The organism is Streptomyces sp. NPDC002176 (assembly GCF_044903645.1).
Lineage (GTDB): Bacteria > Actinomycetota > Actinomycetes > Streptomycetales > Streptomycetaceae > Streptomyces.
Window position 1 is genome coordinate 1 of the sequence record NZ_JBJDQW010000006.1, and the last position, 54,072, is coordinate 54,072.

Here is a 54,072-nt window from a genome sequence, read left to right on the forward strand (position 1 = left end):
ACTGCAGGGGGGACCCTGTGGGAGAGTAGGACGCCGCCGAACAATTTTTAGGGAAACCCCCGCACCATTTGGTGCGGGGGTTTTCTGCGTTCCGGGCCCGAAAGGTAAGGGAACTAGAAGACCACCTCGGTCGTATTCACGGTTCCGCCCTTGCGGCCGGGGGCATGCTGGCCGCCCCAGTACAAGTTGGTGTGGGCGATCACCAGCTCCGGGGTCGGAGCGCCGTATGCGCTGAGATCCTCCGTGGTGTGTGCGTCGGCGACGAGAAGCGCGTCGTAGCCGCGGACCAGGGCTCCCTGGAGCGTGGAGCGGACGCAGAAGTCGGTCTGTGCGCCCGTGACGACGAGCCGGCCCACGCGGTGCTCGGCCAAGACGGACTCCAGGTCGGTGTCTTCGAAGGAGTCTCGGTAGCTCTTGTGCACGAGGGGCTCGTCCTCGCGGCGCTGCAGCTCGGGGACGAATTCCCAGCCGGCGCTGTCCCGCCACAATTCGTCGTCATTGTGCTGTACCCAGATCACCGGCACGTCCTCCGCGCGGGCCTTATCGATGAGGGTGTTGATGCGGGCGATGACGCCGTCGCGGTCGTGGTTGTCGGCCACCACGTCGTTCTGGACGTCGATGACGAGCAGCGCTGTGCGGTCACGGTCGGGGAAAATTGTCATGGGGGTCACTGTACGGGCGTATTACCGTGGGCGGCATGGGAGTTGATGGTGGTCAGGGGTATGTGGTCCGGTCTGTGCGCGCGGAGGAGTGGGGGGATGTGAAGCGGTTGCGGCTCGACGCGTTGCGGGACCCTGTCGCGCATCTCGCGTTTCTGGAGACGTATGAGGACGCCGCTGTTCGGCCGGATTCGTTCTGGCAGGAGCGGGCCGCCCGGAAGCCCGGGGTGCGGCAGTTCGTGGCTGAGGCGCCCGGTGGGGAGTGGGTCGGGTCGGTCACCGTGCTTCTGGAGGAGGCCGGGGGGAATGATTGGGCTGGGAACGCGGTCGAGCGGCAGCAAGGGCATGTCGTCGGGGTGTTCGTGCGGCCGGAGCACCGGGGGAACGGGCTGATCCAGGAGTTGCTGGACGCCGGTGTCGCGTGGGCGTGGGAGCAGGGGGCGGAGCGGGTGCGGCTCTTCGTGCACGCCGACAATCCGCGGGCTCAGGGGGCCTATCTGCGGGCCGGGTTCAAGCCGACCGGGCTGGTGTTGTCGTTCTCGAAGAACGAGGACGAGCGGGAGCTGGAGTTCGCGCTAGAGCGGTAGGTCGAGGTCCTCGTGGGGCCAGCGGGCGCGGGCCTGTTCGCGGGAGCGGAGCAGGGCCAGTGTGGGCAGGCCCTGGGCCGGGCCGGTGGTGAGCAGGTCGGGGAGCTGGGGGACGGGGGCTACCGCTGCCACGTCGTCCAGGATCAGGGTGAGTGGTGGGTCGAGCCGACCGGAGGATGACCGTTCGGCCATGCGCCGGCCGTGCTCGACCACGCTGGAGACGAGGGCCGTCAGCAGGGGCATCGCGCCCGGTCGTGTCCTGGGGTCCTCGATGGGTTCACCGACCACATAAAGCGTGCCCCCTTCGTGGACGAAGGAATCCAGGGCGAGCGTGTCGGTTCGGTGTGGGGTGCAGGATTCCCGGATGTTGACCGTGAGGAGCGCGGACAGCGCCCGGCTGGTCAACTCCTGCGCGATGTCCCGGCGTTCCGGATACGAGGTGAGGGCCGCCTCCAGCTCACCCGCCGAGCCGGGGGCCGCCTTGGGGTGGGTGCGCAGGGTGCGTACCGCGTCCTGGAGCTGGGTGCCCTGGGTCCAGCGGTGGACGTGGCGGATGGTGCGGCCGTCCAGTGCGGCGGCGTGCAGGTAGCTGCGCAGCAGGGTGGTGGCGGTGTCGGTGACGGCCTGGTCGATGCGGGCCGTGGGCCGGACGGGGGCGAGGAGTGCCGTGGCCCGGCTCAGGGCGGTGGCGCGGTCCTCGCAGCCCGCGGTGGGGGACCAGTGCAGGCGGGCCGGGGTGTCGCAGCGGTGGGTGGGGTCGTAGAGGAGGACGGGGCCGAGCTTGGCCCGCGCGTCCTTGGTCTCCTGCCACAGCGCCGGGTTCGAGGTGACGACCAGTGCGGGGCCGGGGGCGTCCTGGAGGGCCGCGGTGGCGGCGGCGTGGCGGGTCTCGGGGGTGGCGTAGCGCAGGGGGCCCTGGGGAGCCGGGACTTCGGGTGTGAGTTGTTCCACGATGGGCGCGGGTGGTGCCGTGGGGACCGGCTGCTCGGCGCGGGGCTCGGGAACCGTCTCCGGCGCCTTCTCCGGCACTTGTTCCGGCACAGGGGTCTCCGCGGGCCGCCCGTGCCTCCGTACCCGCCCCGCGCGCCAGCGGGCCACCGTGCCGAGGGCGAAGACGGTCAGGACGAGCAGGATCAGCAGCTGGCCGATGAACAGGCCCCAGAACAGGCCCCAGCCGGGGAGCTGGGCCGGTGGGGTGCCCGCCCAGGCGCCGGTGATGTCGTGCGGCTGGGCGACGAGGTGGCGTATGGCCAGCGGGGTGCGGGTGAAGGCGAGCGGGGTCGGCCAGGCGCCTCGGGCGAAGAGGGCGGCCAGGCCGGTCGCCGTCCAGACCAGCACCGTCATGCCCAGGAGGAAGCCGAGCAGGCCGACCAGCAGGCCGTCCGGGATGCCGCCGCTCTGGCCCGCGTGTCCGGTGTTCCGGCCGCCCCGCTCGTCCGTTCGCACTCTCTTCCTCCCTACGCCACCGTCGATTCGGAGTCGGCCACGTGCTGTTCCACGAAGGCCGCGGCCCGTTGCTCGGCCTCCAGCTCGGCGGCGCGCAGGGCGTCGTCGGCGAGGTCGTCGGAGGACTGGGTCATCGCGCGGTCGGTGAAGACCAGTGCGCGTTCCGTCTCGGTGACCAGGTGTTTGACCACCTGGACGTTGCCGTTGACGTCCCAGACCGCGATGCCGGGGGTGAGTGTCGGGATGATCTCGACGGCCCAGCGGGGTAGGCCGAGGACCCGGCCGGTGGCTCTGGCCTCGTCGGCCTTCTGGGCGTAGATGGTCCTGGTGGAGGCCATCTTGAGGATCGCGGCCGCCTCCTTCGCCGCCGCGCCGTCGACCACGTCGGAGAGGTGGTGGACGACGGCGACGAAGGACAGGCCGAGACGGCGGCCGAACTTCAGCAGCCGCTGGAACAGCTGGGCCACGAAGGGGCTGTTGATGATGTGCCAGGCTTCCTCGACCAGGAAGATGCGCTTCTTGCGGTCCGGCCTGATCCAGGTGTGTTCCAGCCACACACCGACGATCGCCATCAGGATGGGCATGGCGATGGAGTTGCGGTCGATGTGCGAGAGGTCGAAGACGATCAGCGGGGCGTCCAGGTCGATGCCGACCGTGGTGGGGCCGTCGAACATGCCGCGCAGGTCGCCGTCGACGAGCCGGTCGATGACCAGGGCGACGTCCAGGCCCCAGGCGCGTACGTCGTCTATGGCGACGTTCATCGCCTCGGCGGACTCCGGCTCGGGGTGGCGGAGCTGCTCGACGATGTCGGTCAGGACGGGCTGGCGGTCGACGATGGTCTCGTTGACGTAGGAGTGCGCGACCTTGAGGGCGAAGCCGGAGCGTTCGTCCAGGCCGTGGCCGAGCGCGACCTCGATGATCGTGCGGAGCAGCGCGAGCTGGCCCGTGGTGGTGATCGCGGGGTCGAGCGGGTTGAGCCGGATGCCGTGGTTGAGCGCGGCGGTCGGGTCGAGCCGGATGGGGGTTATCCCCAGCTCCTCCGCGATGAGGTTCCATTCGCCGACGCCGTCCTCGCCCTGGGCGTCCAGGACGACGACCTGACGGTCCTTGAAGCGGAGCTGGCGCAGGACGTACGTCTTCTCCAGCGCGGACTTGCCGTTGCCGGACTCGCCGAGGACCAGCCAGTGCGGGGCGGGGAGCTGCTGGCCGTACAGCTGGAAGGGGTCGTAGATGTAGCCCTTCCCGGAGTAGACCTCGCGGCCGATGATGACGCCGGAGTCGCCGAGGCCGGGTGCGGCCGTCGGCAGGTAGACCGCCTGGGCCTGCCCGGTGGAGGTGCGCACCGGGAGCCGGGTGGTCTCGACCTTCCCGAAGAGGAAGGACGTGAAGGCGTCGGTCAGGACGGACAGCGGATCTCGCATGGAGAGCCTCTACCTTCGGATGCCGGTGGCGAACGGGAGGGTGTTCACGAACGCGCGGTGGTGCTCGCGGTCGCACCACTCCAGCTTCAGGTACGACTTGCCCGCCGAGGCGCGGATGGTGCGCTTGTCGCGGTTGAGAGCCTCGGGGGAGCGCGCGGAGACGGTGATGTAGCCGACGAGGTTGACGCCCGCGGCTCCGCTGGCGAGGTCCTCGCCGCGCTGGTCGAGGCGGGAGTGGGCGGCGACGTCGCGCGGGTCGACGGTGCGGTTCATCTTGGCCGCGCGTGATGCCTCGGCCTCGTCGTTGGTCTTCTCCGTCAGCATGCGCTCGATGGCGACCTCGGTGGGTTCGAGGTCCATGGTGACGGCGACGGTGCGGATGACGTCCGGGGTGTGGACGAGGAGCGGGGCGAGGAAGTTGACGCCGACGGGAGTCATCGGCCACTCCTTCACCCAGGCGGTGGCGTGACACCAGGGGGCGCGGGTGGTGGACTCGCGGGTCTTGGCCTGGAGGTAGGTGGGCTCCATGGCGTTCAGCTCGGCGGGCCAGGCGTTGCGCTGGGTCATGGCCTGGATGTGGTCGATGGGGTGGTCCGGGTCGTACATGGAGTGGATCAGGGAGGAGAGGCGGCCCTGTCCGAGGGGCTGGCGGACCCGGATGTCGGCTTCCTGGAGGCGGGAGCAGATGTCGGTCAGCTCGCGGGCCATGACGATGGCGAGTCCGGCGTCGCGGTCGAGCTTGCGGCCTGCCTGGGGGCGGGCGGCGCGGGCCATGGCGTGGGCCTCGGCGGCCAGGTCGCGGTTGTAGCTCATGCAGGCGACGAGGTAGGCGCGGTGCTGCTCGCTGCTGGTGGAGACCATGGACTGGAGCTGGTCGTAGGAGTGCTGGAGCCACTCGGGGGAGCGGCCGTCGCCGCGCAGGACGACGTCCTTGGCGTGGGCGTCGGGGTCGGCGGGCAGCGTGCGGGCGAGCATCTGGATGCGGGTGACGAAGCCGTCGCCGTTGGCCACGTGCTTGAGGAGGGTGCCGAAGCGGTCGACGAGGGCTTCCTGGTCCTCGGAGTCCCGCAGGCCGACGCCGGGGCCCTCGATCTCGATGGCGGCGGTGACGGTCTTGCGGTCGGCGTGCAGCAGTACGGCGATCTCGTCGGGGCCGAAGGGGGCGGCGAGCCAGTTGATGCGGCCGATGCCGGGGGGCGGGCCGATCTCGACCTCGCGGCCGTCGAGCCGGATGCCGGACTCCATGACGGGGGAGCGGTAGACGGCCTCGCGCTTGACGGTGCGCTTGTAGGACCGGTTGATCTCGAACCACTTGTAGAAGGTGCGGCGCTTGTACGGCACGTAGACCGCGGCGACCGCGAGCATCGGGAAGCCGCTGAGGAGGGCGATGCGCAGGGGGAGGGCGGGGACGAGGAGGCCGCACATCATGCCGAGGAACGCGCCGACGACGATCAGGGCGATCTCGCCGGACTCGCGGTTGCGGCCGACGATCGCGTTGGGCCGGGCGCGGCCGATGAGATAGGTACGGCGGGGCGTGACCGGATGGGACAGGTGGGCCTCGGTCGTCAACGCCCTTCACCTCCAGAGCGGTTGGTGCTGCTGTTGCGGGTGTTGCCTGCGTGCGGGGTGTTGACCGGGCTGGGGGCGCGGGGTGCGGGGGCGGCGGCGGGGGCCGAGCCGCTCTGGGGGGTGCGGCCGCTGTGGGCGGCGACGCCGCCGGAGGCGGGGTTGGCGGGGCGGGGGGTGCTCGCGCTCTGTCCGCCGCCGCCCGCGTTGCTGTCGGCGCGGGTGCTGTGGGTCTTGATGCCCTGGGCGACGAGGGTGGCGGGGGAGCTGATGACGGCGGCGGCCTTGCCCTCGGCGCCCTGCATGATGCGGTTGTTGCGGGAGCCCGCGATCTCGTCGCCGAAGCCGGGGACGAAGCGGTAGATCATCGCGCTGGCGAAGATGGCGAGCAGGATGATGGAGAGGCCGGAGACGACGGCGCCGAAGGCGTCGGGGCCGCTGGCGCCGGAGAGGGCGCCCGCGAGGCCGAGGACGATGACGATGACCGGTTTGACCATGATGACGGCGATCATGATGCCCGCCCAGCGGCGGACGTGGCCCCACAGGTTCTTGTCGACGAGGCCCGCGTAGACGACGGTGCCGAGGAGGGCGCCGACGTAGAGCAGGGCGGCGCGGATGACGAGTTCGAGCCAGAGGACGCCTGCGGCGAGGATGCTGACCAGGGAGACGACGATCAGCATGATGGGGCCGCCGCCGATGTCGTCGCCCTTCTCCAGGGCGCCGGAGAAGGTGCCGAAGAAGGTGTCGGCCTGGTCGCCGGTGGCTTTCGCCAGGACGTCGGTGACGCCGTCCGCTGCGGAGACGACGGTGTAGAGGATCAGGGGGGTGAAGGCGGAGGCCAGCACCGTGAGCCAGAGGAAGCCGACGGCTTCGGAGATGGCGGTGGTGAGGGGGACGCCGCGTACCGCTCGCTTGGCCACGGCCAGGAGCCACAGGACGAGGGTGAGGATGGTCGAGGCGGCGAAGACCACCGCGTACTGCTGGAGGAACTTCTGGTTCGTGAAGTCGACGTTCGCGGTCTCCTTCACGGCGTCGCTCAGCTTCCCGATCGTCCACGACGCGGCGTCCGCGCAGCCCTTGGCCAGCGAGGCGAGGGGGTCGAGGGAGGAGGTGAGGGGGTTGTCGGTGGTGAGGCCCTTGCGGGGGGTGCCGCCGCCGTGGTTGTTCTGTTCGCAGTACTTCTTGGCGGGGCCGGCGATCAGCGCGCAGGGGTCCCCGCTCTTCGTGGGGGTCGGGCTGGGGGCAGCCATGACGTTCGCGGCGAAGAGCACGGTGGCGGTCTGAATCGCGGCGACCAAGCCGATGAGCTTGAGCGCGCGGTGCTGGCTACCGGGCATAGGTGAAGCCTCCGAACTCCTGGACCGCCTTGCTGATCTCATCGGCTCCGGACACCGGGTTGTCACCGGTGACCGGGGTGGGGCCGGTCCGCTGGCTGGAACCGAGGACCTTCCAGTCGTTGTCGCTCCAGCGAAGCTTCAGCGTCACGGTGAACCAACTGCTCGTCACCGGGTTCGTCGAGCTGTCCCCGGCGAGGCCGAACATGCCGTTGCACCACACCTCGACGGTGGCGGCGCTGTCGCTGAACGAGGTGACCTTGGAGCCTGCGGGGAGCGTGCGGTTCACGAAGGTGCTGCCCGCGGGGGCGTTGCCCTCGTCGGTCAGTCCGACCTTCTTGAGGAAGGCAGCGGAGTAATCCGCGTCGAATCCGGACTGAAGTCGGCTGGCGGAGCTGGGGACGGCGATGGTCTGCACGATCGCGTGCCGTCGGGCGGTGTTGAACATGCCGTCAGACCCCAGTGCCACCGCATAGTTCGCCGCCGCGCTCTCCGCGCCCTGTTGGGTGTGGGGGAAGTGGGTGGGGATGCCGTTTTCGGTGGTGGGGACCGGGGTGGTGCCGGAGGCGGCGGTGGGGGCGGCTGGTTGGTGGGGGGCGCCGCCCTTGGCCGGGGTGTTCGGGGTGGAGGAGTTGTCGCGGTTGGCGAAGGCGATGGCTGCGATGAGGAGGACGACTACGCCGACGACGGTGATGAGGCTGCGGGAGGAGGAGCGGGGGGTGCGGCGGGGGGCGCCGCCGTAGGGGTCGCCGCCGGGGAGGTGGGTGCGGGTGTGCCCGGTGTCGGGGTAACCGTGCTCGCCTGAGGTGCTCATGCCGCGTCCGCCCTCTCCGCCTCGTGTTCATACGACGGTAGCCGGGCTGGCCCTCGCGCGGGCGCGGTGTGGTGACTGGACATCAGGGAAACGCAACCTCGAGCCTGGGCGTCAGACGGCCATGCCGTACACGATGGTGAACAGCGTGCCGAGGGAGCCGATGATGAAGACCCCGGTGAGGCCCGCGATGATGAGTCCCTTGCCCTGTTCCGCGCTGAAGGTGTCCCGCAGGGCGGTGGCGCCGATGCGCTGTTTGGCCGCGCCCCAGATGGCGATGCCGAGGCAGAGCAGGATGGCGACGGCCATCACCACCTCGATCATCACCTTCGCCTCGTTGCCCAGGCTGCCGAAAGGCCCCCAGTCCGGGGCGATTCCGCCGATGATGGTGTTGATGTCTCCCTTGTCGGCCGCAAAGAACATGTAAGTCACCGCCCCTGATGGGTAGTTGTGCCGCTCCTCTGCGGTGTGCAGAGGTTGGGACTCATTGTCGCCGACAACGTCGCCGTCGTATGTCGACTTGGCGGCATTCACAGGCGGGTCTCGTACATTTGGCGCGTACGGTCACTCTGTGTATCACGGCAGGTCACGCCGGGCAATGACGCGGGAGCGAAACCTGTGGTGTGGTTCCGTCGTTGGGCTCTTTTACGGCCCTTCGGCTTCCCGGCACGGTTTCTGACGGCCGGTCGGGTGAGGCGTCGAGACGATGTTCTCACGCCGGGTCAGCGCGGTTTGAGTCCGTGCAGCAGCAGGTGGACGTGGTCGTCAAGACCGGCCAGGGCCTCGTCGGCGTCCAGGGCGCAGCCCGCGATGAGGGCGGCGAGGCCGTGCAGGCTCGCGGCGGCGGCGAGGGTGATGCGCTCGGGGTCGCCCTGGACGATCTCGCCGCGTTCCTGGGCGTCCACGAAGGTGCGGGTGAGGGTGCCGAGCGATTGGTCGACGGCGGTGGCGAGCAGGTCGGAGCTGTCGGGGTCGTGCTTGCGCGCGAACATCAGCTCCAGCAGCTCGGGGTTGTCGACGGCGAACCCGAGGTAGGCGCGGGCGAGGGCGGTCATGCGCCGCTGGAGGTCCGCGTCGGGGTCGTCGGCGGTCGCGGCGGTGAGGGCCTGGTTCAGCCGCTGGTAGCCCGCGAGGGCGAGGGCGTCGAGGAGGGCCTGCTTGTCCTTGAAGTGGCGGCCGGGGGCGGCGTGGCTGACGCCGGTGGCGCGGGCCAGTTCGCGCAGGGAGAGGGCGGCGGCGCCCTTCTCGCGCAGGGTGCGTTCGGCGCTCTCCAGCAGGGCGGCGCGCAGGTCGCCGTGGTGGTACGGGCGGCTGGTGGAGATGCGCGGCATGCGGGTCATCGTATCCCGATGTTGTCGGCGCCAGCTTTGTTGGCGGTGGCTGCATTGTTGTCGTTGACAGCATTGTTGGCGTTGCCTACATTGAGGCCATGGCCGATACGAGCGAAGCGCGCGGTGCGCGCCAGTGGAACGTGGACCGTCTGCCCGATCTGAGCGGCCGTACGGCCGTGGTGACCGGCGCCAACAGCGGGATCGGCTTCATGGCCGCCGCCGCGCTGGCGCGGGCCGGGGCGCATGTGGTGTTCGCGGTGCGGGACCCGGCGCGCGGCGCCGCCGCCGCGGGACGGGTGAGCGGGAGCACCGAGGTGCGCCGCCTGGACCTGGCGGACCTGGACTCGGTGCGCGAGTTCGCCGAGGGGTGGGACCGGCCGCTGGACCTGCTGGTCAACAACGCGGGCGTGATGATGCTCCCCGAGGGGCGGACCGCGCAGGGCTTCGAGACCCAGTTCGGCACCAACCACCTCGGCCACTTCGCGCTGACCAACCTGCTGCTGCCGCACGTCACCGACCGCGTGGTGACCGTCTCGTCGGCCATGCACCGGTCCGGGGACGGCCGGATCAGCTTCGACGACGTCAACCTGCGCGGCCGCTACACCCCGACCCGCGCCTACGCCCAGTCCAAGCTGGCCAACCTCCTGTTCACCCTGGAGCTGCAGCGGCGCCTGGCCGAGGCGGGGTCCCCGGTGCGCGCCCTCGCCGCCCACCCCGGCTACGCGGCCACCAACCTCCAGAGCCATGCCGCCAGCCCGCTGGCCCGCCTCTTCATGGGCGTCGGCAACAAAGTGTTCGCCCAGGACGACAAGGGCGGCGCCCTGCCCACCCTGTACGCGGCGACCGAGGACCTGCCCGGCGCGTCCTACGTCGGCCCCGGCGGCCTCGGTGAGATGCGCGGCGCCCCCGCGCTGGTCGGCCGGAGCGCGGCGGCGAGCGATCCGGTGGCCGCCCGGCGGCTGTGGACGCTCTCCGAGGAGCTGACCGGGGTGGACTGGAGGCTCGGGGCGCCCGCGACCGGGGACGTTGACAGGGTGTGACCGCTGGGCGGGCGGAGTGTGACCGGCGCCGGTAGGTTGGACGGCACTCCGGTCTATGGCGGGTCGGTACGAGGAGCGGTTCACAGGAGATTCTCAGCGACGGCCGGGCAGGTTTCTCACCCTGGGGGGACAGAGTGAGGACTGATGAAGCGCAGCGCACGCAACCCGGTCACCTCGCGGCCCGCCCTGCTCGGCGCGGTGGTGATGCTCGCCCTGACCTCGGCGTCGGTCGCGGCCGCCGATGACGGGCGCGGCCCGCTCGAGGTGACCGTCACGGCGCCCGCCGACGCGCGGACCGCCCGGGTGGGCGCGCTGTTCGGCGTGGACCGTGCGGGGCGGCCGGAGCGCGCCCATTTCTGCACCGCCTCGGTCGTGCACAGCCCCGCCCACGATCTGCTCGTCACCGCCGCGCACTGCGTCACCCACACCACGGGCAGGCTGTTCTTCGCGCCGGGCTACCGGGACGGCCGGGCCCCTCATGGGATGTGGCCGGTGGGGGAGTGGGTGCTGCCCGAGGGGTGGACGGCGGACAAGGACGAGGACAGCGACGTGGCCTTCGCGCACGTCGGCGAGGTGGACGGCAGACGGGTCGAGGACGTGGTCGGCGGGAACCGGTTCGCCGCCGGGACCGCGCCCGGGGCGGGTGCCGTCACCCTCTTCGGCCTGCCGGACGCCCGTGAGACGCCGGTGATGTGCACCGACCGGCCGGTGGCGCGCGGCCGTACCCAGCAGCGGGTGCACTGCCCCGGCTTCACCGGCGGGACCAGCGGGAGCCCGTGGCTGAACGGGTCCGGGCAGGTGGTCGGGGTGCTCGGCGGACACCAGCGGGGCGGTTCGACGGCGGACGTCTCCTACAGCGTGGTGCTGGGGCGCGCGGCGGCCGCGCTGTACCGGACGGCGACCGGTACCTGACAGGGCGTCGGAACGGGCGTCAGAACAGGCGTCAGAACGGTCACGGATAGGCCGAATTGTTGGCCTGAGGGTCGGCCACGGGGGCAAAGCGGCCTTGAACCGGCCCTTTATGGGGGAGGGTTGACCCGTGCGCAAAGTATGGGTGGCCGGGGGCGCCGCGATCGGGCTCGGCCTGAGCTTCGTGATGCTGCTCGTCGTCGGGGTGTACATCGTCGCGGGCAACCTCGCGGGCGGGGTCGCCACCGGCGGTGTCGGGCTGGCCAAGGGGGCCGTCCCGGCGGCGTACCAGACGCTCGTGCAGAAGTGGGGCAATCTCTGTCCCGCCATCAACCCGGCCCTGCTGGCTGCCCAGTTGTACCAGGAGAGCGGGTTCAACCCCGGTGCGCGCAGTCCCGCGAAGGCGCAGGGGATAGCGCAGTTCATCCCCGGCACCTGGGCCACCCACGGGGTGGACGGGGACGGGGACGGCGACCGGGACGTGTGGGACCCGGCGGACGCGATCCCCTCGGCCGCCTCCTACGACTGCGAACTGGCCAAGTACGTCAAGGACGTTCCCGGTGACGCCTCGGCCAACATGCTCGCCTCCTACAACGCGGGCGCGTACGCGGTCATCCGGTACGGGGGCGTGCCGCCGTACCGGGAGACGCGGAACTACGTGAAGACGATCACGACGCTCGCCAAGAGCTTCGCCGCGCCGGTCACCCGCGTCGACCCCTCCCGGCAGGCCGCCGGGGCCATCGCCTACGCGCAGAGCAAGCTCGGCACCCCGTATCTGTGGGGCGGCACCGGTACGGCGGCGCAGAGCGGGCGGTTCGACTGCTCGGGGCTGACGCAGGCGTCGTACGACCAGGTCGGGATCAAGCTGCCGCGGGTGGCGAACGACCAGTACAACGCGGGACCGCACCCCGCGCGGAACGAACTGCTCCCCGGTGACCTGGTGTTCTTCTCGCACGATCCGAACGACTCGCGGGCCATCCACCACGTGGGCATCTACGTGGGCGGCGGCTACATGATCGACGCCCCGCGCACGGGTGCGGTGATCCGGTTCGACCCGATCGACGGGGGTGACTACTTCGGTGCCACCCGGGTCACCGAGGATGGCGCGAAAGCGCTGCCCACCCGGGTGTAGCGGAGCGTCAACCCACCCCCTGAGCTGCGGGTACGGGTATCTCTTCGATAACGTCTCAGTGATCATTCGGTGGAGGGTGGAACGTATCCACAGGTGCTGTGCGTTCCTGTTCACGTAGCCGAGCAGACGTCAGTGCGCCAGTGCAACGGAAGCGGATCTACGACCCACGGGGGGTTGGCGCGACGCACACTGGGTGCGTCCGGTAAGACGACGAAGGGGCCGCAGCACCATGGCTGTACTCGCCGAATCCGGATCGAACCCCGACGTCGAGCTGCTGTACGACATCAACGGTCTGGCGAAGGCCGCCCCGCACTGGTTCGACCGGGTCATGGAGTTCGTCGGTGAGTACGGGCTGCCGGTGGCCATGGTCCTGCTGGTCCTGGCGTGCTGGCTGACGGTCCGGCGCAAGGGCGGCCCGGACGCGGTGTCCTCGGTGACCGCGCTGGTCTGGGCGCCGCTCGCGGCGGCCGTCGCGGTGCTGGTGAACGTCCCCATCCGGGGCTTCGTGGAGCGGCCCCGCCCGTTCCTGGACCACCAGGGGCTCGACGTCCTGATCGCGGGCAAGAGCGACTACTCCTTCGTCAGCGACCACGCGACGATCACCATGGCGCTCGGCGTCGGCCTCTTCGTCGCCAACCGCCGGTTCGGCATCGCCGGGATCGCGCTCGCCCTGCTGGAGGGCTTCTGCCGGGTCTACATGGGGGTGCACTACCCGACCGACGTGATCGGCGGCTTCGCCCTCGGTACGGCGGTCGCGCTGCTGCTCTCCCCGCCCGCGACGGCGCTGCTCACCCCGCTGGTGCGGGCCATCGCCCGATCCCCGCGCGCGGGACGCCTGGTGAGTGCCCGTCCGGTGGGCGGGGAGCGCGGGGACGCGCTGTTCTCCGGCGGGCGCGAGCCTGCCGGGACCGGTGAGAAGGACCTGGCCGCTTAGGGGGCCCGAAGACTTACCGAGAAGGCCGCGGCGCTCACGGGTGCCGCGGCCTTCTCGTGTCTCACAGCCCCTGCGCGTACCCGAAGAAGCGGTCCGGGTCGTAGCGCTTCTTCACCTCGCCGAGCCGGGGGCCCGCGCTGCCGTAGTAGGCGCGGCGCCAGTCGGTCAGGGCGGCGTCGGTGTAGTTCTGGTAGGCGGCGCCCGAGGCGTGGGGGCGCATCGCGGTGTGTACGGAGTCCAGCCAGGAGCGGGCGGCCGAGCCGGAGGTGCCCGCGTCCCAGGAGGCGAGGTACTGGGCCAGCATCCGGGAGCGGCGGTGCACGAAGGCGGTCGCGGCGGGGGAGACCCGGTTGACGGCGCCGCCCAGCGCGGTGAGCGCCACACTGCCCGCGCCGCCGGACATCGCGCCGACCCGCTTCAGCAGGGTGTCCACGCCCGCGGCGGACAGCGAGCGGTCGAAGAAGTCGGAGCGGGCCGCGTAGGTCTCGCGGTGCAGGGCGCCGCGCGGGGAGCGGCCGGGGGCGGTGCCGGGCAGATGGCACTGGGCGTCGGTGGCGAAGGCGGAGCAGCCCGCGTAGATCTCCATCGCCTCCTCGTAGCCGTGGCGGCGCAGCGAGACGGCGGAGGCGTCGGCGCCCGCGCGGTGGGCGAGGCGGTCGACCGCGTTCTCCAGGTCGCTCCGGGAGCCCAGGGAGAAGCAGGAGACGGAGACGGTCGGGGTGCGGCCCCGGTCGCGTTCCAGGTGCAGGGCGGACCAGATCTCGTCCGGCTGGCCGGGCCCCCACTCCTGCCAGGCTTTCAGCACCGCCGCCGCCTTCGCCCAGGGCCAGCGCAGCGAGGCGGTGACGGCCTGCGGGGCGGGGTGGGTGGTGAAGCGCAGCTCGGTGACGACGCCGAAGTTGCCGTTGCCCGCGCCGCGCAGCGCCCAGAACAGGTCGGGGTTCTCCCTGGCGTCGGCGGTGAGGGTCCTGCCGTCCGCCGTGACCAGGGTGGCCTGGGTGAGGCTGTCGCAGGTGAGGCCGTAGGCGCGGGAGGCGACACCGTGGCCGCCGCCGAGCACCAGGCCGGATATCCCGACCGTCGGGCAGGAACCGGCCGGTATGGTCGCGCCCTTGGCGGCCAGCGTCCGGTACACGTCGATCAGCTTGGCCCCCGCGCCCACCACGGCGTGCCCGCCCGAGGCGCTGACCCGGTTCAGCGCGGACACGTCGAGGATCAGGCGGCCGTCGCCGGAGGAGTAACCGGCGTAGGAGTGGCCGCCGTTGCGGATCGCCACCTTGGTCCGGCGGGCACGGGCGTACGCCAGCAGGGTGCGGAGGTCGGCGGTGTGGGCCGGGTAGGCGACGGCGGCCGGGCGCAGGGTGTCGAAGCGGGTGTTGTAGAGGCGGCGGGCCGGGGTCCAGGAGGCGTCGCCGGGGCGGACCAGGGTGCCGTCGAGGTCGCGGGCGAGGGCGGTCCAGTCGGCGGCGGCCTTCACGGACGCCGTGGTCATGGTGGAGACCCCCGAGGCACGGGAGCCGGAAGGCCCCGGCCGGGCGGAGCCGTCGCCGCCCGGCGCGCATCCGGTGAGTGCGGTGAGGGCGGTGGCGCCGCCCGTGAGAAACGTCCGCCGGTCCATGTCGCTAGCCGTCCCCTCGCCCCTGTCGCCCTCGCGGTGCGCCTTCGAGGAGCCAGACGGTGCCCGGGGGGCCGGGGTTCCGGGCGGGGGCGAGAACGCGTCAGACGCGGGCGGGCGCCGCGACCTTCGTGTGTCCTGGCCGTGAGCGTTCCGTCACCTCACCGGGCCGACGGCAGGGGTTCACCCCTCGTTCACTTCGGGCCATCGGCGGCTTCACCTGTTCTGCCTAATTTCGGCCGTAGCCGGTACGGAGTGCGGACAAGATGCACTCGCGTACCACCCAACGTCGCACGCCGCCCCTAGCGGCGGCTCCTGGAAGGAACTTCCGAACGTGAAGCTTCAGCGCAAGAACCGGCTGCGCGCCCTCTCGCTCGGTGCGGTCGCCGTCTCCGGTGCCCTGGCCCTGACGGCGTGCGGTTCCGACGACACGGGCACGAAGACGGGCGGCGGCTCGTCGTCGGCGGCCGCGGCCGGTTCGATCAAGTGCGACGGCGCCAAGGGCCAGCTGCTGGCCGACGGCTCCTCGGCGCAGAAGAACGCGATCGACGCGTGGGTGAAGAACTTCTCCCAGGCGTGCGGTGTGCAGATCAACTACAAGGGCGCCGGTTCCGGTGCCGGTGTCACCTCCTTCAACCAGGGTCAGATCGCCTTCGCCGGGTCCGACTCCGCGCTGAAGCCGGACGAGGTCGTCGCCTCCAAGAAGGTCTGCAAGGGCGGCCAGGGCATCGACTTGCCCATGGTCGGCGGCCCGATCGCGCTCGGCTACAACGTGCCCGGCGTGGACGACCTGGTGCTGGACGCCCCGACGCTCGCCAAGATCTTCGACAGCAAGATCCAGAAGTGGAACGACCCGGCGATCAAGAAGCTGAACCCCTCGGCGAAGCTGCCCGACCTGAAGATCCAGGCGTTCCACCGCTCCGAGGACTCCGGCACCACGGACAACTTCACCAAGTACCTGATCGCCACCACCCCGGACAACTGGAAGTACGAGGGCGGCAAGGCGTGGCAGGCCAAGGGCGGCCAGGCGGCCTCCGGGTCGGCCGGTGTGGCCCAGGGCGTCAAGCAGAACCAGGGCGCGATCGGCTACTTCGAGCTGTCCTACGCCAAGGACATGACCACCGTGGCCGTCGCCACCGGCGCCAAGACCCCGGTGAAGCCGTCCACCGACTCCGCCACCGCCGACATCGCGGCCGCCAAGGTCGTCGGCACGGGCAACGACCTCGCGCTGAAGCTGGACTACAACACCAAGGCCGAGGGCGCCTACCCGCTGACCCTGGTCACGTACGAGATCGTCTGCGACAAGGGCAACAAGCCCGAGACGCTGGCCGCGACCAAGGCGTTCCTGACCTACCTCGCTTCCGAGGACGGCCAGAAGGTGCTGTCGCAGAACGACTACGCGCCCATCCCCGAAGAGATCATCGCCAAGGTCCGCACCACCGTCGCCTCCTTGAGCTGACCTGATCCCGCGTGTGCGCACCGGCCCCGCTCGTGGGGGCCGGGCGCACCGTCCGGTGCACCGCCGCCCGGAGCCGTACCCCGCGTACGGCTCCTGTGAGCCGCCCCGCGCGGCTCAGCAGACCGGAGAACCCGATGGACATATCGACGACAACCGACGTACCACCCCCGCCCGCCGCCGAGGCGCGGCGGACCGCCCGCGGGGTGAGCCGCCCCGGTGACCGGGTCTTCCTGGCCCTGTCCCGCGGCTCGGGCATCCTGCTGCTGGTGATCATGGCCGCGATCGCGGTCTTCCTCACCTACCGGGCGTGCCTGGCGATCAGCGCCGACGACGGCAACTTCCTGACCACCTTCGAGTGGAACACCAACACCGACCCGCCGGTCTTCGGCATCGCGGTGCTGGCGTTCGGCACGGTCGTGTCCTCGGTCGTCGCCATGGCGCTGGCCCTGCCGATCGCGGTGGCCATCGCGCTGTTCCTCACGCACTACGCCCCGCGTCGGCTGAGCGGCCCGATCGCCTATGTGATCGACCTGCTCGCCGCCGTGCCCTCGATCGTCTACGGCCTGTGGGGCGCCCTGATCCTCGTCCCGCACATGCAGGGCCTGTACGGCTGGCTGGACCAGTTCCTCGGCTGGACCGGGATCTTCGCCTGGAACGGCGGCGCCCCGCGCGCGATGCTGACCGTCGGCATCCTGCTGGCCATCATGATCCTGCCGATCATCACCAACGTGAGCCGCGAGGTCTTCCGCCAGGTGCCCCGGATGCACGAGGAGGCCGCGCTGGCCCTCGGCGCCACCCGCTGGGAGGTCGTCCGCATGGCGGTGCTGCCCTTCGGGCGCTCCGGGGTGATCTCCGCCGCGATGCTGGGCCTCGGCCGCGCGCTCGGCGAGACGATGGCCGTGGCCACCGTGCTCTCCCCGAGCTACGACATCCAGGCCAGCCTGCTCGACCCCGGCGGCGGCACCTTCGCCCAGAACATCGCCTCCAAGTTCGGTGAGGCGTCCGTACAGGGCCGGGACGCGCTGATCGCCTCCGGTCTGGTCCTGTTCGTCATCACCCTGCTGGTCAACGGCGCGGCCCGCGCGATCATCGCCCGCCGCAAGGAGTACTCGGGGGCCAACGCATGAGCACCGCACTGAATCCCTTGGACGGCGCCGGTGTGCGGCGCGGCGCCGGGCTGCCGAAGTGGTCCCTGTGGGCCGTCGCGGCCGGGTCGATCGCCCTGGCCGTGGGCATCGGACTGGTGGCCGGACTGCACAGCCACGTCCAGTGGGGCCTGATCGCCGCCCTGCTGTACGTCCTGGGCACCTACCTGGTCGCCGCCCGCGCGGAGGGCCGCCGCCAGGCCAAGGACCGGGTCGCCACCGCGCTGGTCTGGGTGGCGTTCCTGCTGGCCGTGGTCCCGCTGGTGTCGCTGGTCTGGACGACCGTCTCGCGCGGTGTGAAGGTCCTCGACGGCTACTTCCTCAGCCACTCCATGGGCCTGGTCGCCGACTCCGAGCCCGGCGGCGGCATCTACCACGCCATCCTCGGCAGCCTGGAGCAGGTCGGCCTCGCCACCGCCATCGGCGCCCCGATCGGGGTGCTCACCGCGATCTACCTGGTGGAGTACGGCCGGGGCAGGCTCGCCCTGGCGGTGACCTTCTTCGTCGACGTGATGACGGGCATCCCGTCCATCGTCGCGGGCCTGTTCATCCTCAGCCTGATGCTCATCCTCGACCTCCAGCCCTTCGGGTTCGCCGGTTCGCTGGCCCTGGCGATCCTGATGATGCCGGTGGTGGTGCGCTCCACCGAGGAGATGCTGAAGCTGGTCCCGAACGAGCTGCGCGAGGCGTCCCTGGCGCTCGGCATCCCGAAGTGGCGGACCATCCTCAAGGTGGTCCTGCCGACCTCGCTCGGCGGCATCACGACCGGCGTCATGCTGGCCGTCGCCCGGATCGCGGGCGAGACCGCGCCGGTGCTGCTGCTGGTGTTCGGCAACCCCTTCATCAACGCGAACCCCTTCGAGGGCGCCCAGGCGTCGCTGCCGCTGTACATCTACCAGCAGTACGCGCAGAGCGCGGGCTCGGGCGCGGCGTACGACCGTGCCTGGGCGGCCTCGCTGACGCTGATCGCGTTCGTGATGATCCTCAACCTGGCGGCCCGCGGCATCGCCCGCTGGAAGGCCCCCAAGACTGGTCGCTGACGCGGCCCCCCTCAGTGACCGACTGGAAGTAGTGAAGCAATGGCCAAGCGAATCGATGTGAGCGGACTCACCGCCTTCTACGGCGCCCACAAGGCGATCGAGGACATCTCGATGACCGTGGAACCGCGTTCGGTGACGGCGTTCATCGGCCCCTCCGGCTGCGGCAAGTCGACGTTCCTGCGCACCCTGAACCGGATGCACGAGGTGACCCCCGGCGGCCGCGTCGAGGGCAAGGTGCTGCTGGACGACGAGGACCTGTACGGCAGCGGCGTCGACCCGGTGTCGGTGCGGCGCGAGGTCGGCATGGTGTTCCAGCGCCCGAACCCGTTCCCCACCATGTCGATCTTCGAGAACGTGGCGGCGGGCCTGCGCCTGAACGGCGGGTACCGCAAGAGCGAGCTGGACGACGTGGTGGAGAAGTCGCTGCGCGGCGCCAACCTGTGGAACGAGGTCAAGGACCGGCTGAACAAGCCCGGCTCCGGCCTCTCCGGCGGCCAGCAGCAGCGGCTGTGCATCGCGCGGGCCATCGCCGTGCAGCCCCGGGTGCTGCTGATGGACGAGCCCTGCTCCGCGCTCGACCCGATCTCCACCCTCGCGATCGAGGACCTGATCGGTGAGCTGAAGGAACGGTTCACGATCGTCATCGTGACCCACAACATGCAGCAGGCGGCGCGCGTCTCGGACCGTACGGCCTTCTTCAACCTCGCCGGGGTGGGCCAGCCGGGCCGCCTGGTCGAGATCGACGACACCGAGCGGATCTTCTCCAACCCGTCGGTGCAGGCCACCGAGGACTACATCTCGGGCCGCTTCGGCTGAGCCGCTGAGCCCCTCGCGGTGCTGCATGGCGGTGCCACCGCGAGGAAACGGAAAGGGCCCGCCCCCGGTGATCCGGGGGCGGGCCCTTCTCCGTCTGCGGGGCGGGTCCTACAGCACGGCCAGATTGACCAGCTCGAAGGCGCCCGCCGCGACCAGTGCGGCGGCCGGCATGGTGATGAACCAGCCGAGCACGATGTTCTTGGCGACGCCCCAGCGGACCGCGTTGACCCGCTTCGTCGCGCCCACACCCATGATCGCCGAGGTGATGACATGGGTGGTGGAGATCGGCGCCTTGAACAGGAACGCCGTGGTGAACATGATCGACGCGCCGGTCGCCTCGGCGGCGAAGCCCTGCGGCGGGTCCAGCTCGATGATCTTGCGGCCCAGGGTGCGCATGATGCGCCAGCCGCCCGCGTAGGTGCCGAGCGACAGCATCAGCGCGCAGGAGATCTTGACCCAGACCGGGATCGGGTCGCCGAAGGTCTCGTTGCCGGAGATCACCAGGGCGAGCACCACGACACCCATGGTCTTCTGCGCGTCCTGGAGGCCGTGACCGAGCGCCATACCGGCCGCCGACAGCGTCTGGGCTATGCGGAAGCCGCGCTTGGCCTTGTGCGGGTTGGACTTGCGGAAGAGCCACAGGATGGCCGTCATCACCAGATAGCCGCCGATCAGACCGACGACCGGGGAGAGGAACATCGGGATGACGATCTTCTCGACGACGCCGCTCCACAGCACGTCGATGCCGCCCGCCAGCGCCGCGCCCACCATGCCGCCGAACAGCGCGTGGGAGGACGACGAGGGCAGGCCGAAGTACCAGGTGGCGAGGTTCCAGACGATCGCGCCGATCAGCGCGGCGAAGAGGATGGCCATGCCGCGTGAGCCGTGCGGGGTCTCGATCAGGCCCTCGGAGACGGTCTTGGCGACACCGGAGCCGAGGAAGGCACCGGCGAGGTTCATCACGGCCGCCATCGCCAGCGCGGCGCGCGGGGTCAGCGCGCGCGTCGACACCGAGGTGGCGATGGCGTTCGCGGAGTCGTGGAAGCCGTTCGTGTACGTGAAGCCGAGCGCGACCGCGACGGTCACGATCAGTGCGAAGGTGTCCATCGACGCCTCAGGACTCCTTGACGGCGATGGTCTCCACCGTGTTCGCCACGTGCTCGAACGCGTCCGCCGCCTCTTCCAGCACGTCCACGACCTGCTTGAGCTTCAGCACCTCGATCGCGTCGTACTTGCCGTTGAAGAGCTGGGCGAGCAGCTTGCGGTGGATCTGGTCGGCCTGGTTCTCCAGCCGGTTGACCTCGATCCAGTACTCGGTGAGGTTGGACATGGTGCGCAGGTTCGGCATCGCCTCCGCCGTCAGCACCGCGGCCCGCGCCAGCACCTCGATCTGCTGCTCGACGCCCTTCGGCAGCTCCTCGATGTTGTAGAGGACGACCAGGTCGACGGCCTCCTCCATGAAGTCCATGATGTCGTCGAGCGAGGAGGCGAGGTTGTAGATGTCCTCGCGGTCGAACGGCGTGATGAAGGAGGAGTTCAGCTGGTGGAAGATCGCGTGCGTGGCGTCGTCACCGGCGTGTTCCGCGGCCCGCATACGCTCTGCGATCTCGGCCCTGGCGGAGGAGTCCGCCCCGAGCAGTTCCATCAGGAGCTTCGAGCCGGTGACGATGTTGTCCGCGGACGCGGCGAACATGTCGTAGAAGCTCGTCTCCCTGGGGGTCAGACGAAAGCGCACGTGTGGTCCTCGGGATGCTTTGGTTTCGGTCAGGCTGATGCTAGGCGCATCATCCGGCCACGGCTATCGGGCCATCCCCCAGTGTCGCCCATCGGGCGCCGTGCTCGGCACGGGGGACCTTCGACCGGTCCGCTACCCCGCGAAGTTCGTTACGATATACCCACCAGGGGTATATGCCCCCGACCGTCCCGAGATGGAGGCCCGCGATGACGACGACCGAGGCCGGCGCCACGCACGGTTACCACCACCAGAAGGACGAGCACCTGAAGCGGCTGCGCAGGATCGAGGGCCAGATCCGGGGTCTCCAGCGCATGGTCGAGGAGGACACGTACTGCATCGACGTGCTCACCCAGGTCTCCGCCTCCACCAAGGCCCTGCAGTCCTTCGCGCTCCAGCTGCTGGAGGAGCACCTGCGGCACTGCGTGGCGGACGCGGCCCTCAAGGGCGGCGACGAGATCGACGCGAAGGTGGACGAGGCGACGAAGGCGATCGGCCGCCTGCTGCGCACCTGAGCCGCTGCCCGTGCTGCTAGAGGACGGCTCCGCGGTCCTCGGTGACCCGGAGCACCTCGTCTATGTGCGCCAGGCTCAGCCGGTCCTCGGCGGCCGAGGCGGCGATCATCAGCTCGCCGCACAGTTCTATCTCGGCCAGGGCCACGTGGTCCTGCACCGCCGTACCGCCGACCGGAGCCACGCGCGTCACCTCTTCCTGACCGGTACCGGCTTCCTAGAGTAGGGATCGCGCCACGCGCCGCGCATGGCACGGACGGGCTAGTCCCCGCGCGACGGGCCGGACTAGACGGGCCGGACTAGTCGGCCGGGGCCCCCTCCTGGTTCTCCGCGAGGCGGCCCGCGTAGATGTCCTCCGGGCGGGGGAGCGTCACGTCGGCCTCGGTGCCGAAGCCGTGCAGCAGGGTGGTGGAGGCGACCGCCACGGCCGCCGCCTGCCGTCCGTTGACGAAGCTGAAGCGCTGGCGGAGCTTGCGGACGCGGCCCTCGTCGTCGAGATACGCGTCGAACGGGACCTCGGCCGTGGCGAACCCTTTCGCCGCCGCGGCGAGCGACGCCCGGTTGTCCGCCGAGGCCGCGCGGGCCGCGCGCGCCAGGTCGGCGGTGCCCCGGTAGTGCCGTACGGGGGTCCCGCCGACGCTCGTACGGCCCACGTAGGTCGCGGTGCGCGTCCCGCGCAGCACCTCGGCCGCGGCGTACGGGTCGGTCGCGCCGCCGGTGACCAGGTTGCCGTCGGAGGCCGTCGCGGCCTCCACCCGGACCCATTTGTCGGCGGGCACGCCCGCGCCCCGGTTCTTCATGAACAGGGCGCCGGGGGCGAGGAGTTCGGTGATGGGCCGGTGCTCCGGGGTGCCGGTGGGGTCCGCCGGGAGGACCACGGTCAGCTCGCCGAGGCGGCGCCCGAAGTCGTAGACGCCCCGGCCCCGGATGGTGACCCGGGTGCCGCCGGTCGCCATCTCCATGGAGGTGGTGGCGCGGGCGGTGCCCGCGTCGCGCAGGGTGTCGGCGGCCTGTCGGAGCACGGCCACCGGCTCGCCGCCCGCGCCGTTCACCCCCTCGGCGGCGACTCCGCTGCCGGAACACCCCGAGGCGCCCGCCCCGAGCCCGACCGTGAGTCCCATGATCCCCACCGCGACGCGGGTCCTGCCCGCGCGCGTGTGCTGCCGCCGATCCATGGCCTGCCTTACCCCCAGCCGGTTACGTCCGTCACTGGTCCCCTGTTTTCCCGGTTAACGACGGGTAGGGAGTGCCGTCACGCGCTGTCCGGCCCGTGGAGCGGACGGAAGGGGGCCGGGAGGGGGCGGCGCACGGCCCGGCGCGCGGCCGGTAGCGTGGCGCCGTGGCGTCTGAGCAGGGCCCCGAGGGGGCGCGGGAACACCGTACGGAGACGGCAGAGCAGGGGCGCTTCTGTCTGGCGCGGTGCAGTTGCGGCTGGCGGGGTCCGGCGCGCCGGGCGCGCAGCCAGGCGCGGACCGACGCGGAGGGGCACCTCGGCGGAGCGTGAGCGCTCCGGCGTGCGCTCCGTACTTTTTTGCCCGCGCTTTCAGTGGTGTTCGAGTTCAGTGGTGTTCGAGCCGTCGGGTGAGGGCGTCGAGCAGATCGCGGTCGCGCGGGTGGCTGATCCGGGTGCGCGCCTCGGCGGGCGTCAGCCATTCCACCCGGTCCACCTCGGAGTTGGGCACGAACGCACCGGAGACGGCCTCGGCGGCCCAGTACCGCACCTGCTTGGGGCGCCCGTCGACCGGGTACCGCAGCGTCGGCAGCTCGGCCCCCAACTCGGCCGCGTAGCCCGTCTCCTCCCCCACCTCGCGCACGGCCGCCGCCGCCGCGGACTCGCCCCGCTTGAGCTTGCCCTTGGGATGCGACCAGTCGTCGTACCGGGGGCGGTGCACGAGGCACACCTGAAGGGCGCCGGTGCCGGGTGCCCGGCGCCAGAGGACGCAGCCCGCGGCCCGGATGAGCTTGGGGAGCGCGTGGGGGCCTGCGGGCACGGGGGGCTCCTCCGGGGTCAGGACTGCCAGGTCTGCTGGAAGGTGAACCGGGCGGCTTCCACCTCGTGGCGCTGGTCGGCGTGGAGGACGCCGAGGGCGTAGGCCGTGGCGGTGGCGATCCGGGGGGTGCGGGCGGCCTGGGCGGCCTCGGCGGCGGCCTCGGCGGCGTCCCGGTGCCGGGTCAGGGCCTCGGCGGCCGGGCGCAGCCGGGGGTCGGCGGGGGCGGGGTGCGGGATCTCGCGGGCGTAGCGGTGCAGGCGGAGCAGGAGCCGGACCTGGTGCCAGGGGCCGTCCTGGGGGTGCGGGGCGGGGTCGGGGGAGAGGCCGTGGATCAGGGCCTGCGCGTTGTAGGGGTCCCCTGCGGTGACCAGGGGCAGCGCGGCGACGGCACCGGCGAGGCGGTCCTCGGCCGCGGCGGCCAGCGGGCCGAGTCCGGTGGCGGGGGCTGCGGGCGCGAGGGGGACCTCGCTGGCGAGCAGGGCGACCCGGTCGGCGACGGCGTGGAAGCGGGCGGAGCCCAGGGCCTCCAGGGTGGCGGAGTGGGCGCGGGTCCGGGCCAGCGTGAGCCTGCGCTCCAGCAGCGCGCCCGCCTTGGCCGCGCCCACGGTGAGGCTGCCGCGCTCGGCGACGGGTGCCGGGGCGCCCGCGTGCACCACGGCCCGCACCGGCGCGGGAGCCGACCCGGACAGCCGGTGCAGCGCGAGCAACAGCCGGTCGAGCCGCGCCTCTTGTGCGTGCTCCAGCGCCAGGGTGCCCGACACCCAGGCGAGTTCGGTCCGCATGCCGTCGGCCCAGGCGGGGTCGAGCAGGGCCCGGAAGGTGTGCAGGGCGGCGCTGATCCGGCGGGCGGAACGGCGCAGCGCGCGCCCGGCGTCGGCGGCACCCTCGGCGCCGCCCGGCCCGTTGCCGGTCTCCCTCAGTGCCCGCAGGAACTCGGTGGCCTGCGCCCGCAGATACGCGGCGAGGTCGTCCCCGTCGGGGTCCGTCCCGGCGGCGGGCGCCGGGACGGTCTCCGGGTGGGGCCGGTCAGGGTGTCGTGGTGCCACGCCGGCGCCTCCGGGCGTCAATGAGCATCTCCTGGACGTTGCGCAGGGGCTGGCCCTCGGCGTCGGTCGCGTGCCGGGTCCACTCGCCGTCGGGGCCCAGGTGCCAGGAGGCGGTGGTGTCGGACATGCCGGTGTCCAGCAGGCGGTTGAGGGCCGCCCGGTGGCCGGGGTCGGTGACCCGGACCAGGGCCTCGATCCGGCGGTCGAGGTTGCGGTGCATCATGTCGGCGCTGCCGAACCACACCTCGGGCTCGCCGCCGTTGCCGAAGGCGAACACGCGGGAGTGCTCCAGGAACCGGCCGAGGATCGAGCGGACCCGGATGTTCTCGGAGAGCCCCTCGACGCCGGGCCGGACCGCGCAGATGCCGCGTACCCAGATGTCGACCGGCACGCCCGCCTGGGAGGCCCGGTAGCAGGCGTCGATGATCGCCTCGTCGACCATGGAGTTGACCTTGATCCTGACGAAGGCCGGACGGCCCGCGCGGTGGTGCTGGATCTCCTTGTCGATGCGCGATATCAGGCCGTCCCGCAGGGACTTGGGGGCGACCAGCAGACGGCGGTAGGTCTCGCGGCGGGAGTAGCCGGAGAGCCGGTTGAAGAGGTCGGAGAGGTCCGCGCCGACCTGCTGGTCGGCGGTGAGCAGCCCGAGGTCCTCGTACAGGCGGGCGGTCTTCGGGTGGTAGTTGCCGGTGCCGACGTGGCTGTAGCGGCGCAGGGTCTCGCCCTCCTGGCGGACCACCAGCGACAGCTTGCAGTGGGTCTTCAGCCCGACCAGGCCGTAGACGACGTGGCAGCCCGCCTCCTCCAGCTTGCGCGCCCACTTGATGTTGGCGTGCTCGTCGAAGCGGGCCTTGATCTCGACCAGCACGAGGACCTGCTTGCCGGACTCGGCCGCGTCGATCAGGGCGTCCACTATCGGGGAGTCGCCGGAGGTGCGGTACAGCGTCTGCTTGATCGCCAGCACGTCCGGGTCCTGCGCGGCCTGCTCCAGGAACGCCTGCACGGAGGTGGAGAAGGAGTCGTACGGGTGGTGCAGCAGCACGTCCCGCTGGCGCAGCGCGGCGAAGATGTCCGGCGCGGAGGCGGACTCCACCTCGGAGAGGTCGCGGTGGGTGCCCGCGACGAACTTGCGGTACTTCAGCTCCGGGCGGTCCAGGCCGTGGATGCGGAAGAGGCCGGTGAGGTCGAGCGGGCCGGGCAGCGGGTAGACCTCGGCCTCGGAGATCTTCAGCTCGCGCACCAGGAGGTCCAGCACCTCGCGGTCGATGTCCTCCTCGACCTCCAGCCGGACCGGCGGCCCGAAGCGGCGCCGCATGAGCTCCTTCTCCAGCGCCTGGAGCAGGTTCTCCGCGTCGTCCTCCTCGACCTCCAGGTCCTCGTTGCGGGTGAGCCGGAAGGCGTGGTGCTCCAGCACCTCCATGCCGGGGAACAGCTCCTCCAGGTGCGCCCCGATCACGTCCTCCAGCGGGACGAACCGGCCGGGGCTGCTCTCCAGGAAGCGGGACAGCAGCGGCGGCACCTTCACCCGGGCGAAGTGCTTGTGGCCGCTGACCGGGTTGCGCACCACGACGGCCAGGTTCAGCGAGAGGCCGGAGATGTACGGGAAGGGGTGCGCGGGGTCCACGGCGAGCGGGGTGAGGACCGGGAAGATCTGGTGCCGGAACAGGGTGAACAGCCGGGCCTGCTCCTTGTCGGTCAGCTCGCTCCAGCGGACCAGGTGGATGCCCTCCTCCGCGAGCGCGGGGGCGACGTCCTCGTGGTAGCAGGCGGCGTGCCGGGCCATCAGCTCGCGCGAGCGGGACCAGATCATCTCCAGCACCTCGCGCGGCTGGAGCCCGGAGGCGGAGCGGGTGGCGACCCCGGTGGCGATACGCCGCTTCAGACCGGCCACCCGGACCATGAAGAACTCGTCCAGGTTGCTGGCGAAGATGGCGAGGAAGTTGGCGCGCTCCAGCAGCGGGGTGCTGGGGTCCTCGGCCAGCTCCAGCACGCGTTCGTTGAAGGCGAGCCAGCTGCGCTCCCGGTCCAGGAAGCGGCCCTGCGGCAGCGGGGCGCCGTCCGTGACCCGCTCCTCGTACACGTCGAGGTCGGCGTCGAGATCGGGCTCCAGGTCGGAGACGGTCGCCGCGACCGTGTGCTGCCGGTGGGCGGCGATCGAGCCCACGGGGGGCTGCGGCCGCAGGGCGGCGTCGGGGGACGGGTGGGCCGGTACCTGGGCTTCTCGCTGACTCATGAACCCATTCTTCCGCGCCAGGGGCGTTACGGCAGCGTCTGATCTCAAGTGATCCGCGGGAACGGACGCGCCACCCTCGGCCCCCTCGGGCCGCGGCTGAAAGTGGGGGGCCACGGGTTCCATCGCCCGAGGGTCGCAAGCGGTTCTGAATCAAGGGTTACGGGCACATGACGTCCGGGAAATCGGGGGGCGGCCCGCAGGGGACCGCCCCCGTCGGTCAGCCGGTACGGCGGCGCAGCACCGCGAAGGAAGCGGCGGTGAGCAGCGCGGTCACGAGGAGCAGTACGGCGCTGGTGGTGAGCTGGAGGGGCCAGTAGTGGGAGGCGGGGTGGAAGGTGTTGTAGAAGCCGGTGCCGCCATGCTGTTCGTAGAGCCGCAGGCAGGCGTCCATGTCCGTCGCGGTGCAGTCGGGTGTGGGGATGTGTGCTCCGGTGCGGGTGACCATGCCGTACGACAGCTGGACACCGTCGAACATGTGGGGATAGCCGTCCTGGAACGGCGCCACCTCGGTCACGGGTGTCCGGAGGTGGGGCATTAGCCAGTGAGCGCCGCCGAGCAGCACCGCCGAGGTGGCCACGGTGATGCCGAGGGCGGGCAGCGTGCGGCGGACCAGCAGTCCGGTCAACGCACCTGCGGCGAGCGCGGTCAGGCAGGCGGCGACGGCCGTGGGGCCGTTGGCGTGGAAGGTGAAGGGCTCCCACCAGCGGGTGTAGGGGCCCGCCCGGTCCTCGGGCGCCGCCCAGGCGTACCGGTGCAGTACCACCAGCAGGGTCGCGCTCACCGTGAGCACTCCGGCGGGCAGTGCCAGCCGGACCGCCAGCCAGCGCACCGGAGAGACTCCTTGGGTCCAGGCCGTCAGCGCGGTGCCCGACTCCAGCTCCCGCGCGGTCAGCGAGGCGCCCGCCCATGCCGCCACGAGGATCGGCAGCAGGACCACGGCGGTGGTCATGAAGCCGTACATGGTGTGGAACAGGCCCATGTCGACGACGCACCTGTCGAGCCTGCTGCACGCCTCTGCCTGCCGCCAGCCGCGATCGGCCTCGTCCGCGAGCGGGCCGGCCGTCCACAGCAGCAGCCCACCGATCGCCACCACCAGGACGGCCCAGACGACCAGCGCCCACCGGTGCAGGCGGAACGTCCAGCGGGCGGAAACGGAAAGGGTGCTCACGCGGCGTACTCCTCGGTCAGGGTGAGCGCGGGCGCTCCCGGGCTGCGCAGGTGGGCGAGGACCAGGTCCTCCAGGGTGGGGGCCTCAGTGCGCCAGTCGCCCGGGACCGGCCCGGTCGGCCGGATCAGCGCGGAGAGCTGGCGCCCGGTGGTGCGGGACTCGACCACCGTGTGCCCGGTCAGCCCCTCGGTCTCGGTGGACCCGGCGACCCGCAGGTGGGCGCCGAGCAGGTCGTCGATGTCCCCGGCCAGCCGGACCCGGCCGGAGCCGATGAGCAGCAGGTGGTCGCAGGACTCCTCGACCTCGGCGACGACATGGGAGGACATGGCGATGGTGGTGCCGTGCTCGGCGGCCGTGCCCATCAGCACGCCCATCAGGTCGTGCCGGGCGAGCGGGTCGAGGTCGGCCATCGGCTCGTCCAGCAGCAGCAGTTCGGGCCGCTTGCCGAGCGCGAGGGCCAGCGCGACCCGGGTGCGCTGGCCGCCGGAGAGGGAACGTATCCGGCTACGGGGGTCGAGGTCGCCCCCGGCCACGATCCGCTCGGCACCGGCCGCGTCCCAGTGGCCCGGGTTGAGGTCGGCGCCCATGCGCAGCGTCTCGGCGACCGTGAGCTGCGGGTACAGCGGCTTGGCCTGCGCGACGTAGCCCACGCGGGTCCGGGCGTCGGCCGGAGAGGTGCCCAGGACCCGCAACTCGCCCTCGGTGGGCGCCATGAGAGCCGCCGCGATGCCGAACAGGGTGCTCTTTCCGGCCCCGTTGGGACCCACCACGGCGCACACCCGCCCGGTGGGCAGCCGGAACGCGCAGTCGCGCAGCGCCCAGGCGCCCCGCCGTCCGTACCGTCTGCCGAGGCCGACGGCCTCGATCGCGGTGTCGCTCATGAACGTTCTCCCTGGAAGTTCTTGTCGAGTACGGCCGTGAAGAGGGCCGCCATGTCGTCCCGGTCCCACCCGGCCCCGACGGCCCGCGCCGCCCACTGCTCCAGCTCGGCCCGCAGCGGTGAGTCGGCGGGGGCGGCGCCGAGCGCGCGGCGGACGAAGGTGCCCATGCCGCGCCGCGCCTCCACCAGCCCCTCCCGCTCCAGCTCGCGGTACGCCTTCAGGACGGTGTTGGGGTTGATGGCGGTGGCCTCCACCACCTCGCGGGCGGTGGGCAACTGGTCGCCGGGGCGCAGCAGTCCGAGGCGCAGGGCCTGTTTGGTCTGCTGGACGATCTGGACGTAGGTGGCGACCCCGCTGTGCCGGTCGATGCGGTATTCGACCACGCGCTGAACCACCCTTTCACTAATTGAGTAGTGAAAGGGTGGTGTAGAGAAGGGGCGCCCGTCAAGTCCGGACGCCCCTCAACTCAGTTCATGGGAACCAGGGTTCACGTCTCCGTGCGGTACATCAGGTCCGTCTCGTGGGTGGTGAAGCCCAGCCGCTCGTAGACCGACACCGCCGCCTTGTTGTCCGCGTCGACATAGAGCATGGCCGTCGGCAGGCCGCGTCCGGCCAGGTGGCGCAGGCCGATCGTGGTGAGCGCCTTGCCGAGGCCGCCGCCCTGGCGGCCGGGGCGCACCCCGACCACGTACACCTCGCCGAGCCCCTCCTCGGCGTGCGTCTTGGTCCAGTGGAAGCCGGTCAGCTCGCCGTCCTGCTCGGCCAGGAAGAACCCGGCCGGGTCGAACCACGCCTCGCTCTCCCGGTCGTCCAGGTCGCGCCGGGTCAGCGAACCCTGCTCGGGGTGGTGGGCGAAGGCGGCCGCGTTGACCGCGAGCCACGCCTCCTCGTCCCGGCCCGGCTCGAACGCCCGCACCGTCACGCCCTGGGGCAGCACCGGCTCGGGCAGCTCCAGGCCGGTCAACGGCCGCCGCATCTGCCGCAGTTCACGGAACAGGGTCAGCCCCAGCACCTGCGCGAGATGCCGGGCCGCCGGGTGGCCGCCGTGCGCCCACACCCGCAGCCGCTTGCCGGAGGCGGCCAGCAGCGCGGTGCCGAGCGCCCGGCCGTGCCCGCGTCCCCGGTGCGAGGGCCGCACGACCAGCTCGGCGGCGGGCGCCTCCACCGGGTCGGTGTCCTCCAGCTGGGCGTAGCCGACCAGTTCGTCCCCCGCGTACAGCAGCAGATGGGAGACGCCCGCGCGGGCGCCGCCGCGCAGTTGCAGCCTGCCCTGCTCGGACACCGGCTGCTGGCCGTCCGCGCGGGCGGCCTCGGCGAGGAGTGCGAGCACCGCCTCGGCCTGGCCCGGCGTGAGTGCGGTGTGCGTCTCGAGGGAGCGGGCGGGGAAGGCCCGTACGGAGTCGTCGCTGCTCATGCGTACGAGGGTACGGCGCGCGCGCCCCGCGCCGGGTGCGGACGGAATCCCGTTTCCGTCCGGCGGGGTCGGGCGGGGAGAATGCGGGGCATGGGACATCTGGACGTCGCGCATCTCGAGTACTACCTGCCGGACGGGCGGGCGCTGCTCGGTGATGTGTCGTTCCGCGTCGGCGAGGGCTCGGCCGTCGCGCTGGTCGGCCCGAACGGCGCGGGCAAGACGACGCTGCTGCGGATCATCGCGGGCGAACTCGACGCGCACGGCGGCAAGGTGAGCGTCAGCGGCGGGCTCGGGGTGATGCCCCAGTTCGTCGGCGGCGTCCGGGACGGGTCCACCGTCCGCGACCTCCTCGTCTCCGTCGCCCCGAAGCGCATCCGCACGGCCGCGAAGGCGGTCGACGAGGCCGAGCACGCGATCATGACCGTGGACGACGAGGCCGCGCAGATGGCGTACGCCCAGGCCCTCTCCGACTGGGCCGAGGCCCAGGGGTACGAGACGGAGACCCTGTGGGACATGTGCACCACGGCCGCCCTCGGCATCCCCTACGACCAGGCCCAGTGGCGCCAGGTGAACACCCTGTCCGGCGGTGAGCAGAAGCGGCTGGTGCTGGAGTACTTCTTCCGGGGCCACGACGAGGTGCTGCTGCTGGACGAGCCGGACAACTACCTGGACGTGCCCGGCAAGCGCTGGCTGGAGGAGCAGATCCGGGCCACCCGCAAGACCGTGCTGTTCATCTCGCACGACCGGGAACTGCTCGCCCGCTCCGCCGAGCGGATCGTCAGCGTGGAGCCCGCCGAGGGCGGCGCCGACGTCTGGGTCCACGGCGGCGGCTTCGCCACCTACCACGACGCCCGCCGCGAGCGCTTCGCCCGCTTCGAGGAGCTGCGCCGCCGCTGGTCGGAGAAGCACGCGCAGCTGAAGAAGCTGGTGGTCACCCTCCAGCAGGCGGCCTCGGTCAGCCATGAGATGGCCTCGCGGTACGCGGCCGCGCAGACCCGGCTGCGCAAGTTCGAGGAGGCCGGGCCGCCGCCCGAGCCGCCCAAGGAGCAGGACATCCGGATGCGGCTGCGCGGCGGCCGTACCGGGGTGCGCGCGATCACCTGTGAGGCGCTGGAGCTGACCGGGCTGATGAAACCGTTCGACCTGGAGGTCTTCTACGGCGAGCGGGTCGCGGTCCTCGGCTCCAACGGCTCCGGCAAGTCGCACTTCCTGCGCCTGCTGGCCGGGGCGGACGTCGCGCACACCGGGCTGTTCAAGCTCGGCGCGCGGGTGGTGCCGGGGCACTTCGCGCAGACCCACGCCCACCCCGAGCTGGTCGGCCGCACCCTGCTGGACATCCTGTGGTCCGAGCACTCCCAGGCGCGCGGGCCCGCCATGTCGATCCTGCGCCGCTACGGCCTGGACCGGCAGGCCGAGCAGAACTTCGAGCGGCTCTCCGGCGGCCAGCAGGCCCGGCTGCAGATCCTGCTGCTGGAACTCGCCGGGACCACCGCCCTGCTGCTGGACGAGCCCACCGACAACCTCGACCTGGAGAGCGCCGAGGCGCTCCAGGAGGCGCTGGAGGCGTACGAGGGAACCGTGCTGGCCGTCACCCACGACCGCTGGTTCGCCCGCTCCTTCGACCGCTACCTGGTCTTCGGCTCCGACGGCCGGGTCCGCGAGACCCCGGAGCCGGTGTGGGACGAACGCCGGGTGGAGCGCGCCCGCTAGACCTCCTGGTGCGTCTCCGGCGGAGGCGTCGGCGCGCCCGGCAGCCGGACGGTGGCGACCGTGCCGCCGTCCGGGGCGCGGTCGAGCGTGACCTCGCCGCCCGCCTGCTGGACCGTACGGGCCACGATGGACAGGCCCAGCCCCGAGCCGGGCAGCGCGCGGGCGCTGGGGGAGCGCCAGAACCGGTCGAAGACGTAAGGGAGTTCATCGGGCGGGATGCCCGGACCGTGGTCCCGTACGGTCAGTACGCCGTCGGTCAGCCGGACCTCGACCGTGCCGCCCTCGGGGCTGAACTTCACCGCGTTGTCCAGGATGTTGACCACCGCCCGCTCCAGCGCGGAGGGCTCCGCCCGGACGAACCAGGGCTCCAGGTCCGCCATGAGCGTCAGCTCCGGCCCGCGCAGCCGGGCCCGGCGCAGCGCTTCCTCCACGGTCTCCTGGAACGAGAACACCTGGACCCGCTCGCCGCGCTGCCCCTCCGAGCGCGACAGCTCCTGCAAGTCACCGATCAGCGCGGCCAGTTCGGTCATCTGCGCCTTCACCGAGGCCAGCAGCGCCTTGCGGTCGGCGGCCGGGATCGGGCGGCCCGTCTCCTCGCTGCGGGTCAGCAGCTCGATGTTGGTGCGCAGCGAGGTCAGCGGGGTGCGCAGCTCGTGCCCGGCGTCCGCGATCAGCTGCTGCTGGAGGTCGCGGGACCCGGCCAGCGCGGTCGTCATCGAGTTGAAGGACCTCGAGAGCCGGGCCACCTCGTCGTCGCTGTCGTCGGCCACCGGGATGCGGACGGCCAGGTCCTCGGTGCGGGCCACGTGCTCGACCGCCTCGGTCAGCTTGTCCACCGGCCGCAGCCCGGCCCGCGCCACGGCGAGCCCGGCCACGCCCGCTCCCACCACCCCGATCCCGGAGACCAGCAGCAGGATCAGCGCCAGGTCGCTCAGGGTGCGCTGGGTGTCCTTCAGGGAGAAGGCCACCATCACGGCGACCTCCGGGTACGGCTGGGTACCGGGCGCCCCGCCGACGGGCACGGCGCTGGTCATGACCCGTACGTCGTCCCCGTTGGAGTCGACGCCGTCGCGCAGGGTGCGGCGGCCGAGGGTGGCGTTGCGGGCGGCGGCCACGTCCGCCGGAGTGAGCTTCACCGTGCCCTCCGAGAAGGGGGTGACGCAGGTCTTGCCCTCGGCGGTGACGATCTGGAGGTACAGGAAGGAGGGCGGGCCCTCGTCGGCGCCGGGGGACTGGGGGCAGGTCAGCAGCAGCGTGGTCACCTGGTCGGGGCTGAGCGGGCGGCCGAGGCTCTGCAGGCGCTCGTCCATCTCGCTGTAGAGCTTGCCCTGCACGATGAACCAGCAGGTCACCGACACCGCGGCCACCGCGAAGGCGACGGCCGCCGCGACCAGCATCGCCAGCCTGGCCCGGATCGGCAGCGCCCGGTAGCGGCGCATCAGCCGCCTCACTCGGCGCCGCCCTGCCGCAGCACGTACCCGACGCCCCGGACGGTGTGCACGAGCCGGGGCTCGCCGCCCGCCTCGGTCTTGCGGCGCAGGTACATCACGTACACGTCGAGGGAGTTGGAGGAGGGCTCGAAGTCGAAGCCCCACACCGCCTTGAGGATCTGCTCCCGGGTCAGCACCTGGCGCGGGTGCGCCAGGAACATCTCCAGCAGGGTGAACTCCGTGCGGGTCAGCTCCACCGGCCGCTCGCCCCGCCGGACCTCCCGGGTGGCCAGGTTCATCCGCAGGTCGCCGAAGGTGAGCGCCTCGTCCTCGCGGGCCTCGGCGGACACGCTTCCCGCGTACGAGCTGCGCCGCAGCAGGGCCCTGATGCGGGCGAACAGCTCGTCCAGCTCGAAGGGCTTGACCAGGTAGTCGTCGGCCCCGGCGTCCAGTCCCGTCACCCGGTCCCCGACCGTGTCCCGGGCCGTCAGCATCAGGATGGGGGTGGTGTCCCCGGTGTTCCGGATGCGGCGGGCGGCGGTCAGGCCGTCCATGCGGGGCATCTGGATGTCCAGGACGACCAGGTCGGGCCGGTAGTCCCCGGCCTGCTCCAGCGCGTCCGCCCCGTCGACGGCGACCCGGGTGTCGTACCCCTCGAAGGCGAGGCTGCGCTCCAGGGCCTCGCGGACGGCCGGTTCGTCGTCGACGATCAGGATGCGCTGGGGATCACGGTCGCCTTCGGCGGGGCTCATCGCTCGCGGTACCTCGTGGGTGCGGTGGGTCGTGGACGGGGCGCCTCTCAGCCTCGCACGTTTCGGCTCCGCCGCGTCCGAGGCCGGGGGTCAGACCCCGGCCGGGGTCAACCGGGTCAGGGCGGTGAGCCGGTTCAGCGGCACCTTGCGGCGGTGCGGGCGGGCGGCGGAGGTGCGCAGGCCCATCAGCTGGGGCGCGGGGGTGGGCAGCTCGGGCAGCCGACGACGAGTGGGGTCGGGGGTGTGCAGCTCGTGCGCCACCTCGAGGGCGACGACGACGTTCGCCGGTCCGGAGACAGGGGCCTGGTGCGAGACGCGCTTGATCATGACGTTCTCCCTGCTGCTCGGTACTGCGTGTGCTGGAGCCTTCAGCTGGTGGAACCCGCCCGCAGCTTCGCGAGGTCGGCCTTGACGGTGTCGACCGGGATGGCGAAGCCGAGCCCTATGGAGCCCGCGTCCGTGGACGAGGCGGCCTGGGAACCCGAGGAGTACATGGCGGAGTTGATCCCGATCACCCGGCCGGAGGCGTCGATGAGGGCGCCGCCGGAGTTGCCGGGGTTGAGCGAGGCGTCGGTCTGGATGGCCTTGTAGGTGGTGGTGGAGGAGCCGGTGTCGCCGTTGAACTCACGGCCGCCGAACTGGAAGGGCCACTGCTCGTCGCCGCCCTGTCCCTGGCCGCTCCGGCCCTCGTCGGTGGACACCGTCACGTCCCGGTCGAGCGCGGAGACGATGCCGCTGGTCACGGTGGAGGTCAGCCCCTCGGGGGAGCCGATCGCCACGACCGTGTCACCGACCTGGACGCCCGAGGAGGTGCCGAGCGGCGCCGCCTTGAGTCCCGAGGCGCCCTCCACCCGCAGCAGCGCCAGGTCCTTGGAGCTGTCGGTGCCGACCACGCGGGCGGTGCGGCTGGTGCCGTCGCTGGTGCGCACCTTCACCGAGGAGGCGCCGGAGACGACGTGGTTGTTGGTGACGATCTCGCCCGCACTGCTGACGATCACGCCGGAGCCGGTGGACGAGCCGCTGGCGAGGGTCGCGTTGACCTCGACGACGCTCGGGGTGAGCGCCGCGGCGATGTTCGCCACGTCGCCCTTCTTGCCCGCCGCGACCACCGGGGTGGCCGTGTCGGTGGCGGTGGTGTCGTGCCCGGTGAGCTGCTGGAAGGCGTAGGCGGTGCCTCCGCCGACCGCGGCCGCGACCAGCGCGACCGCCGCGAGCAGCGTGACCGGACCACCGGGACGCTTGCGCCGCCGCCCGGTCCCCGCGGTGGGTGCGTGGGCGGGCGGGGGCGGCCACTCGGGGTGCACGTCAGCCGCGTGGGGAGCCGCGTACGGCGGTGCGGGGGTTCCCTGCGGATGCTCGTACTCGTGGCCGCCGGTGCGGCGCGTGGTCTCGGTCATACGAAGAGCATGTCCCGCGACCATGAGAGCTTCCTGAGGCCCGGCTGAGAACCCCGGCAGAACCGCCTTCGGTTCCGATGAGACCCCTCTGACCTGCGGTTCAGCCCGCGCAGCCGCAGCTGGCGCGGACCTGGAGCCGGGACGGGAAGGTCTTCAGCCGCTCCCGGCGGGAGCCCGCCACCCGCAGACCGTCGTCCAGCACCAGGTCGACCGCCGCGCGGGCCATCGCCGGGCGGTCGGAGGCCACCGTGGTCAGCGGCGGGTCCGCGAGCCCCGCCTCCTTGATGTCGTCGAACCCGGCCACCGCCAGCTCGCCCGGCACGTCCAGGCGCAGCTCACGGGCGGCCCGGAGCACGCCGATGGCCTGGTCGTCGGTGGAGCAGAAGATCGCGGGCGGCCGCCGCGGCCCGGCCAGGATCTCCAGCGCGACCCGGTAGGCGTCGTAGCGGTTGTACGCGGCCTCGAAGAGGCGGCCCTCGGTGGACAGGCCCGCCTCGGCCATCGCCCGGCGCCAGCCCTCCACGTGGTCGGAGACCGGGTCGCCCACGGCCGGGGTGTCGGCGGTGCCGCCCATGCAGGCCACGTAGTCGTGGCCGTGCTCCAGGAGATGGCGGACGGCGAGCTGGGCGCCGCCCAGGTCGTCGGTGGTGACGGCGACGTCGTCGATGGCCTCCGGGCGCTCGTGCAGCAGCACCACGCGGGCGTCCCACGCCTCGATCTCGGCGGCGGCCTGGTCGTTCAGCGCGTGCGAGACGAGGATGAGACCGGAGACCCGCATGCCGAGAAAGGCCCGCAGATAGTGGACCTCGCGCTCGGCGATGTAGTCGGTGTTGCCGACCAGGACCATCTTCCCGCGCTCGGAGGCGGCCTGTTCGACCGCGTGCGCCATCTCCCCGAAGAAGGGCTGGCGGGCGTCCGGGATGATCAGACCTATCAGGTCGGTACGGCGCGAGGCCATCGCCTGGGCCACCCGGTCCGGGCGGTACCCCAGCTCCTGGATGGCCGCGAGGACACGCTCGCGCGTGGCCGGGGCGACCGGCCGGGGTCCGTTGTTGATGACATAACTGACCACGGCGGTGGAGGTACCCGCCAGTCGTGCCACATCATCCCGAGTCACCTTCGCCACGCGCGGAGTCTACGCGGATCGACCCGCTCTGGGCAGGGCATTCGTGGCGTGGACCGGGGCCGGAGACAGCCGGGGGTGCCCTGGCACTACCCCGGCCGCGACGGCTTTAAGCGTCCGCCGAGACCCCGCTGTCCTCACGGACGGCCGAGGCGTCCCCTTCCGCCGCCTTTGCCCGCCCGGACGCGGCCCGCCCCGCCTCCGCGCGCTTGGCCTCCGCCCGCTTGGCCTCCTCGGCGGCCCGGTCGGGCTTCTCCGGGGTGACGAAGCGGTATCCCACATTGCGGACGGTGCCGATCAGTGACTCGTGCTCCGGGCCGAGCTTGGCCCGCAGTCGCCGTACGTGCACGTCCACGGTGCGGGTGCCGCCGAAGTAGTCGTAGCCCCAGACCTCCTGGAGGAGCTGGGCGCGGGTGAAGACGCGGCCGGGGTGCTGGGCCAGGTACTTCAGCAGCTCGAACTCCTTGAAGGTCAGGTCGAGCACCCGGCCCTTGAGCTTCGCGGAGTAGGTGGCCTCGTCCACGGAGAGGTCGCCGTTGCGGATCTCCATGGGGGAGTCGTCGCCGACGAGCTGCTGGCGGCCCATGGCGAGCCGGAGCCGGGCCTCGACCTCGGCCGGGCCCGCGGTGTCGAGCAGTACGTCGTCGATGCCCCAGTCGGCGGTGACGGCGGCGAGGCCGCCCTCGGTGACCACCAGGACGAGCGGACAGCCCGGTCCGGTGGAGCGCAGCAGCTGACACAGGCTGCGCACCTGGGGGAGGTCGCGGCGGCCGTCGACGAGGATGACGTCGGCGCCGGGGGTGTCGACGAGAGCGGGACCCTCCGCCGGGGCGACCCGCACGCTGTGCAGCAGCAGGCCGAGCGCGGGGAGCACCTCCGTCGACGGCTGGAGGGCGTTGGTCAGGAGCAGCAGAGAACTCATACGTCTGGTTCCTCCTCGGTCCCTGCGAGGACGTATCCGGTGCGGTACATGCTCTGCGTTCCCGTCGGCCCCGTATACCGGCGGCACGCCCGCCTCGTATACAACGCGTCCGAAAGCACAAAAGGACCCGGGGGCTTCGCTGCCCGAGTCCTCTGCCCAGCAGAATAGCCCACATGAGCAACCGTCCGGCGGGTCATGCGCCACGTTCCACCATTCGTCCGAATTCCGAGACGGGCCAAGACACCACTGTCCGGACTTTTCTGCGTACGGCCGACGGAATTCCGGTGGATTCCGTATACGATCCCGGCCCCGCCGTATACGAAACGGGCCCCGCCGAGACCGTCTTCGTGGTCGCGCACGGCTTCACCGGGGACGTGGACCGGCCGCACGTGCGCCGGGTGGCCCGCGCGCTGGCCGCGTACGGGGCGGTGGTGACCTTCTCCTTCCGGGGCCACGGCGCCTCCGGCGGGCGCTCCACGGTGGGCGACCGTGAGGTGCTGGACCTGGCGGCGGCGGTGGAGTGGGCGCGCGGCTTCGGGCACGCGCGCGTGGTGAGCGTCGGCTTCTCCATGGGCGGCTCGGTGGTGCTGCGGCACGCGGCGCTGAATCCCGGCATGGTCGACGCGGTGGTCTCGGTCAGCTCGCCCGCCCGCTGGTACTACCGGGGCACCGCGCCGATGCGCCGCCTGCACTGGCTGGTCACCCGCCCGTCGGGCCGCCTGGTCGGCCGCTACGGCTTCCGCACCCGTATCCACCACCGCGACTGGGACCCCGTCCCGCTCTCCCCGGTGGAGGCGGCCGCCCGGATCGCGCCCGTCCCGCTGCTGGTGGTGCACGGGGACAGTGACGGCTACTTCCCGCTCGACCACCCCCGGATGCTCGCGGACGCGGCCGGGGAGGCGGGCGAACTCTGGCTGGAACCGGGCATGGGCCACGCCGAGAACGCGGCCGGTGACGAGCTGCTGGCCCGGATCGGCCGCTGGGCGCGGGAGCGCGCCGGGCGGGGGACGGACTAGCCTTGGCCGCACCGTCTTTCTTTCATTGTTTGTTCTTTCCCGCCGTCCGATGAGGAACGAGATGCCCAAGGTCACGGTGCGCTACTGGGCCGCAGCCAAGGCCGCGGCCGGGATCGCCGACGAACCGTACGACGCCGACTCGCTGGCCGAGGCGCTGGCCGCGGTACGCGAACGGCACCCCGGCGAACTCACCCGCGTGCTGCGGAGGTGCGCGTTCCTCGTCGACGGCGCTCCCGTCGGGACCCGCGCGCATGAGACGGTACGGCTGGCCGAGGGCGGCACGGTCGAGGTGCTCCCGCCGTTCGCAGGAGGATGAGGCGTTGAGCGACCAGCAGTCGTACGAGGGCGGCCCGTACTCGGGGTACGACCCCTACGGGCAGCAGCGGACACCGGGCGACTGGGCCCCGGCCCCCGGACAGCCGCAGTACCCGAACCCCTACGCCGACCCCTACGGGACCCAGCAGGCGCCCGCCCAGCAGTGGCAGGGGCAGACCTGGGACACCCAGAACCACGCGCGGGTACCGGTGGCCGAGCAGCCGTACCAGCAGGCCCCCGCGCCCCAGCCGGTGGAGGAGACCGGGCCCGCCTTCGGGCCCGCGACCCTCGCCGGGAACGCCCGGATCACCGACGCCCAGCGGGCCCGCCTGGAGGGCCGCTCGCCGGTCATCGAGCCCGGCATCCAGCCCGCCGCGCTCACCGCCCTGCTCGGCGCCCTCCTCGCGGTGGCCGCGCCGCTGGGCTCGTACGCCCTGGTGGTGCCGCTGGTGCTGCTCCAGGCGGTGACGGCCGCGGGCTGGTTCCGGCTGAACGGCATGTGGCCCGCCCGGCAGGGCATCGCGCTGGCCTTCCTCGGCGGTCTGGTCGCCGACGTGGCGGTGCTGGCGGCGGGCCGTGAGCACGCCCCGGCCGCGATCCTCGGCCCGCTCGGCATCTGGGTCCTGCTGGCCCTGGTCCTCCAGCTCCGCTCGCACGCCTCGCCGGACGAGCGGATGTACGGCCTGATGGCCACCGTCGCCTCCTCGGCGCTCGCCATCCTCGCCACCGGCTTCCTGGGCGCCTCCGCGCACGCGGTGTCGGTCGGCGCGGCGGCGGTCGCGGTCGCCGTCCTGGCCCGCGCGCTGCCGATGCCGACCCCGGTCTCGGTCGTCGTCTCGCTGCTGGCGGCGGCGGGCACCGGCCTCGCGGTCGGCAACCTGACGGGGCTGGGCACGGGTGGCGCGGCCCTCGGCGCGGGCGCGGCGGTCTGCGGGCTCATCGGGCACCGGGTCGCCGGCTACGACTACCCCTCCCGCTTCGTCCACTTCACGGCGGGCGTCGCCCTCCCCCTCGCGGCGGCGGCCCCGGCGGTCTGGCTCCTGGGCCGGGTCTTCGGCTGACCGGCGTCACCCGGCCGGGGGCTGTTTCCGGCCGGGGTTTCCGGAAAGTGGTGGGGCAAAGACGGGAAATGCCGCAGTCCGGCGCGGGCCCGTCACAGGTGATCCACAATTTCCGCCCGGCCGGTCCCGGCGGGGCTACGGTGGCGGCGCCGGAACCGAGCCGCCGACCTCTGGGGAGAACATGCGGGCCCTGCGAATACTCCTGATTCTCGTCGTGATCCTGGGCGGGCTCTTCGTGCTCGCGGACCGGGTCGCGGTGCATTTCGCCGAGGGTGAGGTCGCGGACCGGATGCGGGCGCGGGAGAACCTCGCCTCGACGCCGGACGTGGACATCAAGGGCTTCCCTTTCCTCACCCAGGTCGCGGGCGGTTCGCTGGACGACGTGGGCCTCGGCATCAAGGACTACTCGGCGCCCACCGGCACCGAGGGCCGGGTGATCCGCGTCGACGACCTCAAGGCCGACCTGAAGGACGTGAAGTTCTCCAGCGACTACTCCTCGGCGACCGCCGCGAGCGGCACCGGTTCCGCCACCATCGCCTACGACCAGCTGATGAAGGCCGCCAAGACCGAGCCGACCGAGCTGGCGCCCGGTGTCACGGCCCAGATCACCGGCCTCGGGGACGGCGGCAACGGCAAGATCAAGGTCTCGGTGAAGCTCGGCATCCCGGCACTCGGCATCGAGCGGACCATCCCGGTGCTCAGCTCGGTCGACGTCAAGGGCGGCAAGGTCTCGGTGCACGCGGACGCCCTGCCGGTCATCGCGGGCGCCAACCTGGCCGACGGCACCTTCCGCCAGATCACCGACTTCCAGCAGGCCCTGGACCAGCTGCCGGGCGGTATCGCGGTGGACAGCGTGCGGGCCACGGCGGACGGTGTGGAGATCGGCGTGACGGGTTCGGACCTGAAGCTGGGCGGGTAGGAGCCGCGCGAGCCTCGTACGTCTGTCCGACTGGCGAGACGCGTTGTCCGTGACACGGTTGTGCGGCGGACGTGAAGACCGACGGAAGCGCCCGACGGCCCGGATTCCGGGCCCGAGGGCGCTTTCCGCGTCCTCGGGCATGTGTGCGCGGTCCAGGATGCGGACGATCGCGTCTCGCTATATGACACGCCGGTGACACGTACGCCCGGACCTCCTTACGATCGACGGCATGAAGCGACAGGCGGATCTCACGAAGCGGCGGGCAGTGGACCTGTGCCGCGTCTCCGCCATGCTCTGTCGCCCCTTCTGAGCGGAAGTCACCGCACTCCCGCATCTCCCGGCCGCCCTGCTGGAAGGGCACTCGTGTGCCGCCGCGCCCGTATGCGCGCGGACACCCCTCTCACCGCACGCCACCGTGACTGCCCCGGAGGAGAAAAGCATGAGCCGCAGCGACGTCCTGGTCGACGCCGACTGGGTGCAGGAGCACCTCGACGACCCGACCATCGCCCTCGTGGAGGTGGACGAGGACACGTCCGCCTACGAGAAGAACCACATCCGAGGCGCCATCCGCGTCGACTGGACCAAGGACCTCCAGGACCCGGTCCGCCGTGACTTCATCGACCAGGAGGGCTTCGAGAAGCTCCTGTCGGACAAGGGCATCGGCAACGACACCCTGGTCGTCCTCTACGGCGGCAACAACAACTGGTTCGCCTCGTACGCGTACTGGTACTTCAAGCTGTACGGCCACGACAACGTCAAGCTGCTCGACGGCGGCCGCAAGAAGTGGGAGCTGGACGCCCGCGAGCTGGTCCCCGGTGACGAGGTGCCCGAGCGCGCCAAGACCGAGTACAAGGCCAAGCCGCAGAACAAGGCGATCCGCGCCTTCCGCGACGACGTGGTGGCCGCGATCGGCAGCCAGAACCTGGTCGACGTGCGTTCGCCCGACGAGTTCTCCGGCAAGCTGCTCGCCCCGGCCCACCTCCCGCAGGAGCAGTCGCAGCGCCCGGGCCACGTGCCCAGCGCCCGCAACATCCCGTGGTCGAAGAACGCCAACGACGACGGCACCTTCAAGTCCGACGAGGAACTGAAGGAGCTGTACGCGGCGGAGGACGTCGACCTCGCCAAGGACACCATCGCCTACTGCCGCATCGGCGAGCGCTCGGCGCTCACCTGGTTCGTGCTGCACGAGCTGCTGGGCGTGACGAACGTCAAGAACTACGACGGTTCCTGGACCGAGTACGGCTCGCTGGTCGGCGTGCCGATCGAGCTGGGCGCGGCCAAGTAACCAACCCGACCGACCTTCTGGTCAGACCTCTTACGGAGAAAGACATGTGCGGAGCGAAGGCCGGCGGCCCGGACGCCTCGGCGATCAAGCCCGGTGAGACCACCATCCAGGGGCAGGTGACGCGGGACGGCGAGCCGGTGACGGGCTATGTCCGCCTGCTGGACTCGACGGGCGAGTTCACCGCGGAGGTCCCCACCTCCGCCACGGGCCAGTTCCGCTTCTACGCGGCCGAGGGCACGTGGACCCTGCGCGCGCTCGTGCCCGGCGGCACCGCCGACCGCACGGTCGTCGCCCAGCAGGGCGGTCTGGCCGAGGTCGCCATCGCGGTCTGAGACGTACGCGGACGTAGGCGGCCGGAGCAGGGGCCGCGCCCACCGGGTTGGACGCCTGGGGCGCGGCCCTTCCGGCTGTCCGGCCCTACTCTGGACACATGTACGCACGGCGGCGTCGCTGGTACTTCGTGATGATGGGGGTCTGCGTCGTCCTCTTCGTCCTCGCCTGGGCGGTGGTCCGGATCTGGTCCGTCCCGGCGGCGGTCGGGATGTGCCTGTTCGCCATGGTGATCCCGCCGGTGGCCGCGATGGTCGCCAACCGGCGGGGCCCCGAGGACCGCTGGTGGGACTCCCCGTCCGGGGACAAGCAGTCCGACGAGTGGTGGGACGAACTGGACGGCAAGAAACCCCCGCGTTCCTAGGGCCTGTTGCGAAAGTCCCGTCGTCCGCCCGGAGGGCGGGCTCCGCGGCGTCCGGTGCGTGCGATCGCAAGGCGGAGGGTCGCCCTCGTACTGGGCGTACGAGGGCGATCCGACAACGCGGCGAGCGTGCGTGCCGGGCGTCGCGGAGCAGGCGGGACTTTCGCAACAGGCCCTAAGCGTGGCTCGTGTCGATGACGCAGAAGCGGTTGCCCTCGGGGTCGGCGAGGACCACGAAGTCGGGGTCGTCGGGGTACAGCTCCCAGTCGACCCGCTCGGCGCCCAGGCCGATCAGCCGGGCCACCTCGGCCTCCTGCTCCGCCCGGTCCCCGGCGTACAGGTCCAGGTGCACCCGCGGCTGCTCCTGCACGGGCGTGGTGCTCCGGTCGAGGGCGATGCCGGGACCCTTGCCGTCGGCCGGGACCAGCACGGCCCAGCCGTCGTCCACCGCGCCGTCACGCGGCACATACCCGAGGGCCCGTCCCCAGAACTCCGCGGCCCGCCGTACGTCGGCGGCCCCCATCACGATCGTTCCGATGCTCAGCATCCGCCGATTCTGGCAGCCGGGTGATCAGTAGACGAGGGCCTGTGTGCCGTCCGCCATGACCTCCTGCACGAAGACCTGCGCCCCGGCGATCCGTACGCCCTCCAGGACGTCGCCCTCGCCGATGTCCCGCCGTACCGCGCACTGCGTGCACAGCGTGACCCGCCCGGCCGTCAGCACCGACTCCAGCAGGTCCTGCAACGGCGCCGCGTGCGGCAGCTCGAACTCCGCCGCCCGCCCCGGCAGCGCGAACCACGCCGACTCCCCGGTCAGCCACACCGAGACCTCGACCCCACTGGCCACCGCCACCGCGGCCACCGTGAACGCCTGCGAGCACCGCTCCGGCGCATCGGCACCTGAGGTCACCTTGATCACGAGCTTGTTCGCCATGACCGAATCGTAATCCGGCGGCCCGCAACCGCATGGACATGCCATGAGTCTGGTGGGGGGCGCGGATGGCAGAGTCCGTGCTTTCCAGTCCTGTGGGGGGACGACACGTTGAGCACCACTGAAAGCCCGGAAAGAGCGGTACCCGAGCCACCCGAGTTGTCCGGGCCGCCCGAGGCCGCGCCCGTATCGGTGCCGCGCCGGAGGGGGCGTACCGCGCGGCGGCTGACCCTCGCCGTGGTGCTCGGGCTGGTCGCCGGGACCTGTGCCGGGTATCTCGTCCAGGCCGGCCGCACGCCGGACAAGCTGCCCTCGCTCTCCCAGCCGACCCTGGCGCAGGCCGCGGGCGAGGCCCTCGGGCCGTTGCCCGCCGCCCAGGACCACCAGGTCAAGGTGGACGGCGATCTGCGCGAGCTGCTGCTGAAGAAGCCGGCCGGCACGCGCGCGAATCCGGCCATCGAGAGCGACGACGGCCGACTGGGCCTCACCGCCTACGCGGAGCTGTACACCAAGCCGGACGTGGCCTTCCGTGATCTCCTCGGCGACGAGTTCCGCCGCGCCGCGGTCACCGGCTGGATCGAGGCCGGGGACCGCACCGTGGAGATCCGTCTGGTCCAGTTCCGCCAGGTGGAGGAACAGACCGCCGTCGACCGGGCCGCCGATGCCCGCCACTGGGCCGCCGATGATGCCCACACCCGGAGCTGGCCCGTTCCGGGCACGGGTGACGGCGAGCTCTTCGTCCACGACCGGCCCGACAGCCGCTTCGGCCCCGGCTACCAGGCCGAGGCCCATGCCTGGCGCGGGGACATCGTCCTGGAGATGTGGGTCTACGGCCCCAAGCCGATCCCGCCGACCAGGGTCCGCGAGCTGGCCCGACAGCAGATGGAGCGGTTGTGAGTACTGACGCTGTGAACACCGACGTCGCGAGCCCGCCCGCTCGCCCCCGCCGCACCGCCGCGATCCTGGGCGCCGCACTCGCTCTCGCCACCCTCTCGGGGATCGGCTGCACCGCCGTCGTGGTGCACGGGGCCGACCGCTCGCCGGGCGCGCCCACCTGGCGGCTGCCGGAGGCCGCGAAGGAGAAGCCGGCTCAGGAGAAGCAGTCCGGGCTGCGCGCGCTGCTCCTGCCCTTCGGCGAGGAGCGGTACGTCCGGGGCCCGGACCTGGACAGGTTCGGCTCGGACACCGAGCTGACCGGACGGCAGGCGTCCGACCTCCGGCGTCAGTCGCTCCGGAGCCTGCCCCGGTCCCAACGGCTCCGGCTGGCACGGCAGTACGAGAAGAACCCGGTCAAGGGCATGGCGATGCGCAGTTACACGAGCACGGCCTGGGTCGGCGAGAACTCCGGCGCCTTCACCGTGGAGATGGTGCTGACACGAGCGGACCAGAAGACCCTCCGCTCGCGCACCCACGCCCAGCGGGAGTTCCTCGACACCATGAAGGGCTTCCGCAAGGGACCCGCGATCAAGGGCCACGAGGACCACGCCGCGTGCTTCCTGCCGCCGGCCGTCGAGTGGGAGAAGGTCGAGGTGATGTCGTGCTCCGGCTACGTCGGAGACATCGGCGTCACCGCCTGGATCGAGGCCGCCGCGCCGCTCGACCGGAAAGGGGCCGCCGACATGATCCGCGCGCAGTTCGACCGCATCAAGGAACCGGGTGAGGCCGTATGACCGACTCGCAGACCCCACCGACGACCGACCTGCCGCCCGCGGTGGCCGGAAAGGGCCGCCGTCGCACACGCGTGGTCCTGCGCTGGGCCGCCGTCGTCGCCGTGTTCGCCCTCACCGGGGCCGGGACGGCGTACGGGATCAGCCGCGCGGACCGCGCGGACCTGCCCGGTCTCGCCACCCGCCCCGACGGGCGCTGGGAGTACCCGGCGCTGGTCAAGCCCCCGCTACCGTCCGGGAGCCCCGGCCCGCTGGCCGCCGAGAACAAGGCGGGCACGCACTACGCCGACCTGCGCGCCCTGCTGCTGCCCGCGCCGAGGAACGCCGCGGTGGACAAGGCACTGCCCGGCGCGGACGGCTGGCTGCCGGTGAAGGACTTTCTCGCGCAGTACGACGCGAAGGGGCGCGGGGAAATGGGGCAGGCGCTGACCGACCGCGGGCTGCGGCACGTGGCGAGCCGCGGCTGGACCACCCCGGACGGCACGCGCACCCGGATCGATCTGCTCCAGTTCGCCACCGCCGAGGTCGCCGAGGGGGCGGAGGGCGTGGTCGTGAGCTACGACGTGCTCGTGCATCCGCTGCGCGGCGCCCCCGCCGTCAAGCCCGAGGGCTTCCCGGAGGCGGCCCGGGTGGACGAGGTCTGGCTCGCCGCGTTCGCCGAGGTCAAGCCGTACGGCAAGGAGCGGACGCGGGTGGCGTACGCGGTCGCCGGGGACACCCTCGCCATGGTCACGCAGTCCCGCCCGGGGGACGCGGCGGCCGTTCCGTTCTGGCAGACGGTGACGTTGCAGAGCGAACTGCTCGCCTGAGGGCGACCTCGCCAGGAGAGTCCGACCCCGGCCGCGTAAGCTGGGCGCGGCTCTGTCGTACGTCCACTTCCGCTCAAGGAGCACACCCGTGGAGATCTTCTTCGAACTGCTGCTGGTCCTGGTCTGCGTCGGCGTGCTCGCCTTCGCCGGACTGACCGTGAAGAAGCTGTACCAGGGCCAGCGCTGACGTAACGCCCCAGAACCGACAGGAACGGCCGCTCATGATCGAGATCCCGTCTGACCTGCACAAGGACCTCGTCCCCCTCGCCTTTCTGCTGGGCAACTGGGCGGGCGCGGGTGTCCACGACTTCCCCGGCTCCGAGAAGTGCAACTTCGGCCAGGAGGTGAGCTTCACCCACGACGGCCGGGACTTCCTGGAGTACCAGTCCCGTACCTGGGTCCTCGACAACGAGGGCAACAAGGTCCGCCCGCTGGAGTCCGAGGCCGGCTTCTGGCGGATCGACGCCGAGCGCAAGGTCACGGTCACGATGACCCGCGACGACGGCGTGGTGGAGATCTGGTACGGCGAGCTGGCGGACAAGAAGCCCCAGATCGACCTGGTCACGGACGCCGTCGCCCGCACCCCCGAGTCCCCGGCGTACACCGGCGGCAAGCGCCTCTACGGCTACGTCAAGGGCGACATCATGTGGGTCGGCGAGAAGCAGACCCCCGAGGTCGAGCTGCGCCCCTACATGTCGGCCCAGCTGAAGAAGGCCGTCACCCCCGAGGACGTCGAACGCTGGGCGAAGGACCTCCCGGACGACATGCCGGACGACGGCATCGCGTTCTTCAAGTAGGCCCGCACACCGGCGGACCGGTTGCCCTGATCACGCGGGGCGACCGGCTCACCGGCCCTACACTTCCAGTGTGGTGAGCACCGACTGGAAGAGTGATCTCAGGCAGCGCGGTTACCGGCTGACTCCGCAGCGGCAACTCGTGCTCGAGGCCGTGGACGCGCTGGAGCACGCGACGCCGGACGACATCCTCGTCGAGGTCCGCAGGACGGCCTCCGGGGTCAACATCTCCACCGTGTACCGCACCCTGGAGCTGCTGGAGGAGCTGGGGCTCGTCAGCCACGCCCACCTCGGCCATGGCGCGCCCACCTACCACCTCGCCGACCGCCACCACCATCTCCACCTGGTGTGCCGGGACTGCGAGAACGTGATCGAGGCGGACGTCGAGGTCGCCGCCGACTTCACCGCGCAGCTGCGCGAGCAGTTCGGGTTCGACACCGACATGAAGCACTTCGCGATCTTCGGCCGGTGCGCGGACTGCACGCGGAAGAGTTCCACCACCCCGTCGTAGGCTGGCCCGTATGAAGAGCCCCCTGCTGTCCCTGCCCGGCGCCGTTCCCGCCGAGGGCGTGGACGAAGGCGTCGCCGCCCACTACGGCGACCTGTTCCGCGAGCAGCGTGCCCTCGCCGACGGCACCGGTTTCGTCGACCTCTCCCACCGGGGCGTCGTCGCCGTGACCGGCGCGGACCGGCTGAGCTGGCTGCACCTGCTGCTCACCCAGCACGTGAGCGATCTGCCGGTCGGCGAGGCCACCGAGGCGCTGGTCCTCTCCGCCAACGGGCACATCGAGCACGCCCTGTACCTGGTGGACGACGGCACGACCGTCTGGGCGCATGTCGAGCCCGGCACCCAGGAGGCGCTGATCGCCTACCTGGAGTCGATGAAGTTCTTCTACCGCGTCGAGGTCGCCGACCGCACCGCCGACACCGCGGTGGTCCACCTGCCCGCCGGTTCCATCGCCGAGGTCCCCGAGAGCGCGGTGGTCCGCGAGACGCCGTACGGCCGTGATCTCTTCCTGCCGCGCGAGGAGCTGGAGGAGTTCGCCGCCCGTTCCGGTCCGGCCGCCGGTCTCCTCGCCCACGAGGCGCTTCGGGTCGAGCAGCACCGGCCCCGCCTCGGCTTCGAGACCGACCACCGCACCATCCCGCACGAGCTGGGTTGGATCGGCACCGCCGTGCACTTGCAGAAGGGCTGCTACCGGGGCCAGGAGACGGTCGCCCGCGTGCAGAACCTCGGCAAGCCGCCGCGCCGCCTGGTCTTCCTCCACCTCGACGGCAGCGACGTCCACCTCCCCCCGCCCGGCACCGAGATCCGCCTCGCCGACGACGGCCCCGACGGCCGCAAGATCGGCCTGGTGACGACATCCGTACGCCACCACGAACTCGGCCCGGTCGCCCTGGCCGTCATCAAGCGCAACACCCCCACCGACGCCCGGCTCCTGGCCGGAGACACGGCGGCGGCGCAGGAGACGGTGGTCGAGCCGTAGGTGAGCGGCAGACCTGTGCTGCGGCACATCGGGGCGATGCATCTGAGCGGCTTCGTGCTGCTGTGCTCGTTCGTGGTGATGCCCTCCTGGCTGGTCGAGGCGGCCTACGCGACACCGCCCGACGATCCGACGGCGGACGCCCCGTTCATGGCGCTGCTCGTCGTGCCGCTGCTCGTACTCGGCCTGCACATCGCCGTCCAGATCCCGGCCGGGCTGATGGGCGCATGGCTCGGGCGCGGGACATGGGGACGGTACCGGGTGTCCTTCGCCATCGCCGCCGCGTTCACCATGCTGCTGTTCTGGGGCGACACCGGGATGTGGCTCGACGCCCTGGCCCGCACCGCGCTCGGGCTCGGGGCGTACGTCTGGGTGCTAACAGGCGCAGTGGGCCGCCTGTGGCGGGGCTACTAGGGGGTCCGGGGTGCGGCGAGTGGTGCCGGCCGGGGTTTCGACGGGGAAGCCCTCACGCGTCCAGTACTCCATGCCGCCGATCATCTCCTTGGCCCGGTAGCCGAGTTCGGCGAGGGCCAGGGCCGCGCGGGTGGCGCCGTCGCAGGCCGGGCCCCAGCAGTAGGTGATGACCGGAGTGGCGGGGTCCAGGACGGCCGCCGCCCGTTCCGGGATCTCGGCGGTCGGCAGGTGCAGCGCGCCGGGGATGCGCCCGTGGGCCCATGCCTCCGGGCCGCGCGAGTCGACCAGGACGAAGCCGGGGGCGCCGGACTCCAGTGAGGCGTGCACGTCGGAGACGTCGGCCTGGAAGGCGAGGCGGGCGGCGAAGAAGGCGGCGGCCTCGGCGGGGGCGGCCGGGGGCATCCGGAGGGCGGGGCTGGTCTCGGTGACTGTCATGCCGTAGACGCTAGGACCGGGGGCCGCCGCGCAGAACCGGTGATCCACGGCGTTCCCTGTCCCGCGCCGGGCGATCCGTGGTATCTCTCGGCCATGGCCGCCGATTCCCTCGACCCCACCGACATACGCATCCTGAGCGCCCTCCAGCGCAACGGGCGGGCCAGTTATGCCGAGTTGGCCCGCACCGTCGCCATGTCACCGAGCGCGGTGACGGAACGGGTGCGGCGGCTGGAGGAGAGCGGGGCCCTCACCGGCTACACGGCAGCGGTCAGCCCGGAGGCGCTCGGCCTGGACATCCTGGCCTTCGTCCGGCTGCGCTACCCCACCGGCAACTACAAGCCGTTCCACGACCTGCTGGACACCACTCCCGAGGTGGTGGAGGCGCACCATGTGACGGGCGAGGACTGCTTCGTGCTGAAGGTCGTCGCCCGCTCGATGCGCGACCTGGAGCGCGTCACGGGCCGCATCTCGGGGCTGGGAGCCGTCACCACCAGCGTCGTGTACTCCAGCCCGCTGCCGGGACGTCCGGTGACGGCGGTGCTGGCACAGGGGCCCGGCTAGACCTCGACCAGGATCGTGAAGGGGCCGTCGTTCACGAGCGACACGCGCATCTGGGCGCCGAAGCGGCCCGTGGCGACCGTGGCACCGAGGGCGCGGAGCTGGGCGACGACCTCGTCCACCAGGGGCTCGGCGACCGGGCCGGGGGCGGCCGCGTTCCAGGTGGGGCGGCGGCCCTTGCGGGCGTCGCCGTAGAGGGTGAACTGGCTGATGACCAGCAGCGGGGCGTCGATGTCGCTGCATGATCTCTCGTCGGACAGCATCCGCACCGACCAGAGTTTGCGGGCCAGTTGGGCCGCCTTCTCCTTGGTGTCCTCGTGGGTCACGCCGACGAGGACGCACAGGCCCTCGCCCTCGATCGCGCCCACCGTCTCGCCGTCCACGACGACGCTCGCGCCGTCCACCCGTTGCACCACCGCACGCATACGCCCCATCATGCCGTGCGCCGGGCGCGCGCCCGTCCAGGGGGCCCGCAACCGATCAATACCGCCCATCCAGGGCCGTTCGGGGGCAGTCGGTCACATAGCGGCCACCGGGGGTGGCACGATGCTTCCACACGCCGGTCGAGGGGACGGTCCACCGCACATGAGCACACCGAGCACCAGTGGTCCGGTCACACATAGGCCGCCCGCACAGCGCGCTGACAGCCCGCCGAGCCCGCCACTCGATGAACCCGCCCCTTCCGTTCTCGCGCCGCTGAGCCTGCCCGAACTGCGCGCCCTGCGCCGGGACGCCCAGCGCGACGAGGCCGACCTGAGCTATGTCCGGCGGCTGCTCCAGGGCCGGATCGACATCCTGCGCGCCGAGCTGACCCGGCGCGGCGGGGCCCGGCTGCCGGTGCCGGTGGACGGGTCCGTGGTGGAGCGGCTGTCGGAGATCCTCGCCGACGGCCCGGCCCGCCACCGCTCCTCCGCCCGCCACGTCACGCTGGGCACCCCGTACAGCGAGGAGTACGGCAAGCTCGCGGCGGAGATGCTCGCCGAGGTCGAGCTGTCCGACCTGACCGCCCGCACGGACACCGAACTGGGGGACGCGATGGGCCGGTTGACCCAGTATGAGCAGGAGATCTCGCACCGCCGCCAGGGCCTCCAGCGCACCGCCGACGACTGCGGGGGCGAGATCGCGCGCCGGTACCGGGCGGGCGAGGCGCAGGTGGACGACCTGCTGGCCTGAGCGGGCCCGGCGCGCGCGAAATGCGCGCGACACGTGCCGGGTCCCCCGCCTACCGTGGCCCCATGATCGACGTACGCCCCGTGGCCGAGGACGAGTTCGACAACTGGCACCGCGCCCTGGACACCGGTTTCCTCCAGGACCCGGTGCTCACCCCGGAGCAGCGCGCGGCGAGGCTCCGGCAGTTCGAGCCGGGCCGCCTGCTCGGCGCCTTCGACGGCGGCCGCTGCGTGGGCACCTTCCGCTCCTTCGCGCAGGAGGTCACCGCGGTCGGCGGCGCGTACGTCCCGTCGAACGCGATCTCCAACGTCACGGTCTCCCCGACGCACCGCCGCCGCGGTCTGCTCACCCGGATGATGCGCGAGGACCTGGCGGCCGCCCGGGAGCGCGGGGACGTGGTCGCCACGCTGATCGCCGCCGAGTACCCGATCTACGGTCATCACGGCTTCGGCCCCGCCACCTGGGCGACCAACTGGACCGTGGACGTGGGTCGTTCGGGGCTCGACCCGCGCTGGGCGGGTCCGGCGGACGGTGCCCGGATCGACCTGGTGGACGGCGCCGAGGTGCGCGCGCTGGGCCCGAAGCTGTCCGAGCGGGTGCGCGCGGTGATGCCGGGCGCGATCGGGCGGGACGAGCTGTGGTGGGACGCCCGTACCGGGGTGGCCCGCTTCGGCCGGGACTGGACCGAGCCGTTCTACGCGGTGTACCGCTCCGCCTCCGGCGAGGTCGAGGGCCTGGTGGCGTACCGCTGCGAGGCCAAGTGGGAGGGGCAGCAGCCGGAGAACGCGGCCAAGGTGGACTGGCTGACGGCCGCGACCCCGGCGGCCGAGGCCGCGCTGTGGCGCTACCTGTGCTCGATCGACTGGATCGTCCACGTCAAGAGCGGCTGGCGGGCCCCGGACTCCCTGCTGCCCTTCCTGCTGCCCGACGTGCGCGCGGCCCGCGTCGAGACGCACACGGACTGGCTGTGGCTGCGGCTGCTGGACGTACAGCGGGCGCTGGAGGCGCGGACCTACGAGCGGTCCGGGTCGCTGGTGCTCGAGGTGCTGGACGAGGACGGCACGGCGGGCGGGCGGTACCGGCTGGAGGTGTCGCCCGAGGGGGCCTCGTGCACCCCGGCGGGCGGCGCGTCCGCCGAGCTGACGCTGCCGGTGGCCGAGCTGGCCACGGTGTGGCTCGGGGACGGCTCGCTGACCCGGCTGGCGGCGCTCGGCCGGGTCCAGGAGGAGCGGGAGGGCGCCGCCCGGGTGGCCGACGCCCTGTTCCGCACGTCCGGGCGGCCTTGGTGCCCGGACTCCTTCTGACCGCGCGCGGCGGTCGCTGCCGGTTCCCTTCTGCCGTGCCGGCGGCCGCTCATCCGTAGCGTGCCGTGCTGACGTGCCGGTGTTCGGTTGTGGCTGTGCTGGCGTTGTTCGGTTGTGGCTGTGCGGGTGTTCAGTTGTGACTGTGCGCTCCCGTGGCCGCCCCCTGCCGGGCTCCCGGCTCCCCTCCGGAGGGGAACCCGGTCGGCCAACCGCCGGAATGTTCGACCATGTCGGCCGAGTTGGCAGCCAACTTCACTTAACTTATCTCCGCGTGGAAGCGGCTCATAACCACCTTCCCGCGAACTGCCGCAAGATGGCGGGAAGTTGTAGCCTTTGTCCGTGGACCCGGAACACGTCTCCGCCACTGGACGGAAGAGGTCACCACGGTCACGGCAGTCACGCGTCACACCTCGCGTGGTGGCCGACACCCTGCGCACCCGGATCGACTCCGGTGTGCTGCGTCCCGGCGAGCGGCTGCCCACCCAGGCGGAGCTGGCCGAGGAGTTCGGGGTCGAGCGCGGCACGGTCCGCGAGGCGCTGCGCCTGCTGCGGGTGGAGCGGCTGCTCGCCGGATCGTCGCAGGGCAGCCCGGCCACGGTGGCCGTCCGGCCCGGCGCGGTCGGCCCGGCCGCCCCGCCGCAGCCCACCATGGCGGGGCTCGCGCCCCGCGTCGCGGCCGCCTTCGCGGTCCCGCACGTCCAGATCGACGCCCTCTGCCTGACCTCCGTCTCGCTCACCCTGGCCATCGGCGAACCGCTCCGCCAGATCCACGCGGGACGGCTGGAACCGGCCAAGATCGACGTACGGCTGCTGCTGCCGAGCCGCGACATCACGCTTGCCTTCCCCGCCCCGGTGGACGCCGCCGACACCGACCTGCTGCACCGGCGCTGGCTGGCCCAGCGCAACGCCCAGGGCCAGGTGCTGCGGCACAACCTGCTGGCGCTGCGCACCACGCACGGCATCGACGTCCGGGTCCGCTTCCGGGCGCTGCCCTTCACCCCGCCGGTCAAGCTGTATCTGCTCAACGGCACGGAGGCGCTGTTCGCCTACTACACCCTGGCCCGGCGGGAGCGGGACATCGGGCCGGAGCACCTGGCGCTGTACGACGCCGAGGGCACCCGGTCGATGCTGTTCGCCTTCGCGCGGGGGGCAGGGGCGCGGGACGCCGGGTTCGTGGCGCAGTCCCGGCTGTGGTTCGACGCGCTGTGGGAGACGATCAGCTCGGAGCTGGTGCTGAGTTAGACCAAGTCGACACCGGTTGGACCGACTTGGCAGCCATCTTCAAACAAGGTGGCGACAACTGCCCGTAGATGGAGCGAGGTTGTACCGTTTGGTCGTGACCCAGGAGAACGTGGCAGTGAACGGCAGACGGTTCACCGCCCAGGAGATCGCCGACGCCCTGCGCGCGCGCATCCGCGCCGGTGAGCTCAGGGCGGGCGAGCGGCTGCCCACCCAGGCCGAGCTGGCCGAGGAGTTCGGCGTGGAGCGCGGCGCGGTCCGCCAGGCGCTGCGGGCGCTGCACGAGGAGGGGCTGCTCAGCGGGGTCACCAAGGGCAGCCCGCCGCGCGTCGCGGAGCCCGCCCCCGCGCAGGACGGCCCGCAGCCCACGATGGTCGCCCTCGCCCCCCGGCTCGCCGAGGCGTTCACCGCGTCCCACGTCCGG

General features: G+C 72.0%; 62 protein-coding genes (1 of these 62 only partly in view). 32 read left to right on the forward strand and 30 right to left on the reverse strand.

The features are described 5' to 3' along the window. Positions 1–113 precede the first annotated feature (113 nt). On the reverse strand, positions 114–662 hold the full coding sequence (locus ACI2LY_RS25530) for a cysteine hydrolase family protein (RefSeq protein WP_393914272.1): 549 nt from the start codon (positions 660–662) through the stop codon (positions 114–116). Positions 663–760: 98 nt separating this feature from the next. Here ACI2LY_RS25530 and ACI2LY_RS25535 point away from each other — a divergent pair, with 98 nt between their 5' ends. After that, entirely contained in the window at positions 761–1,246 is a 486-nt protein-coding gene (locus ACI2LY_RS25535) for a GNAT family N-acetyltransferase (protein ID WP_404709191.1), read from the forward strand. On the opposite strand, the gene ACI2LY_RS25540 is transcribed toward ACI2LY_RS25535, so the two are convergent. The 7 genes from ACI2LY_RS25540 to ACI2LY_RS25570 all read right to left on the reverse strand — a co-directional run bounded on the left by ACI2LY_RS25540 (position 1,235) and on the right by ACI2LY_RS25570 (position 9,155). Beyond that, positions 1,235–2,692, reverse strand: a complete 1,458-nt coding sequence (locus tag ACI2LY_RS25540; protein ID WP_404709192.1) for a type VI secretion protein — start codon at positions 2,690–2,692, stop codon at positions 1,235–1,237. The two genes, ACI2LY_RS25535 and ACI2LY_RS25540, sit on opposite strands and share 12 nt — an antisense overlap. An 11-nt stretch (positions 2,693–2,703) precedes the next feature. After that, positions 2,704–4,113 (reverse strand): ATP-binding protein, encoded by a 1,410-nt coding sequence (locus ACI2LY_RS25545; protein WP_393914269.1) that lies wholly within the window; start codon positions 4,111–4,113, stop codon positions 2,704–2,706. Positions 4,114–4,122: 9 nt separating this feature from the next. Continuing rightward, a complete protein-coding gene (locus tag ACI2LY_RS25550) occupies positions 4,123–5,682 on the reverse strand; it encodes an SCO6880 family protein (RefSeq protein WP_404709193.1) in 1,560 nt (519 codons plus the stop codon). Then, entirely contained in the window at positions 5,679–7,016 is a 1,338-nt protein-coding gene (locus tag ACI2LY_RS25555) for a hypothetical protein (RefSeq protein WP_404709194.1), read from the reverse strand. The genes ACI2LY_RS25550 and ACI2LY_RS25555 overlap by 4 nt, the downstream gene beginning before the upstream one ends. Then, on the reverse strand, positions 7,006–7,827 hold the full coding sequence (locus ACI2LY_RS25560; RefSeq protein ID WP_404709195.1) for a hypothetical protein: 822 nt from the start codon (positions 7,825–7,827) through the stop codon (positions 7,006–7,008). The genes ACI2LY_RS25555 and ACI2LY_RS25560 overlap by 11 nt, the downstream gene beginning before the upstream one ends. 111 nt (positions 7,828–7,938) lie before the next feature. Next, positions 7,939–8,247 (reverse strand): hypothetical protein, encoded by a 309-nt coding sequence (locus ACI2LY_RS25565; RefSeq protein WP_356777353.1) that lies wholly within the window; start codon positions 8,245–8,247, stop codon positions 7,939–7,941. Positions 8,248–8,546: 299 nt separating this feature from the next. Further along, positions 8,547–9,155 carry a TetR/AcrR family transcriptional regulator gene (locus ACI2LY_RS25570; protein WP_404709196.1) on the reverse strand — a complete coding sequence of 203 codons (609 nt, stop codon included), beginning with the start codon at positions 9,153–9,155 and terminating at the stop codon, positions 8,547–8,549. A gap of 98 nt (positions 9,156–9,253) precedes the next feature. On the opposite strand from ACI2LY_RS25570, the gene ACI2LY_RS25575 reads away from it, so the two are divergent. The 4 genes from ACI2LY_RS25575 to ACI2LY_RS25590 all read left to right on the forward strand — a co-directional run bounded on the left by ACI2LY_RS25575 (position 9,254) and on the right by ACI2LY_RS25590 (position 13,170). Continuing rightward, positions 9,254–10,195, forward strand: coding sequence for an oxidoreductase (locus tag ACI2LY_RS25575; protein WP_404709197.1), 942 nt, complete (start codon positions 9,254–9,256; stop codon positions 10,193–10,195). A gap of 144 nt (positions 10,196–10,339) precedes the next feature. Then, positions 10,340–11,107, forward strand: a complete 768-nt coding sequence (locus ACI2LY_RS25580) for a trypsin-like serine peptidase (protein ID WP_404709198.1) — start codon at positions 10,340–10,342, stop codon at positions 11,105–11,107. Between the two features lie 184 nt (positions 11,108–11,291). Beyond that, positions 11,292–12,236 carry an NlpC/P60 family protein gene (locus tag ACI2LY_RS25585; RefSeq protein WP_389005428.1) on the forward strand — a complete coding sequence of 315 codons (945 nt, stop codon included), beginning with the start codon at positions 11,292–11,294 and terminating at the stop codon, positions 12,234–12,236. A gap of 229 nt (positions 12,237–12,465) precedes the next feature. After that, entirely contained in the window at positions 12,466–13,170 is a 705-nt protein-coding gene (locus tag ACI2LY_RS25590) for a phosphatase PAP2 family protein (RefSeq protein WP_393914262.1), read from the forward strand. A 61-nt stretch (positions 13,171–13,231) separates the two neighbouring features. Here ACI2LY_RS25590 and ACI2LY_RS25595 read toward each other — a convergent pair whose 3' ends face one another. Next, positions 13,232–14,788, reverse strand: coding sequence for an FAD-binding oxidoreductase (locus ACI2LY_RS25595; RefSeq protein ID WP_404709199.1), 1,557 nt, complete (start codon positions 14,786–14,788; stop codon positions 13,232–13,234). 331 nt (positions 14,789–15,119) lie between these two features. Between ACI2LY_RS25595 and pstS the strand changes: the two genes are divergently transcribed. From pstS to pstB, 4 genes are all read left to right on the forward strand, one after another. Further along, positions 15,120–16,244 carry a phosphate ABC transporter substrate-binding protein PstS gene (gene pstS / locus ACI2LY_RS25600; RefSeq protein WP_404709200.1) on the forward strand — a complete coding sequence of 375 codons (1,125 nt, stop codon included), beginning with the start codon at positions 15,120–15,122 and terminating at the stop codon, positions 16,242–16,244. A gap of 134 nt (positions 16,245–16,378) precedes the next feature. Continuing rightward, complete coding sequence (pstC, locus tag ACI2LY_RS25605) at positions 16,379–17,371, forward strand: phosphate ABC transporter permease subunit PstC (RefSeq protein ID WP_404709201.1); 993 nt, start codon at positions 16,379–16,381, stop codon at positions 17,369–17,371. Beyond that, positions 17,368–18,429, forward strand: coding sequence for a phosphate ABC transporter permease PstA (gene pstA / locus ACI2LY_RS25610; RefSeq protein ID WP_404709202.1), 1,062 nt, complete (start codon positions 17,368–17,370; stop codon positions 18,427–18,429). Before pstC ends, pstA begins: the two co-directional genes overlap by 4 nt. 39 nt (positions 18,430–18,468) lie before the next feature. Further along, complete coding sequence (pstB, locus tag ACI2LY_RS25615; RefSeq protein WP_030804241.1) at positions 18,469–19,245, forward strand: phosphate ABC transporter ATP-binding protein PstB; 777 nt, start codon at positions 18,469–18,471, stop codon at positions 19,243–19,245. A gap of 108 nt (positions 19,246–19,353) precedes the next feature. On the opposite strand, the gene ACI2LY_RS25620 is transcribed toward pstB, so the two are convergent. Next, positions 19,354–20,352 carry an anion permease gene (locus tag ACI2LY_RS25620; RefSeq protein WP_389005360.1) on the reverse strand — a complete coding sequence of 333 codons (999 nt, stop codon included), beginning with the start codon at positions 20,350–20,352 and terminating at the stop codon, positions 19,354–19,356. Between the two features lie 7 nt (positions 20,353–20,359). Next, positions 20,360–20,980, reverse strand: a complete 621-nt coding sequence (locus tag ACI2LY_RS25625; RefSeq protein WP_030804247.1) for a DUF47 domain-containing protein — start codon at positions 20,978–20,980, stop codon at positions 20,360–20,362. 206 nt (positions 20,981–21,186) lie between these two features. On the opposite strand from ACI2LY_RS25625, the gene ACI2LY_RS25630 reads away from it, so the two are divergent. Continuing rightward, positions 21,187–21,492, forward strand: a complete 306-nt coding sequence (locus ACI2LY_RS25630) for a metal-sensitive transcriptional regulator (RefSeq protein ID WP_361661319.1) — start codon at positions 21,187–21,189, stop codon at positions 21,490–21,492. Between the two features lie 16 nt (positions 21,493–21,508). Here ACI2LY_RS25630 and ACI2LY_RS25635 read toward each other — a convergent pair whose 3' ends face one another. Next, on the reverse strand, positions 21,509–21,673 hold the full coding sequence (locus ACI2LY_RS25635) for a hypothetical protein (protein ID WP_404709577.1): 165 nt from the start codon (positions 21,671–21,673) through the stop codon (positions 21,509–21,511). 115 nt (positions 21,674–21,788) lie between these two features. After that, a complete protein-coding gene (locus tag ACI2LY_RS25640) occupies positions 21,789–22,664 on the reverse strand; it encodes a hypothetical protein (protein ID WP_404709203.1) in 876 nt (291 codons plus the stop codon). A 164-nt stretch (positions 22,665–22,828) separates the two neighbouring features. Here ACI2LY_RS25640 and ACI2LY_RS25645 point away from each other — a divergent pair, with 164 nt between their 5' ends. Continuing rightward, positions 22,829–22,993, forward strand: a complete 165-nt coding sequence (locus tag ACI2LY_RS25645; RefSeq protein ID WP_404709204.1) for a hypothetical protein — start codon at positions 22,829–22,831, stop codon at positions 22,991–22,993. Between the two features lie 55 nt (positions 22,994–23,048). Here ACI2LY_RS25645 and ACI2LY_RS25650 read toward each other — a convergent pair whose 3' ends face one another. The 7 genes from ACI2LY_RS25650 to mshD form a co-directional block, all read right to left on the reverse strand. Beyond that, the gene (locus ACI2LY_RS25650) at positions 23,049–23,480 is read right to left on the reverse strand and encodes an NUDIX hydrolase (protein ID WP_404709205.1); all 432 of its coding nucleotides are present in this window, start codon (positions 23,478–23,480) and stop codon (positions 23,049–23,051) included. A gap of 17 nt (positions 23,481–23,497) precedes the next feature. Then, positions 23,498–24,526, reverse strand: a complete 1,029-nt coding sequence (locus tag ACI2LY_RS25655; protein WP_404709206.1) for a CHAD domain-containing protein — start codon at positions 24,524–24,526, stop codon at positions 23,498–23,500. Then, on the reverse strand, positions 24,507–26,759 hold the full coding sequence (locus ACI2LY_RS25660) for an RNA degradosome polyphosphate kinase (protein ID WP_404709207.1): 2,253 nt from the start codon (positions 26,757–26,759) through the stop codon (positions 24,507–24,509). The genes ACI2LY_RS25655 and ACI2LY_RS25660 overlap by 20 nt, the downstream gene beginning before the upstream one ends. A gap of 217 nt (positions 26,760–26,976) precedes the next feature. Beyond that, positions 26,977–27,927, reverse strand: coding sequence for an ABC transporter permease (locus ACI2LY_RS25665; RefSeq protein WP_404709208.1), 951 nt, complete (start codon positions 27,925–27,927; stop codon positions 26,977–26,979). After that, the gene (locus tag ACI2LY_RS25670) at positions 27,924–28,808 is read right to left on the reverse strand and encodes an ABC transporter ATP-binding protein (RefSeq protein ID WP_404709209.1); all 885 of its coding nucleotides are present in this window, start codon (positions 28,806–28,808) and stop codon (positions 27,924–27,926) included. Before ACI2LY_RS25670 ends, ACI2LY_RS25665 begins: the two co-directional genes overlap by 4 nt. Then, positions 28,805–29,191, reverse strand: a complete 387-nt coding sequence (locus ACI2LY_RS25675; RefSeq protein WP_389005343.1) for a GntR family transcriptional regulator — start codon at positions 29,189–29,191, stop codon at positions 28,805–28,807. Before ACI2LY_RS25675 ends, ACI2LY_RS25670 begins: the two co-directional genes overlap by 4 nt. A gap of 104 nt (positions 29,192–29,295) precedes the next feature. Then, positions 29,296–30,222, reverse strand: coding sequence for a mycothiol synthase (gene mshD / locus ACI2LY_RS25680; protein ID WP_404709210.1), 927 nt, complete (start codon positions 30,220–30,222; stop codon positions 29,296–29,298). A gap of 90 nt (positions 30,223–30,312) precedes the next feature. Here mshD and ACI2LY_RS25685 point away from each other — a divergent pair, with 90 nt between their 5' ends. After that, a complete protein-coding gene (locus ACI2LY_RS25685) occupies positions 30,313–31,932 on the forward strand; it encodes an ABC-F family ATP-binding cassette domain-containing protein (protein WP_404709211.1) in 1,620 nt (539 codons plus the stop codon). On the opposite strand, the gene ACI2LY_RS25690 is transcribed toward ACI2LY_RS25685, so the two are convergent. The 6 genes from ACI2LY_RS25690 to ACI2LY_RS25715 all read right to left on the reverse strand — a co-directional run bounded on the left by ACI2LY_RS25690 (position 31,929) and on the right by ACI2LY_RS25715 (position 37,556). Continuing rightward, positions 31,929–33,371, reverse strand: coding sequence for a sensor histidine kinase (locus tag ACI2LY_RS25690; protein WP_404709212.1), 1,443 nt, complete (start codon positions 33,369–33,371; stop codon positions 31,929–31,931). The two genes, ACI2LY_RS25685 and ACI2LY_RS25690, sit on opposite strands and share 4 nt — an antisense overlap. Before the next feature lie 8 nt (positions 33,372–33,379). Beyond that, a complete protein-coding gene (locus ACI2LY_RS25695) occupies positions 33,380–34,114 on the reverse strand; it encodes a response regulator transcription factor (RefSeq protein WP_389005335.1) in 735 nt (244 codons plus the stop codon). A gap of 90 nt (positions 34,115–34,204) precedes the next feature. Beyond that, on the reverse strand, positions 34,205–34,441 hold the full coding sequence (locus ACI2LY_RS25700; RefSeq protein ID WP_389005333.1) for a hypothetical protein: 237 nt from the start codon (positions 34,439–34,441) through the stop codon (positions 34,205–34,207). A 41-nt stretch (positions 34,442–34,482) separates the two neighbouring features. Next, on the reverse strand, positions 34,483–35,511 hold the full coding sequence (locus ACI2LY_RS25705; protein WP_404709213.1) for a S1C family serine protease: 1,029 nt from the start codon (positions 35,509–35,511) through the stop codon (positions 34,483–34,485). 100 nt (positions 35,512–35,611) lie between these two features. Continuing rightward, positions 35,612–36,637, reverse strand: a complete 1,026-nt coding sequence (locus ACI2LY_RS25710; RefSeq protein ID WP_404709214.1) for a LacI family DNA-binding transcriptional regulator — start codon at positions 36,635–36,637, stop codon at positions 35,612–35,614. A 106-nt stretch (positions 36,638–36,743) separates the two neighbouring features. Continuing rightward, positions 36,744–37,556, reverse strand: a complete 813-nt coding sequence (locus tag ACI2LY_RS25715; RefSeq protein ID WP_404709215.1) for a winged-helix domain-containing protein — start codon at positions 37,554–37,556, stop codon at positions 36,744–36,746. A 173-nt stretch (positions 37,557–37,729) separates the two neighbouring features. Between ACI2LY_RS25715 and ACI2LY_RS25720 the strand changes: the two genes are divergently transcribed. The 8 genes from ACI2LY_RS25720 to ACI2LY_RS25755 all read left to right on the forward strand — a co-directional run bounded on the left by ACI2LY_RS25720 (position 37,730) and on the right by ACI2LY_RS25755 (position 42,846). Further along, positions 37,730–38,572, forward strand: coding sequence for an alpha/beta hydrolase (locus ACI2LY_RS25720; RefSeq protein ID WP_404709216.1), 843 nt, complete (start codon positions 37,730–37,732; stop codon positions 38,570–38,572). Between the two features lie 61 nt (positions 38,573–38,633). Beyond that, entirely contained in the window at positions 38,634–38,888 is a 255-nt protein-coding gene (locus ACI2LY_RS25725) for a MoaD/ThiS family protein (protein WP_404709217.1), read from the forward strand. 4 nt (positions 38,889–38,892) lie between these two features. Continuing rightward, positions 38,893–39,948: a hypothetical protein gene (locus tag ACI2LY_RS25730; RefSeq protein ID WP_404709218.1), complete on the forward strand. Its 1,056-nt coding sequence runs from the start codon at positions 38,893–38,895 to the stop codon at positions 39,946–39,948. A 181-nt stretch (positions 39,949–40,129) separates the two neighbouring features. Continuing rightward, entirely contained in the window at positions 40,130–40,867 is a 738-nt protein-coding gene (locus ACI2LY_RS25735) for a DUF2993 domain-containing protein (protein ID WP_404709219.1), read from the forward strand. A 229-nt stretch (positions 40,868–41,096) separates the two neighbouring features. After that, positions 41,097–41,177 carry a putative leader peptide gene (locus ACI2LY_RS25740; RefSeq protein WP_362163317.1) on the forward strand — a complete coding sequence of 27 codons (81 nt, stop codon included), beginning with the start codon at positions 41,097–41,099 and terminating at the stop codon, positions 41,175–41,177. 129 nt (positions 41,178–41,306) lie between these two features. Further along, entirely contained in the window at positions 41,307–42,152 is an 846-nt protein-coding gene (locus ACI2LY_RS25745; RefSeq protein WP_404709220.1) for a sulfurtransferase, read from the forward strand. Between the two features lie 44 nt (positions 42,153–42,196). Further along, positions 42,197–42,484, forward strand: a complete 288-nt coding sequence (locus ACI2LY_RS25750) for a DUF1416 domain-containing protein (protein WP_389005316.1) — start codon at positions 42,197–42,199, stop codon at positions 42,482–42,484. A 98-nt stretch (positions 42,485–42,582) separates the two neighbouring features. Then, a complete protein-coding gene (locus ACI2LY_RS25755) occupies positions 42,583–42,846 on the forward strand; it encodes a DUF3099 domain-containing protein (protein ID WP_389005314.1) in 264 nt (87 codons plus the stop codon). A gap of 172 nt (positions 42,847–43,018) precedes the next feature. Here ACI2LY_RS25755 and ACI2LY_RS25760 read toward each other — a convergent pair whose 3' ends face one another. Together ACI2LY_RS25760 and ACI2LY_RS25765 are read right to left on the reverse strand one after the other, a co-directional pair. Beyond that, positions 43,019–43,390, reverse strand: coding sequence for a VOC family protein (locus ACI2LY_RS25760; RefSeq protein WP_404709221.1), 372 nt, complete (start codon positions 43,388–43,390; stop codon positions 43,019–43,021). 24 nt (positions 43,391–43,414) lie between these two features. After that, positions 43,415–43,777, reverse strand: coding sequence for a DsrE family protein (locus ACI2LY_RS25765; protein WP_401451605.1), 363 nt, complete (start codon positions 43,775–43,777; stop codon positions 43,415–43,417). Positions 43,778–43,885: 108 nt separating this feature from the next. On the opposite strand from ACI2LY_RS25765, the gene ACI2LY_RS25770 reads away from it, so the two are divergent. The 7 genes from ACI2LY_RS25770 to ACI2LY_RS25800 all read left to right on the forward strand — a co-directional run bounded on the left by ACI2LY_RS25770 (position 43,886) and on the right by ACI2LY_RS25800 (position 48,942). Next, positions 43,886–44,671, forward strand: coding sequence for a hypothetical protein (locus tag ACI2LY_RS25770; protein WP_404709222.1), 786 nt, complete (start codon positions 43,886–43,888; stop codon positions 44,669–44,671). Next, entirely contained in the window at positions 44,668–45,444 is a 777-nt protein-coding gene (locus tag ACI2LY_RS25775) for a hypothetical protein (RefSeq protein WP_404709223.1), read from the forward strand. The genes ACI2LY_RS25770 and ACI2LY_RS25775 overlap by 4 nt, the downstream gene beginning before the upstream one ends. Beyond that, a complete protein-coding gene (locus ACI2LY_RS25780) occupies positions 45,441–46,250 on the forward strand; it encodes a hypothetical protein (RefSeq protein WP_404709224.1) in 810 nt (269 codons plus the stop codon). Before ACI2LY_RS25775 ends, ACI2LY_RS25780 begins: the two co-directional genes overlap by 4 nt. Before the next feature lie 221 nt (positions 46,251–46,471). Next, positions 46,472–47,047: an FABP family protein gene (locus ACI2LY_RS25785; protein ID WP_389005302.1), complete on the forward strand. Its 576-nt coding sequence runs from the start codon at positions 46,472–46,474 to the stop codon at positions 47,045–47,047. Positions 47,048–47,117: 70 nt separating this feature from the next. Next, entirely contained in the window at positions 47,118–47,555 is a 438-nt protein-coding gene (locus tag ACI2LY_RS25790; protein ID WP_404709225.1) for a Fur family transcriptional regulator, read from the forward strand. A 10-nt stretch (positions 47,556–47,565) separates the two neighbouring features. Further along, positions 47,566–48,531 carry a YgfZ/GcvT domain-containing protein gene (locus ACI2LY_RS25795; RefSeq protein ID WP_393594666.1) on the forward strand — a complete coding sequence of 322 codons (966 nt, stop codon included), beginning with the start codon at positions 47,566–47,568 and terminating at the stop codon, positions 48,529–48,531. Further along, a complete protein-coding gene (locus ACI2LY_RS25800; protein WP_404709226.1) occupies positions 48,532–48,942 on the forward strand; it encodes a hypothetical protein in 411 nt (136 codons plus the stop codon). It abuts the gene before it with no gap. Here the strand turns inward: ACI2LY_RS25800 and ACI2LY_RS25805 are convergent. After that, the gene (locus ACI2LY_RS25805) at positions 48,904–49,377 is read right to left on the reverse strand and encodes a rhodanese-like domain-containing protein (RefSeq protein ID WP_404709227.1); all 474 of its coding nucleotides are present in this window, start codon (positions 49,375–49,377) and stop codon (positions 48,904–48,906) included. The genes ACI2LY_RS25800 and ACI2LY_RS25805 overlap by 39 nt on opposite strands. A 93-nt stretch (positions 49,378–49,470) precedes the next feature. On the opposite strand from ACI2LY_RS25805, the gene ACI2LY_RS25810 reads away from it, so the two are divergent. After that, positions 49,471–49,938 carry an Lrp/AsnC family transcriptional regulator gene (locus ACI2LY_RS25810; protein WP_404709228.1) on the forward strand — a complete coding sequence of 156 codons (468 nt, stop codon included), beginning with the start codon at positions 49,471–49,473 and terminating at the stop codon, positions 49,936–49,938. Here ACI2LY_RS25810 and dtd read toward each other — a convergent pair. After that, on the reverse strand, positions 49,935–50,360 hold the full coding sequence (dtd, locus tag ACI2LY_RS25815; protein ID WP_399570547.1) for a D-aminoacyl-tRNA deacylase: 426 nt from the start codon (positions 50,358–50,360) through the stop codon (positions 49,935–49,937). The two genes, ACI2LY_RS25810 and dtd, sit on opposite strands and share 4 nt — an antisense overlap. A gap of 160 nt (positions 50,361–50,520) precedes the next feature. Here dtd and ACI2LY_RS25820 point away from each other — a divergent pair, with 160 nt between their 5' ends. The 4 genes from ACI2LY_RS25820 to ACI2LY_RS25835 form a co-directional block, all read left to right on the forward strand. After that, positions 50,521–51,108 (forward strand): aerial mycelium formation protein, encoded by a 588-nt coding sequence (locus tag ACI2LY_RS25820; protein ID WP_404709229.1) that lies wholly within the window; start codon positions 50,521–50,523, stop codon positions 51,106–51,108. 62 nt (positions 51,109–51,170) lie between these two features. After that, entirely contained in the window at positions 51,171–52,409 is a 1,239-nt protein-coding gene (locus ACI2LY_RS25825) for a GNAT family N-acetyltransferase (protein WP_404709230.1), read from the forward strand. 333 nt (positions 52,410–52,742) lie between these two features. Then, positions 52,743–53,651, forward strand: a complete 909-nt coding sequence (locus ACI2LY_RS25830) for a winged helix-turn-helix domain-containing protein (protein WP_404709231.1) — start codon at positions 52,743–52,745, stop codon at positions 53,649–53,651. An 88-nt stretch (positions 53,652–53,739) separates the two neighbouring features. Beyond that, positions 53,740–54,072, forward strand: the beginning of a protein-coding gene (locus ACI2LY_RS25835) for a GntR family transcriptional regulator (RefSeq protein WP_404709559.1). Its footprint extends 546 nt past the window's final position; 333 of the gene's 879 nt are visible here — the first part of the coding sequence; the start codon lies at positions 53,740–53,742; its stop codon lies off the right edge, out of view.

Coding starts and splice junctions, on each gene's coding strand:
- ACI2LY_RS25530 (WP_393914272.1), bottom strand. CDS start 662: ATGACAATTTTCCCCGACCGTGACCGCACAGCGCTGCTCGTCATCGAC.
- ACI2LY_RS25545 (WP_393914269.1), bottom strand. CDS start 4,113: ATGCGAGATCCGCTGTCCGTCCTGACCGACGCCTTCACGTCCTTCCTC.
- ACI2LY_RS25555 (WP_404709194.1), bottom strand. CDS start 7,016: ATGCCCGGTAGCCAGCACCGCGCGCTCAAGCTCATCGGCTTGGTCGCC.
- ACI2LY_RS25560 (WP_404709195.1), bottom strand. CDS start 7,827: ATGAGCACCTCAGGCGAGCACGGTTACCCCGACACCGGGCACACCCGC.
- ACI2LY_RS25565 (WP_356777353.1), bottom strand. CDS start 8,247: ATGTTCTTTGCGGCCGACAAGGGAGACATCAACACCATCATCGGCGGA.
- ACI2LY_RS25570 (WP_404709196.1), bottom strand. CDS start 9,155: ATGCCGCGCATCTCCACCAGCCGCCCGTACCACCACGGCGACCTGCGC.
- ACI2LY_RS25575 (WP_404709197.1), top strand. CDS start 9,254: ATGGCCGATACGAGCGAAGCGCGCGGTGCGCGCCAGTGGAACGTGGAC.
- ACI2LY_RS25580 (WP_404709198.1), top strand. CDS start 10,340: ATGAAGCGCAGCGCACGCAACCCGGTCACCTCGCGGCCCGCCCTGCTC.
- ACI2LY_RS25585 (WP_389005428.1), top strand. CDS start 11,292: ATGCTGCTCGTCGTCGGGGTGTACATCGTCGCGGGCAACCTCGCGGGC.
- ACI2LY_RS25590 (WP_393914262.1), top strand. CDS start 12,466: ATGGCTGTACTCGCCGAATCCGGATCGAACCCCGACGTCGAGCTGCTG.
- ACI2LY_RS25595 (WP_404709199.1), bottom strand. CDS start 14,788: ATGGACCGGCGGACGTTTCTCACGGGCGGCGCCACCGCCCTCACCGCA.
- pstC (WP_404709201.1), top strand. CDS start 16,379: ATGGACATATCGACGACAACCGACGTACCACCCCCGCCCGCCGCCGAG.
- pstA (WP_404709202.1), top strand. CDS start 17,368: ATGAGCACCGCACTGAATCCCTTGGACGGCGCCGGTGTGCGGCGCGGC.
- pstB (WP_030804241.1), top strand. CDS start 18,469: ATGGCCAAGCGAATCGATGTGAGCGGACTCACCGCCTTCTACGGCGCC.
- ACI2LY_RS25620 (WP_389005360.1), bottom strand. CDS start 20,352: ATGGACACCTTCGCACTGATCGTGACCGTCGCGGTCGCGCTCGGCTTC.
- ACI2LY_RS25630 (WP_361661319.1), top strand. CDS start 21,187: ATGACGACGACCGAGGCCGGCGCCACGCACGGTTACCACCACCAGAAG.
- ACI2LY_RS25640 (WP_404709203.1), bottom strand. CDS start 22,664: ATGGATCGGCGGCAGCACACGCGCGCGGGCAGGACCCGCGTCGCGGTG.
- ACI2LY_RS25660 (WP_404709207.1), bottom strand. CDS start 26,759: ATGAGTCAGCGAGAAGCCCAGGTACCGGCCCACCCGTCCCCCGACGCC.
- ACI2LY_RS25670 (WP_404709209.1), bottom strand. CDS start 28,808: ATGAGCGACACCGCGATCGAGGCCGTCGGCCTCGGCAGACGGTACGGA.
- mshD (WP_404709210.1), bottom strand. CDS start 30,222: ATGAGCAGCGACGACTCCGTACGGGCCTTCCCCGCCCGCTCCCTCGAG.
- ACI2LY_RS25685 (WP_404709211.1), top strand. CDS start 30,313: ATGGGACATCTGGACGTCGCGCATCTCGAGTACTACCTGCCGGACGGG.
- ACI2LY_RS25690 (WP_404709212.1), bottom strand. CDS start 33,371: ATGCGCCGCTACCGGGCGCTGCCGATCCGGGCCAGGCTGGCGATGCTG.
- ACI2LY_RS25695 (WP_389005335.1), bottom strand. CDS start 34,114: ATGAGCCCCGCCGAAGGCGACCGTGATCCCCAGCGCATCCTGATCGTC.
- ACI2LY_RS25700 (WP_389005333.1), bottom strand. CDS start 34,441: ATGATCAAGCGCGTCTCGCACCAGGCCCCTGTCTCCGGACCGGCGAAC.
- ACI2LY_RS25705 (WP_404709213.1), bottom strand. CDS start 35,511: ATGACCGAGACCACGCGCCGCACCGGCGGCCACGAGTACGAGCATCCG.
- ACI2LY_RS25715 (WP_404709215.1), bottom strand. CDS start 37,556: ATGAGTTCTCTGCTGCTCCTGACCAACGCCCTCCAGCCGTCGACGGAG.
- ACI2LY_RS25720 (WP_404709216.1), top strand. CDS start 37,730: ATGAGCAACCGTCCGGCGGGTCATGCGCCACGTTCCACCATTCGTCCG.
- ACI2LY_RS25725 (WP_404709217.1), top strand. CDS start 38,634: ATGCCCAAGGTCACGGTGCGCTACTGGGCCGCAGCCAAGGCCGCGGCC.
- ACI2LY_RS25735 (WP_404709219.1), top strand. CDS start 40,130: ATGCGGGCCCTGCGAATACTCCTGATTCTCGTCGTGATCCTGGGCGGG.
- ACI2LY_RS25740 (WP_362163317.1), top strand. CDS start 41,097: ATGAAGCGACAGGCGGATCTCACGAAGCGGCGGGCAGTGGACCTGTGC.
- ACI2LY_RS25745 (WP_404709220.1), top strand. CDS start 41,307: ATGAGCCGCAGCGACGTCCTGGTCGACGCCGACTGGGTGCAGGAGCAC.
- ACI2LY_RS25750 (WP_389005316.1), top strand. CDS start 42,197: ATGTGCGGAGCGAAGGCCGGCGGCCCGGACGCCTCGGCGATCAAGCCC.
- ACI2LY_RS25755 (WP_389005314.1), top strand. CDS start 42,583: ATGTACGCACGGCGGCGTCGCTGGTACTTCGTGATGATGGGGGTCTGC.
- ACI2LY_RS25760 (WP_404709221.1), bottom strand. CDS start 43,390: ATGCTGAGCATCGGAACGATCGTGATGGGGGCCGCCGACGTACGGCGG.
- ACI2LY_RS25765 (WP_401451605.1), bottom strand. CDS start 43,777: ATGGCGAACAAGCTCGTGATCAAGGTGACCTCAGGTGCCGATGCGCCG.
- ACI2LY_RS25780 (WP_404709224.1), top strand. CDS start 45,441: ATGACCGACTCGCAGACCCCACCGACGACCGACCTGCCGCCCGCGGTG.
- ACI2LY_RS25785 (WP_389005302.1), top strand. CDS start 46,472: ATGATCGAGATCCCGTCTGACCTGCACAAGGACCTCGTCCCCCTCGCC.
- ACI2LY_RS25795 (WP_393594666.1), top strand. CDS start 47,566: ATGAAGAGCCCCCTGCTGTCCCTGCCCGGCGCCGTTCCCGCCGAGGGC.
- ACI2LY_RS25805 (WP_404709227.1), bottom strand. CDS start 49,377: ATGACAGTCACCGAGACCAGCCCCGCCCTCCGGATGCCCCCGGCCGCC.
- ACI2LY_RS25810 (WP_404709228.1), top strand. CDS start 49,471: ATGGCCGCCGATTCCCTCGACCCCACCGACATACGCATCCTGAGCGCC.
- dtd (WP_399570547.1), bottom strand. CDS start 50,360: ATGCGTGCGGTGGTGCAACGGGTGGACGGCGCGAGCGTCGTCGTGGAC.
- ACI2LY_RS25820 (WP_404709229.1), top strand. CDS start 50,521: ATGAGCACACCGAGCACCAGTGGTCCGGTCACACATAGGCCGCCCGCA.
- ACI2LY_RS25825 (WP_404709230.1), top strand. CDS start 51,171: ATGATCGACGTACGCCCCGTGGCCGAGGACGAGTTCGACAACTGGCAC.